Here is a 56,204-nt window from a genome sequence, read left to right on the forward strand (position 1 = left end):
CGAAGGCAACATCTCGGAGCTGAAACGGGCCTTCGGAGCCGCGAAAGCGAAGTGGAAAGGTCACGATGGTTTCAAAGCGTTTGTCTGGGCCTCAGTTCTGAGCTACAACCTGGTGCGGTTGGCCCGACTCGGTCCGGATTAGCCGACCGGTTCCGACTGAACATCTGTAAACAGGGCGCATGAGCAGTCGTGCGGTGCCCGCCCGTGGCTTGAACGCGAGCCAGTCGATCAAATAATGATCACATTTACCAATATTTAGCTGCTTTCATTTTTTTGAAGGCACGCAGCTCAGCCTCCACTCCTGGAGGTGAGCTAAACTGGCTGAAAATGCGGGTTTCTGGATGGGCACTAACTATGTAATAGAAACTGAAGCGGGCCGCTCGGAAGTCGACTGGCGCAACCTGTGCCCAGAAAGCCGCGCCGAGGCGGATGATACGCTAACAATGCTTGATTACATCTCGGTGGACGCCAACGATTCCTCCCTGCAGACCTTCGTCGACAACCAGTACACCCGTGTAGGGTTTTCTTTGCCTGCAGGATCTGGCGCCGGCCCCGGCTGCTATGTCGAATACGATTCCTTCGGCGATCCGGAATGCACGGTGACCCAGATAACCTCGGAATGCTGACACACGTCTTATCCGAAAATCCGTTGAATGCAGCCTACTTTACCAAGCCTGAACGGGGCACAACGCACGCCATCGCCGTGAGCGAAACATCCCGGAAAGTCGCCTCTGAAGCAACAACACTCGGGAATCGATCGTAAAGCATCCGACGGCAAGTAGAGGTTCTTGCCTCGGCTTTTTCGACGCAATCAGCGTGAACCTTCGTGCCACTGCCTTCGCCCGCGGCGTCGGAACAGAAGTCCGGAATCTGGGTGAAAATCCAGTCGACTGCGGCACTGAGTTCCACAGGATTGGCCCGGAGATTGGTCAGGCGGTTTGCATCGATGGGGTCGGGCTGTTCACGGGTCTGGTCCCATAGAACAAATAGCAGGGCGGCAGATACCAGTACAACAGTGACCTTGGGAAACTTCATGGGCGCCTTTTCAATCCGGTGAATCAGATCGCCGATCATAAACGCTCAGGCATCTGCTGTCCCGGTTTCCTATACTTATCTGGATTTCAACCAAATGGGCTTTCCAAGGAAAGCGCCCTGCCAATCAGACAACCCTGTCGCTCAAGCCAAAAGGAGTTTTGCAAATGACCACACTGATCGTTGGTCTCATTCTGTTTCTGGGCGTGCATTCGCTTTCAATCATAAACGAGCCCCTGCGCAACCGACTGAACGCGTCCATGGGCGAGGGAGCCTTCAAAGGACTGTATTCCGTGGTGTCCCTCGTCGGTCTGGTTCTGATCGTTTGGGGTTACGGCGCCGCCCGGATGGATCCGACGGTGATCTACATGCCGCCGGCGTGGCTCAAGCACGTGTCATTCCTGCTTCTGGTGCCTGTATTCCCGCTACTGTTCGCCACCTACCTCCCGGGTAAGATCAAGGCAAAACTGAAGCACCCCATGCTCATTGCCGTCAAACTCTGGGCTCTGGCTCACCTTCTGGCGAACGGGATGCTCCACGACCTTCTGCTGTTCGGCTCCTTCCTTGCCTGGGCGGTAGCCGACCGGATCTCCATGAAGCGCAGAACCCAGCGCGCCATCACCACGTTGCCAGCCACCAAAGCCAATGACGTCATTGCGATCGTTGGCGGCCTTGCCGTGTATGTGGTCATGGTGGTGTGGGCCCACCAGTGGCTCTTTGGCGTGTCGCCGGTCTGATTGACCGGCACTCACCTGGACTAGAGGCCCTGGGCCCCGCGGCGCAACCAGTCGTGCACGAACGCAAGCTTGCGCTGCGCCGTTTCGGACAGGACAAACGGGTAGAGGTCAGACAGTCCCATGGAGCGGTTCACATGGTTAACCCGGATGGCCAGTGACGCAGCAACATTGATCAGCATGGCCGTGTCGGGCTCCGAGTAGGGATCCCAACCCTGTCTCGGCACCTCGGGCGAGGTCAGACCGGATGACACCAGGCTGTCGGTGATGTCCGTAAGGTGCAGCAGGTGTGCCGCAGTCTCCGCCCAGTCCTCGTGCGGGTGTGCCGAGGCGTAGCTGGTCAGGTAAAACAGTCGCCAGTCTTGCGGCGGGCCGTTATGGTAGTGATGCTCAAGGGCCGCCGGATAATCGGCGCGTTCATCACCGAACATCTCCCGGAACGCATCCAGAAAGTCTTTACGCAAGCTCAGGCGCCACCAGAGCATGTGGGCGATTTCATGGCGCATATGGCCGACCATGGTTCGATAGGGTTCGTCCAGGGCCTGCCGTCGGGTGGCACGAACCACGGGATCCGCCTCTGCGACGCTGATGGTTACCACGCCGTTCGCGTGCCCCATGGCAACCGGGGTCAGCCCCTCGGCCAACATGTGGAAAACCGGGCGCGTGCCCGGATCCTCAGGGCGAAACCAGTGCCAACGGCCGAGGTTGTCCAGCACCCAGCGCTTGGAGGCTTCTGTCTCGGCCCAATTGGGCATGGCGTTAGGAATATTGGGGTCGGGCGCCAGAGCAGTCATCGCGCAGGAACGACAGAATGCCCCCTGTTCAGGCGCAATCCAGTTGCAGCCGATGATGTCCCGGTTCGCGCAAAAGGGCGGCATCGGAACGAAAGACCTGGCCTGTGGATCGTACGCGACCGGTGTGCCCTGTGCCGTGGTGAGATTGTCAAACCACAGATTTCCGGAACCAACCGGGTTGGAAAAAACCTTCATAGAGCTGGTGCTCCTCTTGAACGGCAGTAAGCTCGAAAATGTGTTGCCGTTCTTCCGAACCTATACCCTATAGACAAGGAACACCAGCCAGACCACCAAATCGACCGGGTATCACTTACACGCTGATCACCATATCGCCGTAATCAAAGCGCACTTTCGGTAAGCCGGAGGTTCGGTCACGGGCACTACGGTAACCCAAAGCAACGATGGCAGTAGTCTCAAGGCCCAGTTTTGCCAGTCCAAGTACGTCATCGTAGGCTTGGTGATCGAAACCGGTCATCGGGCAGCTATCTACTCGCATTGAAGCTGCAGCAGTGAGCAGGGTCCCCAGGGCAATATAGGCCTGCTGGTGCGCCCACACCCGTTTTTCTTCTCGGGATTTGGCTGCAAGCGCCTCTTTCATGTGCGCCACATAGCCGGAGATATCTTGGGCAGGTACGTCGCGGGTTTTCACAAACTGCGTGACATACCTGTCGACCGTGTGGTCACCAATATCCGTTTGCGCCGCAAAAACGATCAAGTGAGAGCAGTCCAACACTTTCTGTTGGCCAAAAGAGTAGGCCAGCAAATCCTGTCGAACCGACTTGCTTTCGACGACCAGAATTTTATAGGGCTGCAGTCCATAAGAAGAGGCGCTCTTGCGAGCCGCATCAACCAGTGTTTCCACCGTATGGGCACCAAGCTTCTCGGGCGAAAATTCACGGACGGCGTAACGCCAGTCCAGGGCTTCGTGAATGTTCATAGAGTTGTCTCCTTCGCGTTGAGGTAGCAACTCTATGGAACTTCTGGACCCTGAAAAACGGCCAGAATAGAACTACATAGTTTCCAGAATGGAAAGAGCCAGGAGAAAAGCCCCGGAACCAGCGCTATTCCCAGTAGGGTTTCTCTCCAAGATACCGGTCCAGATGGTCAAGCAGCAGCCGAACCTTTGTGGGTTGATTGCGCCCCGGTGGAAACAGGGCAAACACACTGTAGGGTTTGGGCGGAAAGTCTGGCAGCAGAGGGACCAGTGCGCCTTTTTCAATGTCTTCATGGACGAGGAATCGGGGCACCAAACCAACGCCGGCTCCCCTCAAAAGACTCTGGCGGATCGCCAGGCTACTGTCCGTTCGATAGTTACCGCTGACCAACACCTCCTGACCACCGAGCTCCCAGACCCTTGGTCGGTCGTGGAGGCTGAACGTCAAACAGTTGTGTTGGGCCAGATCCGACGGGGCTTTAATCTCTGGCACACGCTCCAGATACCCCGGTGACGCGCAAACGATGTTTCTGGACTTTCTGAGTGGTCTGGCCAGAAGACTCGAGTCGGCCAGGGAGCTGCGAACCCGAATAGCGATATCGACGCCCTGCTCCACCAGATCCACCATTCGATCACTGAGCTGTAGGTCGATGTCAATTTCAGGGTAGGCGCGGAGGAAGCTGTCGATGGCCTCTGTTATATGGGTCAAGCCGAACGACATGGGGACGTTCAGCCTTATCGTGCCTCGCGGCTCCGCCTGGAACCCTCTTGCCTCCAGCTCTGCGTCTTCCAACTCATCCAGCAAGGCCTGTGTGCGTTTCAGAAAAGCGAGCCCCGCATCGGTCAGGCTCATGCGGCGAGTGGTCCGATTGATCAGCCTCGTGTCGAGATCCCGCTCGAGGAAGGCAATGTGTTTGCTGACTGTTGCCGCTGTGATCTCAAGATCATCCGCAGCCCGGGTAAAGCTGCCCAACTCTGCGACGCGCCTGAAGATTGTCATTGCGACGAGCTTGTCAGTGGCCAATGAAGCCTCCGGATTGTTTCTGAATTGGAAGCAGTATTGTTCGGCCAAGCCCAATTATCAACTCAATCGATTGCTGCAAACTGACTACCGGTGACCCCCATTTACAAACCGGAGCACTCAGTGATGATAACCACAGCGCAGCGTTCAATTATTCCCCCCCAGTCCGTAGTTTGGGGCCTACTACTGGCCAATGGATTCCTGATCGCACTCATGCTGGCGCTGGCAAAAGCAGCCACATCCCAAGGCATGCCAGCCATCACCTATGCCTTCTGGCAAACACTCATTGCAGGCGCCGTTCTGCTGGTGTGTGCGGGGAAAGGCCGTTCTCTGCTGGAGCCACGTCTGGGCCGCTATTTTCTCATCAGCGGCTTGACTGGTATCGCGATCCCGAATGCCATCGGGTTTTATCTGGTCACGAAACTGGGAGCCGGCTTCACCGGGATCATGTACGCCCTGCCCCCCATATTCACGTTCCTGCTAGCGGCCGGTCTGGGGCTGGAAAAACGCAGCTGGATCAAACTGGCCGGGCTATCGATCGCGGTCGTCGCGTGCGCCTGGATCGTGCTTCAGCGCCACTCGGAGATCAGCAGCCCGAACGCACTCTGGTTTGCCATGGGCCTGCTCATCCCGGCCATGCTGTCTATTGGTAATGTTTACCGGTCTGTGGCCTGGCCGTCCGGTGTAAAGCCCATGATCCTGGCATCAGGCACCTTGCTGGCGTCCGCAGGGACGCTTGGTCTGTTAGCGGGGCTGACGCGCACCTCCATTTTCCCGGAAACAACAGGGCTTCAACTGGTCAGCATCGTCGGTGTTCAGGGGCTTCTAACCGCATTGACCTACCTCTGCGCCTTTGAACTCCAGCGTCGATCCAACCCGGTTTTCTACAGTCAGCTCGGCGCAGTCGCCGCCATGTTCGGGTTACTGATTGGCGTAATCTGGTTCAACGAGCGCTACTCAGTTGGCATCTGGCTTGGCGCCCTCGTGGTTATCCTGGGGCTCCGGATAAGCAACAGAACGAGACCAACGAGCCCTGAAACCTGAGTCATCAAGCGCATTCATAACCAACCCTCAAACAAATTCATTTGCCTGATCCGGATGCCGTTTCTAGGATGGTGGCTTCTGTCGCCCAAAATAAAAATCACACCCCGGGGAACAAGGCACCATGACTTTTCGCTCCGTACTGATTGCCAATCGCGGCGAAATCGCGATCCGCATTGCCCGAGCCTGCAACGAAATGGGATTGCGGTCTGTGGCCGTCTTCTCTGAAGACGACGACGCCAGCCTGCATACCCGTATGGCCGATGAGGCGGTGGCTTTAACGGGCCATGGCGTAAAGGCTTACCTGGATGGAGCGCAACTGATAGAGGTCGCAAAGGCCCATGGCTGCGAGGCGATCCATCCTGGCTACGGATTCCTGGCGGAAAACGCCGGTTTTGCCCGCGCATGCGAACAGGCCGGGCTGATCTTTATTGGCCCTTCGCCCGACGTGTTGGAGGGGTTTGGTGACAAGTCGGCTGCCAGGGCCCTGGCAGAACGCTGCGAGGTTCCCCTGATAAAGGGAATCAACAGATCGGTGAGCCTCACCGAGGCCCGCGCCTTCCTGGACGAGCACGGTCCTCTGATGATCAAAGCGATTGCCGGTGGCGGCGGCCGCGGCATGCGGGCGGTTCACGCCGAAACAGAACTCGAGCAGGCCTTCCAGCGCTGCCAGTCCGAGGCTCAGGCAGCGTTCGGCAACGGCTCACTTTACGTTGAGCAGTTGATCGCTCGGGCAAGGCACATCGAAATCCAGATAGTCGGCGACGGTACCGGAGCCGTCAGTCACCTCTGGGAGCGCGACTGCAGCCTGCAACGGCGAAATCAGAAGCTGATCGAGATTGCACCGAGTCCTTTACTGGACGCCTCGATCCGGGATGACATGATCGACAGCGCCCTGAAACTGGCCGGCGCCGTTAACTACCGTGGTCTCGGCACCTTTGAGTTTCTGGTGGACGAGGACCACCCCGGCCGTTTCTATTTCATGGAAGCCAATCCCCGCATCCAGGTAGAGCACACCATCACCGAGGAGATTACCGGCGTTGATCTCGTTCAAACCCAGCTGCAATTGTTTGGCGGCCAAAGCCTCACTGATCTGGCTCTTGAGTCGCCACCCACCAAGCGGGGCTTCGCGATTCAGGCGCGAATCAACAGCGAAACACTCTACGCCGATGGTCATGCCACCGCCGCTACCGGCACATTGAGCACCTACGAGCCACCGTCTGGCCCGGGTTTACGGGTCGATGGCTACGGTTACGCCGGTTACACCATCAGTCCTTCGTTTGACTCCCTGCTCGCCAAGCTGGTTGCCCATGGCGGCGATTACCCTTCAACACTTCGGCGGCTTTATCGCGCCCTGTGCGAATTCCGGCTAACCGGTGTCAGCAGCAATATTGGTCTGCTGCAAAATCTGGTCCGCCATTCCGGCGTGGAAACCTGGGCTGTTACCACCCGCTTTGTCGAAGACAACCTGAAACACCTGATCCCGGAAGCGACCAAAACCGCTCACCCGCACCTGCACTTTGGCAACGCATCTGCCTCGGCGGTCGACGAAAGCCCGGGCGCCATCGCCGCACCGGCGGGCACCATCGGCATTGAGGCGCCCAGTTCAGGCACGGTTGTCAGTATCGATGTGACACCAGGAGATTCCGTCGCCATCGGCGACCCGGTGGCGGTGCTTGAAGCCATGAAAATGGAGTTTGTGGTCAAGGCAACCAACTCCGGCATCATCCACGCTATTGCCGCAGAACCAGGGACAACGGTGAACGACGGGCAGGCACTGGTCTACCTGGAACCAGCCGACGTCGAGGCCGGCGGCATTCAGAATGAAGAGACGGTTGATTTGGAGTACATCCGGGCCGATCTCGCCGAGGTTCTGGAGCGTCATGACCTGCTGACTGACCAGCGCCGACCGGAGGCGGTCGCAAAGCGGCGTAAAACTGCTCAGCGAACCGCTCGTGAGAACGTTGAAGACCTGCTCGACCCCGACAGCTTCAATGAATACGGAGCTCTTGCACTGGCGGCACAGCGACGCCGACGTTCGGCGGACAAGCTGGCTGAAATGAGCCCGGCGGATGGCCTGATTACCGCCATTGGCACCGTGAACGCGCCGGCATTTGGCCCCGAAGCCGGGCGTTGCGCCACCATGGCCTACGATTACACGGTGTTCGCAGGCACACAGGGGCTGACGAATCACCGCAAGGCAGACCGAATTCTCGCTCTGGCCGAGCAATGGCGAATCCCCCTGGTTCTATTCGCAGAAGGCGGTGGGGGTCGCCCATCCGACACCGACGCCAACGGCGTTTCGTTTCTGGACTGTCATACCTTTGTCGGCATGGCACGGCTCTCCGGCGTCGTGCCCACGCTCGGTATTGTGTCCGGCCGTTGCTATGCGGGCAACGCGGCACTGCTTGGCTGCTGCGACACCATCATTGCCACCAGAGACGCCAATCTGGGGATGGCGGGACCTGCCATGATCGAAGGCGGCGGGCTTGGGCGGTTCAGCCCGGAACAAGTGGGGCCGGTGTCCGTCATGGGGCCCAACGGTGTGATTGATGTCCTGGTCGAGGACGAAACTGAAGCGGTCAGTGTGGCGAAGAAATATTTGTCTTACTTTCAGGGCACGTTGGAAGGCTGGCAGTGCGACGATCAACGACGGCTACGCCACCTGATTCCGGAAAACCGCATGCGGGTCTACGATATCCGTCAGGTTATCGAAACCCTGGCCGATCAGGACAGTGTCCTGGAACTCCGCAGCCAATTTGCGCCAGGCCTGATCACGGCTCTGGTCCGTATTGAAGGTCGTCCCATGGGCCTGATCGCCAACAACCCGGCCCACCTGGGCGGAGCGGTCGATGCCAGCGCAGGTGACAAGGCTGCCCGCTTCATGCAGCTCTGTAATGCCCACAGCCTTCCGATCCTGTCACTGTGTGACACACCGGGCTTCATGGTGGGGCCTGACGCCGAAAAACAGGCCACCATTCGCCACATCTCGCGTATGTTCGTGGCGGCAGCCAAGCTCAGTGTGCCTTTCTTCACCGTGATTCTGCGTAAGGCGTACGGTCTTGGCGCCCAGGCCATGGCAGCGGGCAGCATGCTCACCCCCTTCTTCACGGCCGCCTGGCCCAGCGGTGAGTTCGGGCCCATGGGCTGGGAAGGCGCCGTGCGCCTGGGCTTTGCCAAAGAACTGGCCGCCCAGCCTGATGAGGAATCAAGGCAGAAGATGTTCGATACTCTGGTCGCCAAAGCCTATGAGCAAGGCAAGGCGCTCAACGTGGCCAGTTATCTGGAGATTGATGCGGTGATCGACCCGCAGGAAACGCGGGCGTGGTTGATACGCGGGCTCAGTTCCACTTCCGGCATTCAGTCTGGGGAAGGCGGGAAATTCGTCGATACCTGGTGAGCGGGGGCTCTAGAATTGGCTTCTGCCCCGCAACAGAACCTGAAAATCATCAATACTGTCGTCGCCATCCAGGGGAAAGGCGAAGTCGAGGTGCAGCATACGCTGCACCTCAATGCGGCTGGACGCCAGCCGCATGCCGAAGCCAACATCCTTCAGAACACCTTCGTCCGGCCCACTGTTCCGTTCGTCAGTGAACCAGGCCCGGCCGACGTCAGTGAAGATTACACCACCAACCCGAAACAGCTTGAACGGATGCCAGTCCGGAAAATAGCGCCGCTCCAGGGTCCATAGCAGCCTGCGGTTACCCTGCTGGTATTCGCTGGGATAGCCACGCAGGCCGTTCTCCCCGCCAATCAGCAGTTGCTGATCGGCTGTCAGATTGTGCGCTGCGGTGAACGCGAGATTGGTGTACCAGCTGTTCCAGCGCTCCGAGCCGCCATGGAAGTACTGAACGCTCACTGTGCCCAGCAGGTTTTCCACCCGATCCTCGTCGAGACGGTAGGTGCCGCTCTGGCTGAGGGAATAGCTGGCGTAGTTGGTCTCCGAGGCATGCAGCGCATCCTGGAAATCCATATTCAGAACCACCCGGTCTTCCGTGGCACCCAACCCGCTGCCCGAGTAGCCCAGCTCGGCCCGCCAAACGAAACCGTCCCGCACATCTTCCACCCGCTGGAGCCGGGTCAGGTTGGTCATTTCACGGAAACGGTTCTGGCGGTAATCAAAGCCAATCCAGGGGTAACTCAGGGTCCTGTCGTCTGGAAAGATGTCGAGATCGGGTTCGTTGGGCAAACGGTCGAACATGAGTGCATTGTAGCGGTAGCCGGCGAGCAACCTCAGTTGCCGATCGTTCCTCTCGGCCAGGCGCCAGCCTCCATCGATACTGAAGAACTCCTGGCTGCGCCGATAATCGGCAATAGCCTCCGCGCCGACATAGCGGGATTCTTCCCTTACGTCATCGATGCCGCTCAACCCAAAACGCCAGTTGGTGGTCTCGCTGAAGAAAGGCCTCTCAAGGTAGGCGCCTCGGCCCCGGCCGTCGCTTCTCTCGTCGAACGAGAACCCCGCCTGCCAATGCGAACCCAGTACGTTCGGGTCATCAAAATAGAGACTGGTTTCGGTGCGGTCCGGGTCCTTCGCATAGCCAATGCCGAGGCTCTTGCCTGATCCGGCAAAGTTGGGGTCAGACAACCCGAAGTTGGTGGTATTTTCGCCCCCGGATCGGGATACCCCCACGCTCGGGAACAGTGTCCAGGTATCCCTTGTAAGCACGCTTACCTCAACCTCGTTGCCACAAACCCGGGTTACGCCTACCCAGGCAGCGGTCAAATACTCACGCTGGCGCAGCACCCGCTCGGATTCGGAGATAAGCTCGGGCTCGTAGACATCTCCTTCTTCAAACACCAACTGGGCACGCAGGGCGGACTCCCAGGTAGGCGTGTTGAGCGCGATAAGAGTTCGATAGAGCGCGTTGTCCTGCTCAGGATCGGTGGTATCAAAGATGGGACGGCGAAGAACGCGGATGCTGGCGATGCGTGCATCCTCGGGAATCACCAGATCGCTCTGGCGGGCGAGCTGATCTCTCGGCTTGTCCAGATCAATGGCTTCCGGCTGGATACTGCTGGCAATACAATCGCCCTGGTCCGATTCGGCGGCCAGGCAGGATCCGGCAAAAACCATTCCCGAGACAACAAGCGTTTTCCTGGAAACCATACTGACCTCACGAGGCGCCCAGACAATAATTTAGCCCAGCGATGCCTCCAAGTCAGCGTTCAGGCGGTCTCCAGACAGGGACATCCTCCTGCTTCGGCTCATCCCAATCACTCTGCATGGCACTGCTGAGTGCTTCTTCCAGCTTCATGAATAACTCACCGTAGCGGGGGCTGAACCGGATGCCCTCCTCGATTTCCTTCCAGGCGTCGAACAGCTCATCCTCGTGGGCTTTTTCATTGTCGAGGAAGGCCCAGGTCATCTGACGGGCACGCATCGGGTGCACACCCATGGCGGTCAGGGCATGACCCCCAAGCTCGAGTGCCGAATGATAGGTTTCACTCACCACATCATCGGCCCCGGCCTCGCGCAGTCGGTATCCGTGGCCTCTGTCGAAAGCGCGGGCCAGCACCCAGACACCGGGGAAGAACTGCTTCACATGCTCCACCATCTGCACCGAACGATCACGGTCGTCGATCGCCACGACCAGCAGCCGGGCCTGTTCGATGCCTGCGGTTTCCAGCAAATCCGGGCGACTCGCATCCCCGAAAAAACTTTTGATATTGATCTGCCGGAGGTTCTCGATCTGTTCGATCTCATGGTCCAATGCAACGATGGGAACATTATTGGCCCGCAATAGCCGGCAGACAATCTGGCCAAAGCGACCAACACCAGCGACGATAACCGGCGCCTGTTCATCGATGGTATCCGCCTCGCGCTCGTCGTTTTGTGAACGACGATAACGGGGCAACACAATCCGGTCATACACGATAAACAGCAACGGCGTCAGGAACATCGACAGCGCCACCACCAGTGAGAGGACCTGTGACGTTTCCATGGGAATCACGTTGTTCTGGACACTGTAGGTCAGAAGCACAAAGCCAAACTCACCGGCCTGTGCCAGGGACAACGTAAACAGCCAGCCATTACTGCCATGAACCCGGAACAGCAACGCCAGGCCGAGCAAAATCGCGGCCTTGACTGCGATCACCGCAACCGCAAGTGACACCACCGTACTCCATTGCTCGGACAACACATCGAAGTTGATGCCCGCGCCAACGGTGATGAAGAACAGGCCCAGCAACAGTCCCTTGAACGGTTCGATGTTCGCTTCCAGCTCATGCCGGAATTCACTGTTAGCCAGAACGACACCAGCCAGGAAGGCCCCAAGAGCCGGGGACAGATTTACCAGACTCATCAGGGCCGCAATCCCGATGACCAGCATCAGCGCCGTGGCGGTGAATACTTCACGCAAGCCCGACTGCACCACATAACGAAACAGGGGCCGGCTCAGATAATGGCCGCCAACAATCACGGCACCAACGGCCGCCACCACAACCAGCCCATGAGCCCATCCCGAGAGACTATCCACCAGGCTGAGGTGACCTTGCTTGGCGTCGGAACCTGCCGTGGCGTCCATGAGCTCCGGCAGTGCCAGCAAGGGGATGAGGGCGAGCATCGGAATAACAGCGATGTCCTGAAACAGCAGGACGGAGAACGCACTGCGACCGCCTTCGGTTTTGACCAATCCCTTTTCGTTGAGGGTTTGAAGAACAATCGCCGTGGACGACAGGGCAAAGATCAGACCGACTGCAATGGCTGTCTGCCACTGCAGTCCCAACCATGCGGCCACTGCCATGCCTGCAGCCGCCGTCAGCACCACCTGAAGCCCACCCAGTCCGACCAGGCGCACACGCATGGCCCAGAGCGCCCTGGGGTCGAGTTCCATACCCACCAGGAAGAGCATCATGACCACACCGAACTCGGCAAAATGCTGAATGGTATTGGCTTCCTGCCCTACCAGCCCCGTGACCGGTCCAATAACCACACCGGCCACGAGATACCCGAGAACAGAGCCCAGCCCCAGGCGTTTTGCCAGGGGCACAGCGATGACTGCTGCCACCAGGTAGATAAAACCCTGGACAAAATAAACTGTCATCAATGATTTCCTTGATTCAAAGTCGGGCGGCTAGAGGATATGCGCAATACTATTACCTGCAGCACCGTTTAGCGTAGACCGAGGAACGCCTCTTTGACATGCGAGGCAAGCGCGTCATTAAGGGGATTTGAACCCCGGCGTACCAACGCCAGCTGATAGAAGCCGATTTCCGGCAGGCTATCACCGGCAACCTCTTTCAGAGGCGGACGAATCAGGCTTTGCGGAAACGGGGCCACGGCGAGATCCGCCAGCATAGCGGCCTCCTGACCGGAACAATGCTCACAGGTGTAGGCAATCCTGTAAGGTATACCCGCTTTGTCCAGTGTCCGAAGGGTCATACGCCGCCAGGCACATCCCTCATGGGCCATGGCAATCGGCAGCGGGGAGCGCTGATAGGCCGATGAGCCCTCTCGCCCGGCCCAGACCAGCGGTTCCTCGTGCACCACCTCACCGCGGGGAATACGCCCCTCATCGGCCACAGTTACCAGGGTCATATCCAGTTCCCCGGCGTCCAGGCGAGCGAGATTCTGTTTGCTCGAACCAACCACGACATCCACCAGCACGGCGGGATAGGATCTGGCAAATTCTGCCAGAACTTCCGGCAGAATCCTGGTACCCACATCGTCAGACGTGCCAATACCCACTTTCCCCTCAAGGGTTGGCGAAACGAAATACTGCACGGCCTCTTCATTCAGGCGCAGCAATCGGCGCCCATAATCAAGAAGAACCTCCCCTTCTGCGGTCAACGTGACACGCCTGGGTTCGCGAACAAACAGGGTTTTCCCGAGGTTCCGCTCAAGCTGTTTGATTTGCATGCTCAGGGCGGAAGGTGTTCGGTGAACGGCTTTGGCGGCACTGGTAAACGTGCCATGTTCCGCAATGGCAACGAAACTCCGGAGCACATCGTTATCAAGCAGAGGCATGTTCATAGGCGGACCCTACGGATCGATTTATGGCCGGCAACTGCCTTAAGCATAACTGAACAAGATCTTAAATTCTTTTCGTTTGATTGAAGGCAGAGAGAATACCAGAATAGCGGCTGTAGGCACCCGTAAGCGAGTTACAAGACGTCTCCAAACGAGCTGCTGCAAGTCATTCACCAACAGTCGGGGCCGTAGACATGTTGAAGAGCACAGAGCATCAGGCACACTCCGCAATGCAGCCGATCACCTCCTGGATTGAGGGATATTCCAGACGCCAGCAATTCCGCCGTATGGCTGAGTCATTGCTGAAAGAAAAAGATGATACGCTTTCAGATCTTGGCTACGACCGCCATGATCTGGAAGGCGCCTTGCACCTTCCCATCCGGAACGATGCAATGCAATACATCGAGGCACGTCGTTCCAGACGTGCTGTGGAAGCGCGCAGAGCCAAAGCTCCTCGGCTCGCCGGCTAACCGCGCGCCAATTCCGAGAACCGTATCAGGTTATACTCGCCTGTCAGCACATCGGCCAGATGGCTGATGTGCTCGGGCGTGATTTCACAGCAGCCGCCAACAACACCTGCGCCGTCATCCAACCACTGTTTCACCTGAAGCCCATACACCCCGGGTGACACGTCCTGCCTGGCTTCCAGTTCATCCACCAACGCTCCGCCGGCCATTGGTTCAACTGTTTTGAACGCGTTTGCGTAGCCACCCGTGCAGGGGTAAAGACCGGCCAGTTCAGGCATTGCCTGCGAAATCACTTCCGGGTCGCAGCAATTGAGCATAATCGCCGTTGGCCCTGACGCCCTCACCGCTTCAACAGCCTCGGCAAGGGTCTCCCCTGACCGGAGCTTGCCATCGGCTTCCAGTCTGAATGCCACTCCGAAGGGTTTGCCTGATTCATTGGCGGCAGCACAGGCGGCTTTCGCCTCCAGCGAGTTGGTCATGGTTTCGATGAGGAAGACGTCCGCCCCACTCTGCAGTTTAACAAGGATGTCGAATTCCGATTTCAGATCCTCGAACGTACGGTCAGGCTGGCTCCGATAGCTTCCGACCAAGGGCGGCAGGCAGCCGGCGATATCAACGTCGGCACCCGTTAAGGCGATGGCGCGCTCCAACACCTCGAAAGCCCGTTGATGGATTGCACCAATCTCGTCACCAAGGCCTTCTCTGGCCAGTCGCGTGGGCGTTGCAGCATAGGTGTTCAGTGTCAGGGTACGGGCGCCGGCCCTGATAAAGTCAGCATGGACATCGGTAACCACGTCCGGCTGCTCCCGCATTACCGCCACTGACCAGAGCAGTGACGTAACATTCATGGCCCTGCGGTAGATTTCCTGGCCCAGGCCGCCATCGAGAAGTGCAACAGATTTCATAAAGTACTCATCAGGGTGTAACGATATTGAACCGGCCCTGAGGCTTGTCCAGCATACTGAAAAAGCCTATCAGGTCGAGCCGGCTTCCCTCAAAGCTGATCTCGTCGCTGAACAGAAGTTCCTTCAGCCCCGCACGGCCGATCAAAAGATCCACAAACAAAGACCGCGTCAGATGCAATGTGGCGTCAGCGGGAGTGTCCTCATTAACCAGACGGTTGTGGAGCACGGAATGTTTCAGAGTCAGCAGATAACTTTCCTTGAGATCCGTGAAGGTAATCTTGATGACGGCGCTCTCCCCTTCTGCGTCTTCGGCCTTCAGCCGCACCGCCATGCTGTCGAAGAACAGGGATACCGGCGTATTCAGCAGCACTTCTCTCATCATCGCCGGTTTGATGCCCTCTTCCGGCGAACCATGGCGCAGCTCGTATGCCCCCGTCAGGTAGAAGTCCCGCCAGGGTGCGGATTCCGCCTGATAGCCAAGCTGGTCATAGACGTTGGCCAGAAGCTGTTTTGCATCGTCATTCCCAGGCTCGGCAAAGACCACCTGATTGAGCAATTCCGCCAGCCACCGGTAGGTGTCGCGCCCTTCGCTAGCCCCCATGGCAGAGGCCGCCTCGAAATCCTCGCGGGCTCTTTCCAGAACCTTTTCAGCGCCACCCATCATCTGGACATAACGCTGGGCCGAGTCACTTTCCGGAAGTGGGTCTAGCTGAGCCGGGTTCGCTGTAAACCACCCCAGGTAGTGCTGATACACCGCTTTGGCGTTGTGAGACACGGTGCCGTAGTACCCCTGGTTATGGAACGCCCGATTCAGCTCCGGCGGCAGCTTGAGCTGATCGGCGATCTCCCTGGGCGTCGCACCCTGGTTCATCAAACGCACCGTCTGATCGTGAATGAACTTGTAGGTATCCCGCTGAACAGCCAGGAAGTCCTGGATATTCTCTTGCCCCCACAGCGGCCAGTGATGGCTGCCGAAGTAGATATCGGCGTCGGCAAACAGAGTCTTTGCTTCGTCGATAAAGCTGCTCCATAGACGGGCATCCCGAACCTTCGCGCCCCTCAGGGTGTAGATGTTGTGCATATTGCGGCTGACCAGCTCGGCACCGCAAAAGGCCTTTTGTTCGGGGAGATAGAAGGTGAACTCTGCAGGCGCTTCGGAACCGGAGACAATCTGGAAAATCATCGGCACGCCGTCCACCTCCAGCTCCGTACCGGTTTCGCTGATCAGATCCGTCGCCGGGGCAAAGCCAAAGGTGCCAAAAGCCGGGCCTTTGCCCAGACCAGTGCCAACATGGCCGCGTTCGTCCCGATCCAGACGCTTGCCATACATGAACATGGCCCGGCGGGTCATGGCGGGGCCAGCGATAATGTTCTCGCTGGTTGCCTCCTCCTCAAAGCCCTCTGGCGCGATAATCCGCAGGTTGGCTTTTTCCTCGTCCGAAAGGTGCTGGAGAATGCCCTGCACGCCGCCGAAGTGATCAATGTGGCTGTGGGTAAAGAGAATCGCCCGCACCGGCTTTTCGCCCAGATGTTCACGGGCGAACAGGAAGGCTTTGCTGGCAGTCTCCCGGGCGGTCAGAGGATCCACCAGGATCCATCCGGATTCGCCTTCGATGATCGACATGTTCGCCAAGTCGTAACCCCGGATCTGGTAGAGCCCGTCGGTGACCTTGAACAACCCGTGAATGTTGTTGAGGGCAGCCTGGCGCCAGAGGCTTGGATTGACCGAGGCCGGGGCATTTTCTCCATCCTCGTCAATAAATCCGTAGGCCGGCATGTTCCAGACTTCACCGCCTTCCAGATGATCAATGACCAGTTCAGGGTCCTGGGCAATCAGTCCGCGGCGCGCGTTCTCGAAATCGTCACGGTTATCGAAGGGTCGCTGGTCCAACACATCCCGATTGGCCTGCTCGGTCGTGGCGGTCGGCGCAGTGTGTCCGGCGCTGTTGGCTGCGGAAGAATCAGCACCGGAATCGCAACCCGTCATGACCAGGGCAATGCCCAGCAAAGGAGCGAAAAGAAACTTTCGGGATAGTGGCATATGGGGAAACCTTTTCGGTCTATTGTTATTGGTTACCCCAAGTTTACTTCAGGGTGGGCCTGGATCTGTGCAAATTAGCCAAAATACTCCTGAATCCACCCAAACAGTTTGGTCGCCGTCATGTCGCCGAGCGCCATCTGCTGAAAGTCATTCCCTACCTCATCCTCAATGGTCACGAACTGGTAAAGAAGAGTGCCGGGCTGTTCATCATGCAGTATGAGCGTAATCCTTCGGCGGGTCCGCAGACAGTCAATAGTCATCACATCCGCCGGTATACCCGCATCACGCATACCCCGGCGAACCTCCACCACCGGGTTAATGTGCTGGTGGGTGGCCTGAATGCGGGCATGGGCATCGCTGGCAAGGTCGGACAAGGTTTTCAAGGAATCTTCAGACATTGGGCTCGAGTCGCTCCGAGTGTTGTCATGTTTGATCAATCAGATTACCAGAGAATGAGCAATCCTTAAGCGAAATCAACGGCTCTTGTCAGTAGCCTGCGTCTGACTTGATCAACGCTAGGGGTTATACACTATGGTCAACATGCTGGCCGCAATTCCTGTCAGGGCACTATTCGCCCGATTATTTTCGCTGGTTTTCTTCGTGCTCGCTTTCACTCTGGTCAGTGCCACCGTTTTGGAAGTGATCGCCGCCCTCCAGTCTGGCCAGCAACTTATGCAGGCCCTGATCAAGGGCGTTAATGGCAGCATTATCGCTCTCGCAGTTTACGAACTGGCCATGGTGATACGCTCCGAGTACAGCGGGCGCTCGGAATCCCACGACGTTATAACCATGATGAGACGCACACTGCCGCGTTTTATTGGAACAGTGTGCGTTGCCATGTCGCTTGAAGGGCTGATCATGATCATCAAGTACAGTCAGTTGGAACTCGCCGGCAACCTCTATTATCCCGTTGCCATCATCGTCAGTACCGCCCTGCTGCTGGCATCCCTGGGCCTGTTTTTGAAGATGGCTCCCAAAGACCAGGCTGGCCCTTGAGGTATCTTTACATCGGCACGTTAAACACCGGTAGGTATCAATCCGTGCCACACGGGCAGACTCATATCTTCGGGATCATCATTCGGGCCACCAGTCCGGCTTTTGAAGGCTCCTTCTTCAATCGGTATCCGGAATAACGCCGTTGCCTTTCGTTCCTTGTCATTCGGCGCCCTTACCTGTTCCCACCGCCCCGGCTCGATCTGGTTGATGATGGCACGGAACGCGGCATCAAAGGCGGCGTGGTCCGTGACCGGCACAGCCCGTCCATACAACACCAGTGACTCGTAGTTAGCGCTGTGATGGAACGCCGACTTGGTCATCACCCATTCATTCGTCACTGCGAATGAGATACAAAGCAACGCTCCAGACCCGAGACGCCGGGACAAGCGTCCACCGTTCAATGTGTGTAGATAAAGATCATCACCAAGCCGCCAGGCAGTGATCGGGATGATGCGAGGCTCGCCATCTTCCACAAATCCGACATGCGCCGTTTTGAGACGATCAATCAACCTGTAAGCTGTTTCCCTGTCATAGCTTGCTCGCTTTACTGCCCTCTGCACCCTGCTGCGTGGACAGGCAGTCAGAGGGGACGCTGTGGCCCCTGCCAGATCAGTCGTTGTCATCAAAAGCTCCTTTCCGGTCTTGCACTTCACAAAATGTACTTCTATTGAAAGGCACTTCTGATACCATCGAAAGATCCAGATTGTGACTTTTGATAGGACCAGTTGATGTGATCGATGATATTCGCCTGGACAGCGCGCATCCGCTGCAGCATCAGCTGTATCAACGATTGTCCGAACGGATACTCGACCAGCGCTACCCACCCGGGCGCCAGCTGCCGCCCAGCCGCCAGATGGCAAAGGACCTCGGCATCAGCCGCAACACGGTGAACGCCGTTTATGAGCAGCTCAAGGCGGAGGGCTTTCTTCAAAGCAGAGCGGGCAAGGGTATCTTTGTCCATGAAGACATCAAATCAGCGATAACCCCCTCAGGGCCGGGCCTGGAGAAATCCGGTGGCGTTTCCATGAACTTGCCACCGCTGCCGCCACTTCCAGCGGGAATACCGAAGCCTGTTGAAGACGCCAGTTTGCCATTCCAGCCGGGCTTGCCAGACCTGGATGCATTCCCCATCCGCAGCTGGAACCGGATCCTGCACCACCAGGAAAGCCGGCGAACACTGAGAGGGTATGACAGCATCCAGGGATTCCAGCCCCTGCGACGCGCCATCGCCGCTTACGTCAGAACGTCCCGAGGGGTTCGCTGCGAAGAACACCAAGTCATAATCACCAATGGCGCGCAGCAAGCGCTCTCGCTTATTGCCGACGTTTTCCTGCAACGGGACGACAGTATCCTGTGTGAAAATCCGGGATACCGCGGCGCCCGGAACGCGCTGGGCCGGTTGGGCAATCCCGTGATTCCAATCCCCCTCAGGAACCACGTCCTGGATGTGGAAGCGTTGCCGGGCCTTGAACCTGCCGGGGCCAAGCTCCTGTTCTGCACGCCCACTCACCAATACCCCATGGGCGGCATCCTCGACCTTTCCCAGCGAATGGCTCTGGTGCAATGGGCCCAGCAAAACGGATGCTGGATCATCGAGGACGACTACGACAGCGAGTTCCACTTCTACAACAAACCCTTCGCTGCCATTCAAGGCCTGTACGAGAATTCACCCGTGCTCTACATGGGCAGCTTCAGCAAAACGTTACTACCAGCATTGCGCATCGGCTATCTGGTGGTCCCGGAAGCGGTGGTCGAACCCCTGCTCTGGGCAAAGCAGATCAGCGGTGGCGAGACGCCGCTCCTTACCCAGGCCACCATCGCCGAATTTATTGAGAGTGGTCAGTTCACGCGTCATCTCAGGCGCATGCGCCAGCTCTACCGGGACAAGTGGCAACGCTTCCAGAATGAAGTTATCGATAAGCTCGGTGGGCGGGCACAACCGGTAGCGGAAAGCGCAGGAATGCATCTGGTGCTGGAAGGGGAATTTGATGATGTAGCCCTCAGCCAATGGCTGAAAACCAGAGGATTTGGCAGCACGCCGCTCAGCGCACACTTCCTGGGAGAATCCTCCAGAACCGGCCTGGTAATGGGATTTGCCAGTGCCAATGAGCGTGAAATCACAGAATGCGTTACCGACCTGAGGGCCAGGCTAGCAAACCAATCTCTCTCGAATTAACGTTCAGACTTCCCAAAATACTCGGAAAGTTCAGCCGCAAGAAAATCAAAGACCGTCCGAACCCGCAGGTTCATCCTGAGTTCCCGATGTGATACCAGCCAGACATCGCCGCCGAAAACCTGATCCTCGAAGACCCTCTCAACGTCAGGCTCTGCATCACCCAATTCGACGGGCATCATACCAATACCGATACCCGCGCGAGTCAATTGCCAATGAACCAGATGGCTGTCTGTCCTGGCAACAAATTGTTCCTCCTGCAGCTTGAGGCCACGTTGCGCCAAGGCTTCCATGTATCTCTCATTGTTTGAGAAAAAGCCGATGAATGGGGCCTCACAAAGATCGTCGGTCAACGGCGATGGCAGATCAGCCAGGATGTCCGGTGTGGCGAAAAGAGTCGCAGAAAATTCACCCACCTTTCGGGCGATAAGATCAGGTTCGGTAGGCCGAAAATTGCGTATGGCAATGTCTGCTGCTCGGCGGCGAAGATCGCTGGCTTCGTTGGAGGCAACAAGGTTAATGCGAATACCCGGATACTCATACCGAAGCCTTTGAAGAATCGGCGGCAGAATGAAAGCGGCGGTGATTTCCGACGCCGAAATCGCAATCTCGCCTTCAATGGACCTTGCCCGGCCGGTTGCCGCGAGCGAAAGGCTGCTGGCAGCCTCACCCATTGCTCGAACATACGCCAGCAAATCGAGACCCGCCTGCGTTAGCTCCAACCCCCGACCGCCCCGCTCAAAAAGCGCGGTGGACAATTCTTCCTCCAACGCAGCGACCTGCCTGCCAAGGGTTGGCTGAGATACCCCCAGAGCCTTTGCTGCAGCAGACAGAGACCCTTCCTCGGCAGTCACGAGAAAGGCTCGAGCCCGGTTCCAATCAAACTTTACAGATTGCCAATTCATTCAGATTTGCATACCAGACATTCGATTCTGGCAATATTACCAACAGCTTCGCACAGATAGAATGGGTTCACTGAATTTATGCCGCCAGGCTGGAAAGGGGAATCCATGAGCTCGTCTGTCAATTTCTGGAACCGCAGCGCAGCGCGTTACGCCCGTCGCCCTATCTCAGATCAGAATGCCTATTTAAGAAAGATTGCCCTTACCCAAAAATACTTCCACCCCGAAATGGACGTGTTGGAGTTCGGCTGCGGTACCGGTTCCACAGCATTAATTCATGCTCCAAAAGTCCGCAGCTACCTTGCAACCGACGCTTCCTCCCGAATGATCGACATTGCCCGGGAAAGGATGGCAGGAAATACTCTCAACAATCTTCGTTTCGTCGTTGCCACGCTTGAGGACATGCAACATCGGCAGCAAGCGTTCGACGCGATTCTGGGATTGAACATCCTGCACCTGCTCCGAGACCCGGAGCGGGCCATAAACCAGGTTTTCAGCATGCTCAAACCCGGCGGCGTGTTCGTCAGCAATACCGCCTGCCTTCAGGACACGCGCCCACATCTCAAGCCAGTAGCCTGCCTGGCCCGCTTACTGCGATTTGCACCCTATGTCAAATTCGTATCGCGTCGTCAGTTGGAAATGCATCTGGAAAATGCCGGATTCCAGATCGATTATCGCTGGGTACCGGAAACCTCAAAAGACGTTTACTTCCTGATTGCCAAGAAACCAGAATAGGGCTGGGCTAATCCTCAGAAGAGTAATGTCGGCCAATGAAGACAGCACTTTCTCTAATCACCCTGCTCGCAGTGACCACCGGCTGCAGCCACAGAGCTGTCTATGAGAACGTTCAAATAAATCAACGGAACGACTGTGCCAACGAGCCGCCATCGACCTACTTCGAATGCCTTGATCGCGCAAATAAATCCTTTGAGGAATACCAGCGAGAACGAAAGGATCTATTGGAAAATCCGGAATCCGATGGCAAGCTGCCCTGACCCGAGGCACGCTGAACGGCAGTGCCAATCATAAGGAGAATTCAATGGGAAGTTCCAAACTGGTCGGCATTGTTTTATTGGTCATTGGCATTGGGCTGCTCTACTTCGGCTACCAATCAACTCAGTCCCTGGGAAACCAGCTGACCGAAACGGTCACAGGCCGATTTACCGACGACACCATGTGGTATCTGATTGGCGGGGCAGCCTCGGCCGCAGCGGGCGCTTTCCTTCTATTTTTCAGGAAATAAGCCAGCCCGTTTTTTTCACCGCCTGGGCCTGACCACAAACCAACTGGCCAGGACCAGCGCGCCGAACACCGTGTAAGCCAGAATAAACACCCAGTCCGGAGCACTGTAATACAGAATGGACTGCAGCCAGTGCTGGATAAACGATCCCTCATAGCCCGCCTCCCCGGCCTTAGCCCTAAGCGCCATTTCCCAGCTCGTAAGCGGGCATAACACACCCAGCCATGATTGCAGAACCACAATAGCAATAACCGCCAGGTGGCTCAGACGGAACCAGAAATTGCGCACCCACCGCCAATTCAGGAAATAGCCAGCGAATGTGGCCACCAGTCCCAGGATGACGAAGGCCACCAGTATCGTGTGCAGGATCAGGAGCGCATCAGCAAAGATCAGTAACCATTGGCTGTCCATCGCTACTCTCCATAGCTACTCTCCATAGCTATTCTCCATCGCTACTCTCCAAAGACTGCTGAGTTGCCAGTTTTGGTCTATTGTACAGGCACGTCAATCTCTGCCAGTGAGGGAGCGTTCTATGAGCCACACCCCGCCTCCAGCCAGACTCGGGTTCCTCTACCCGGGCCATGCGGCCGAAGATGATTATCCCCTGATGGGTTCCATGATAGAGCCCCCGGCGCAAATAACCCTCATCCACACTGAATTCCTGGAGGACGCCCACACCGTTGAAGCCCTCAGTGAGATGGGCAGCGTCAGCCGGCTTTCCAAGGGTGCAGAAGCGCTGGCTGGCTCAGGGATTGAGTCGGTGATGTGGACCTCCACCAGCGCCAGTTTTGTGCTCGGCCTAGATGGCATTCGCCAGCAGATCGATACGCTCGAGAAACTGCTCGGTGTACCGGCTTCGACGACAGCAATGGCATTCGCCAGAGCGGTAAAAGCCATTGACGCCAAACGGGTGGCCATCGCTGCCACCTACCCGGAGGAGGTCGCGCAGCGATTCCGGGCATTCCTGAATCATTTCGATATCGAGGTCGTGCACCTGGCCAGCCGAGGCATCATCACAGCCGCGGAAGTCGGTCTGCTTGAGAAAGACGCGGTTATCGAATTCGCTCTGGCCAACGTCAGGGAAGAGGCCGACGCCCTGCTGATGCCAGACACAGCTCTCCACTCTTCAGCTTGGCTCACCGATCTGGAGCAGGCAATCGGGCAGCCGATACTGACCGCTAATCAGGTCAGTTTCTGGGAGGCTTTGCGACTGTGCGGCAAGCTCAGTCCCCAGTCGGGGCTGGGCAGTCTGTTCGAACACATGCCCGAGGATTAGGCCACTACGTGGCTGGCGCGGCCCTGTTTTTTTCGCGCAATACAGGGCTTCGTCGGCCCTTCGGATCATGTCGTCGATTGAATCAAACTCGTTGGCCAGGCCCTGACAAATCCCGATGGAGCAGCTGAGCACCTTGCTATCGGGGCTGTGCTCGCTTGGCACCGCACTCTCCTGCCATTGTTTCAGAACCTCCGCAGCCAGCAGCTCAAACCGGTCGGCATGCTCGCCCTCAGGACAGACCTATTTTCATCCCACAGACCTATTTTCACCCCAAATAGATCTGTCCCGGTTTCAACTAGACCTATTTTGGTTTCAAATAGATCTGTCCCGGTTTCAGTCTGCGGTTTCAACTGTCCGGTTTCAACTGCATGCCTGGCAACTGTTTTCAGGTCTATTTCAGCTTCGTGTGTTCGACTGCTAGAACCCCAACTTGCTCCAAATTGGTACATTTATGATATATCGTACCTGTATTAGCTTAGGGAGAATATTTTAGATTCTGGAGCATTTTTATGGGTTGGCTGACAAAAAAACAAGTTCCTATCCCTCAAGGAGATTTGTCATGAGCGTGAATTATAAAAGCATACTTCGCCGAATTCCCCCCATCTTCTTTGCGGCCATCTATATGGTCCTGATGTCTTTACCTGCAGGTGCAGCCGGGTACGACAATGCTCTGAAGGGCGTTAAAAACTATGACGCTGTCTACGAGGTGAGCCAAGGAGATCCCAAGGTCGTTAACCCCGTTTTCTTGGTAATAAAGAACTCCTACAAAGCACCTGAAGTGAAGGCACTTGCGAAAGATCCCAACATCGCCATCGTTTTTCACGGGCCGGTGGTGAAACTGCTTTCGACTGACAGCGCATCATTTAATGAGGCAGAGCTGGCCGAGGTACAGAAATTCCAGACGACTCTTAAACAAATGAAGAAGGACGGGGTGACACTGGAAGTTTGCCGTTACGCGTTGAAAGGGATGGGTGTAGATGAGGCGACGATCATTCCGGAGGTCGACCCGGTAGATAATGGTTTCGTCTCGGTCATCGGCTATCAGATGCAGGGGTACGCGGTTGTCCGAATCCCCTAAGCAAAAAATCGGTTGTTGCTCTGCGAGCTGAAGTTCACCTTGAGGTCCGCTGGTCAAGATTGATCACATAAAAGGTGGAACACGAATGCGATTGCTCGCAAACTGGAGGTTCCGGGGCCAGTGCACCACGTTCTGGTGAGGTCGGACGGTCGCTAAGCCGTTTCCACTCATCCCATGAGCGGCGGAATCAGTATTATTGATCTGGACTTCGGTCCCACCCGCAAATAAGCAGGTGGCGTGGTCAAGTCCACGCGCCACACCTGCGGCAGTCAGGAAGCAGCTTCTCGATACTTATCATGGCGAAGGCATCTCTTTGCAGCAGTTGTTACTGGATCTCCATTCTGGGCGCATTATGCGCATTGGACCTTGGATATCTGACTTATCAGCACTTGCTATTTTACTGTTAGTCATCTCCGGGTTGATTAATTGGTGCCGTCGCCCGCGCTGAAGCAGCCCTGCATTACCACGAAGAATCTCTCCACAATACCGGTCGTTCCAACAAAAACTGACACATTGGGCCAGCCGGTGGCCCGGATTCTTCGGGGCTGCCTCTGCCGTTTTTGGACAACTCGGTGTCGTATTGGATTCACCTGCACTGAGCAATTAGAGCCACATTGAATCAGGGCCCTGGCCGATATGCGGCAGCGCGAGGGCGTTCATTGCAGGCAAAGGGGAACCAAAATGGCACAACTACCGAAACGTGCAAGAGTCGTAATCATTGGCCAGGGCGGTATCGTTGGCTCCTCGGTAGCACACCACCTGATCGAACAGGGCTGGGATGACATCGTAGGGCTGGAAAAATCCGCCATTCCCTCCGACATCGGCTCCACCTCCCACGCCTCGGATTTCTGCTTCACCACTTCCCACGACAAGCTGAACATTTACACCACCAAGTACAGCCAGGCGTTTTACGAAAAACGCGGCAATTACGTGAAATGCGGCGGCATGGAAGTGGCCCGGTCTGACGACGACGAGCGGATGGACGAGCTTCGTCGCAAGGTGGGTTCCGGAAAAGCGTTCGGCACCAATGTCAGCATGATCTCGCCCAAACAGGCAAAGGAGCTGTTTCCATTGCTGGACGAAAGTCAGATCCAGGGCGCGATGTGGGATCCGGATGCCGGGCTGGTAGTGCCCCGCTCCCAGAGTGTTGCCGGCGACCTGGTGGAAGAAGCCGTGGCCACCGGCAAACTGCAGGCCTTTGCCTACACGCCGGCCATCCGCATTGATGTCCAGGACGGCCAGGTACGTGGCGTGGAAACCCACAAGGGCTACATTGAGACCGAATACGTCGTTCTCTCCATGGGCATATGGGGGCCCCTGATGGCCAACACCGCGAACGCGCCCCTGCCACTGATGCCACTGGAGCATCCGTTGCTGTTTTTCGGGCCCTACGAAGAGCTCAATGGCACCGGCAAGCAGATTGTCTATCCCCTGTTCCGCGACCAGGGTAATTCCGCCTATGTGCGGGACACCGGCGACCCGACCACCACCGAAGGCGGCCGTATCGAGTGGGGCTATTACGAAGCGGAAAACCCGCGGCTGGTCTACCCCGGCGCCATTGCGGAGCCCGGTGATGCGCGGATGTCCCCCTCAATGCGGGATCTTTCACTGGACCAGGTCATGGACGCCTACGAAAAAGCCATTGAGATGACGCCGATCCTCGGCGAACTGGGCTGGGAAGAGAAACACTCTTTCAACGGCCTGCTGTCGGTCACACCGGATGGCGGTTCACTCATGGGCGAATCCCCGGAAGTCCGTAACCTGTGGTTCTGCGAGGCGGTCTGGGTCAAGGACGGCCCGGGAGCGGGCAAGGTCCTGGCCGACTGGATGACCCACGGCTCCCCGCAGATGGATCCCCACAGTATCGATATTGCGCGTCATTACCCGCTGCAGAAAACCCCGGACTACGTGTACAACCGCTGCTACGAGACGGCCAAAAAGATCTACACCCCGGCGGTTCACCCCCGTGAGCCGTACCTTACCGGTCGCAAGATGCGAACCAGCCCTTTCTACCTGAGGGAAGTGGGTCTGGGTGCTTACTTCATGGAGGCCGCAGGCTGGGAGCGTGCTCACGGTTATGCAGCCAACGAGTCCACCCTGCTGGCGAAATACCGCGACCGGATCCCGGTGCGGGAACACGAATGGGACGCCCGGCACTTCTGGGAGGTATCCAACGCCGAACAGCTTGAGATGAGCGAATCCGTGGGCATGATCAATCTCTCGCACTTCGCCATCTTCGACATTTCCGGTGATAACGCCGAAGCGCTGCTGGAATATCTGTCGGTTGCCAAAGTCGGCGGTACCACGCCCAACGGCAAAGGTGTCTACACCCATTTCCTCGACGAGCGCGGGGGCGTGCGTTCCGACCTGACCATCATTCGGCGGGGCGCGCAAGACTATCGGGTCGTCTGCGGCGGCGACACCGGCCATCGGGACTATTGCTGGATCACCCGTATGGCCCGGGAGAAGGGGCTGGACAACATCCAGGTGCATGACCGCACGGACGAACTGGCGACCCTTGGCCTCTGGGGACCAAAGGCCCGGGAGACATTGGCCCAGTTCGTTACCGACCCGGACCAGTTGTCCGCGGACAATTTCCCGTTTGCCACCGTCCGGGAACTGAACATTCGAGGGGTCCCGGTCTGGGCCTTCCGAATATCCTACGTGGGCGAGCAGGGCTGGGAGCTCTATTTCCCCTTCAGCTATGGCCTGAGAATCTGGGACCTGCTCTACGATGCGGGCGTTACGCCGGTGGGCATTGAAACCTACGCCAATACCCGTCGCCTGGAGAAGAGCCTGCGACTGCAGAACGTGGACCTGGAAACGGAATACAATCTCTACGAAGCCGGTTTGCAACGACCCAAGGTCAAAGAAGCCGATTTTCACGGCAAGGCCGCGTATCTGGAGCAACGGGAGTGGCCACGGCAATCGGCCTACCTGTGCACGATGACCATGACCGAGCACCGGGATGCCAACGGCATTCTGCGCTACCCGGTTGGCCAATGGCCGATTCTGGACCCACAAACCGGTGAAGTGCTGGTGGATAGCCACGGCCGCCGCTCTTACAACACCAGTGTGGCGTGGGGGCCTTCGGTGAGGAAGATCATTCTGCTGGGTTACATCCCCGTCGAGTACGCCCAGGAAGGGCGTGAGCTCACCCTGGAATACTTCCAGGAGCACTACCCTATCCGAATCGAAGCGGTGGGTTACCGGGCACTGTTTGATCCGGACAACGAGCGAGTCAAATCCTGACCGGGTTCAGAGAAGAGGCGCGGTGGTCAACACTCAATGATGTTGACCGCCAGCCCTCCCCTGGCGGTTTCCTTGTATTTATCCAGCATATCGCGACCGGTTTCCCGCATGGTGTGTAGAACCTTGTCGAGCGAAACGTAATGCTTGCCGTCACCCCTCAGGGCCATGATGGCGGCATCGATAGCCTTAACCGAGGCCATGGCGTTGCGCTCGATGCAGGGAATCTGCACCAGCCCACCGATGGGGTCGCAGGTCATGCCCAGATGATGCTCCATACCGATTTCCGCGGCATTTTCTACCTGTTCCGGTGAACCGCCCGTTGCCGCAGCAAGCCCGGCCGCGGCCATGGCACAGGCCGAACCCACTTCGCCCTGGCAGCCCACCTCGGCCCCGGAAATGGACGCATTTTCCTTGAACAGCACACCAATGGCACCGGCGGTGAGCATGAAACGCACAATGCCGTCCTCGTCCGCCCGGGGACAGAATTCCCAGTAATAGTGAAGCACGGCGGGGATAATCCCTGCTGCGCCGTTGGTGGGCGCCGTCACAATCCGCCCGCCGGCGGCATTTTCCTCATTGACGGCCAGGGCATAGAGGTTTACCCAGTCCAGTGCACTCAGGGAAGGTGAAATCAGGTCCACCCGCTGCTTGTCCATCAGCGACCGATACAGCGACGCGGCCCTGCGCCGGACCTTGAGGCCACCGGGCAACTCGCCCTCGTGCTGAATGCCGCTCTGTACGCACTCCCGCATCACCTGCCATAGCGCCAGAATGCTGCTACGAACCTCCTCTTGCGTGCGCCACGCCTGTTCGTTGGCAGACATAATGTCGGCAATGGCCAGGTTGTGTTCCCGACACAGCTCCAGCAACACCCTGGCACTGCTGAATGGGTATGGCTGTGGGGTGTCATCCTCGCGCACCTTCAGGGTGCCCTCAACGGTTGCATCCACCACGAACCCACCGCCGACCGAATAATAGCTTTTCTCGAACAGGCACTGCCCGTCGCGGTCGAAAGCCTGACAGGTCATGCCGTTGGGGTGCTCGGGAAGGGATTTGCGGCGGTAATAGACCAGGTCGGTATTCTCACGGAATTCAATGGCCTGCTGCCCTGCAAGCAAGAGGTTTCCACGGTCGCGGATCTGCTCAAGACGAGCCGGCATTACCGCCGGGTCGATCTTGTCTGGTCGTTCACCTTCCAGTCCCATCATTACCGCAGGGCCGGTGCCATGCCCCTTGCCGGTGGCACCGAGAGACCCGTAAAGGGACACCTTGAGCCGACCGACAGAAGAAAGCAGACCCTCACTCACAAGAGACCCGGCAAATCTTCTGGCCGCCTCCATGGGTCCCACTGTGTGGGAACTGGAGGGGCCAATACCAACCTTGAACAGCTCAAACAGACTGACTGCCAATGTGTGGCCTCCTGTTGAGGAACGTAATTCAACACTAGCGCCAATCGAGGCCAATCGCATGCTTTTTGGCGACATGGAAACGATGATTTCCGACAGCAGGACACGTCGCGTTGAGTCCATCCTGGCATGCACCGTGTCGCATGTGGACCATCCGCATTATTGCCCCCGTCATAGAATAAAAGGAGTATGGAATTGATCACTTATTGCACGACTCGGATGCAACAGCTAGTGTTCAGGTTGGGGTGGTCGGTACGGACATTCCGGGTATTGGCCGGCGCAACTGGCCCAGGCAGGGCAAAGGGGGTTGTTTATGACCACTGATACCGGTTCGCAAACAGACAAGCCCGTCCAGCAGCCCTATCGGGTCGGCTTCCTGCTGATCGACAACTTTACCCTGATTGCCCTTGCCACGGCGGTTGAACCTCTGCGAATGGCCAACCAGCTGGCAGGCACCGAACTCTATTCCTGGCAACTGCTTACGGCCGAGGGCGATTACGCCCGCGCCAGTGACGGCATCACCATGGTCCCGGATGCCTCCATTCAGGAAGCGCACAGCTTTGATCTGGTCATCGTGGTCGCCGGGATTGATGTCACCCGCAGTTTCTCACGCAAGGAAGCGCACTGGCTGAAACAGATGGCCCGGCAGCATGTCCTGCTGGGAGCGGTCTGTACCGGCCCCTATGTGCTGGCCAGTGCCGGTCTGCTCGACGGCTACGCCTGCAGTGCCCACTGGGAATGCCTGGAAGCCATGCAGGAAGACTTTCCCCGGGTTCAGACCAACAACCGCCTGTTTACGGTCGAGCGTGAACGCATGACCTGCACCGGAGGCACGGTGCCAATGCACATGATGCTCAGCTTCCTGGCACGGCGGCATGGCCAGGAGCTCAGCAATGCCATATCCCACATGTTTGTCTGCGACCGGGTCCGGGAGGAGAGTGAGCAACAGCCCATGCCCATGCATCCGGGCCTGGCCCGGGCGCAACCCAAGCTGGCGGAAGCTGCCCAGCTGATGGAATCCAATATCGAAGAGCCGATCGAACTGCAGGAACTGGCGACTCTGGCAGGCATTTCACGCCGGCAACTGGAGCGGCTGTTCCTGAAGCACATGGGGTGCACGCCGTCGCGCTATTACCTGAGAGTGCGGCTGAACCGGGCGCGCCGTCTGCTCAAGCAGACTTCCTGTTCGATCGTGGAAATTGCCTCCATGTGCGGTTTCGTTTCCGCCACCCACTTCAGCCGTTGTTATCGCAAGACCATGGGGCGCGCGCCCAAGTATGAACGGATGGAAGTCTTTACTCCGGCCAGGGCGGACGGCCTCCTGACCGACACCATGGCCAGTTTACCGTCTTCATCCCTGCAGGCCCTGAAGCGGGCCAGGACCGAGCCCACTTACGGAACCTTTGAGGATTCCCCGGGGCACACTGTCCCAAGTTAAACCCAGTCTCAGGTTAACCCCACCACCAGGCCATTTTCATCCAGCGCAATGTCCAGGGCAGCGGGGCGCCGTGGCAGCCCCGGCATGGTCATAATGTCACCACAGACCGCCACCACGAACCCGGCTCCGGCCGCCAGGCGCACTTCCCTCACCGGCAACATATGCCCGGACGGCGCGCCCTTCACCGACGAGTCCACCGAGAAGCTGTACTGGGTCTTGGCAATGCACACCGGCAGGTGGCCAAACCCCAGGCTCTCGTATTCCTCCAGCTGTCGTTTGGCGATCGTTGTGAACTCCACGCTTCCGGCATGGTAGATACGGGTAGCAATGGTGCGAATCTTTTCCGCCAGGGGCAGGCTGTCTTCATAGAGGAATTTCACCTCCGGTTTGCCCTCATCCATCTGGTCCAGCACCGCCTGGGCCAGCTCAGTGGCGCCTTCACCACCGGTTGCCCAGTGATCCGCGGGCACTGCCCGCACGCCCAGCTCCTCGCTGATGGACTGGACCAGCGCCATCTCCTCCTCAGTGTCATCCGGGAAACGGTTGATGCACACCACCGGGGTCAGGCCAAACTGCTGCAGATTGCGGATATGCCGCTCAAGGTTGGCCGCCCCTTTTCGCAGCGCCGCCAGGTCGGGAATCCCCAGTTGGCTGCGGGGAATACCGCCCTGCATTTTGAGAGCCCGAATGGTGCAGACCACTACGGCGGCATCCGGGCGCAATCCCGTGTGCCGGCACTTGATATCAATGAACTTTTCCGCGCCCAGATCGGCACCAAAGCCCGCCTCGGTAACCACCACGTCGTTCAGGGCCAGCGCAGCCCGGGTTGCGGTGACGGAATTGCACCCGTGGGCGATATTGGCAAAGGGCCCACCATGAATAAACACCGGATTGTGCTCCAGGCTCTGCACCAGGTTTGGCTGCAGGGCTTCTTTCAGCAGTACGGTGAGTGAACCCTCGACACCCAGATCACGAACGGTTACCGGCGACATGTCCGAGCGCCGTCCAACGATGATATTTCCCAGGCGCTGCTTCAGATCCGCCCGGCCATCCGCCAGGCAAAGGATGGCCATGATTTCCGATGACACCGTGATATCGAACCCGGTCTCACGGGGCACGCCATGTGCCGCTCCGCCCAGGCCACAGACCATGTTTCGCAGCGACCGGTCGGTTATATCCATGACTCTGCGCCAGCTTATGTAACGCGGATCCAGCCCGGCTTCATTGCCCCAGTGAATGTGATTATCGATCAGTGACGCCAGCAGGTTATGAGCACTGGTAATGGCGTGGAAGTCGCCGTTGAAATGCAGGTTGATGTCTTCCATCGGGATCACCTGAGCCCGGCCTCCGCCGGCAGCACCACCCTTCATGCCAAAGCAGGGCCCCAGGGACGGTTCCCGCAGACACACGGAGGAACGCACACCCAGCCGGTTGAAGCCATCATTCAGCCCTACACTGGTGGTGGTCTTACCTTCCCCCGCAGGGGTTGGCGTAATGGCCGTCACCAGTACCAGCTTGCCTCTGGGTGCCGAGTCGGACGTATCCACGTAGGCCATGTCCAGCTTTGCCTTGTAATGGCCAAAGGGCACCAGGCTCTCCGCCGGCAAACCGAAACGCTGCTGCGCCAACAGCAGGATAGACTGGGGCTGAACCGAACGGGCAATCTCGATATCCGGAGTGCCCGGCGGTGGAAACTCGGACGGCGCTGGCGTGTCGGGCGTCAGTTTACTGTACTGAAGACTCATGGCACTGCCTCCCTGTTGTTCTCGCAGGACCCACTGTGATCCCGAATCCATTGCGCTGACTGGCGCAGCCCCCCGAACGGAAACAGATGAATGCCCCGCAGCAACGTCTCCGGATTTTCCAGGCAGTACTGCACCAGCGCCCGGACCATATCGTCGGGTTTCCAGGCACCCAGCATCCGGGCACTGCCAGGGCGACGAAGCAGCATACGTGCGGATGCGCCTACCCCACACATAGCTGCATAAGCGATAAGCGTTTTAACCCGGGTTGGGCCCGCCATGCCGATATAGACAGGCACTTCTTCCAGAATATTGCCCAGCCCTTGCAGCCAGTCGATCACCACCTCAGCGTCGAAGGTGAACTGGGTGACCACCCAGAGCCTGGTAGCGGTCGTACGGGCGTATTCACGCTTGACGCTCAATGCCTGAGCCAGGGTTGCCCGATCCGCCATAGGATGGCCGTCCGGATGAGCCGCAACACCGATACCGTGGAACCGGAACTGGGCCAACAATCCCGATTCGAGCACGGCCAAAGTGTCGGGAAACGGGCCGGCCACGGCATCGCTGTCGCCCGCGATCAGCAGCAGACGGTCTACCCCGCTTTCATCTAATTGGGCCAACCAGTCCCGCAACTGCCCCCGGCTCTGGGCCATTCGGGCGGGCACATGCGGCACGGGCTGCATACCCAGATCCAGCAGACGACGGGACGCTTCCAGCGTGTCACTGAACTGCCCCTTTGGCAGGAAGGGCACGTACACGCAGGTGCCTGCCGGCAGAAGATCCGGCAAATGTTCTGTCGTCAGGATCTGGCGGGGTGTGGCCTCAATGGATGCCGAGCGCACCAGATCACGAAACCGTGCTGCTGCCTCCTCATCGGGCCGATTGAACGCCTGTCTTTCGCTAACCAGTGTCATAAACCGCGCACCCCATTGCCAACGGTGTTTACCCGACAGCTGTTATCGCCGGTTCTTCCCGTTCGGTTAATCGGCGAAGTCGATCCCCTTGGCCCGGGCTCTTTCGCGGGCGTTGGGATTCACCGAAGGCCGGAAGGGCACTTCCACCACTTCCGCCTCCACAGCGGTTGAACCATCCGCGGCGGCATATTCCACAGGAAGATGCACAGTCAGCCGCGTGCCGACAGCCCGAAGGTCAAACGGCACATACGCCAGCGCGATGTTGGTCTCAAGCTCCGGGGAGTACCAGGGGGAGGTAACATAGCCCTCCGCTTCGCCGCCGTCCGGGCCACTGATAAGCCAGAAATCGTTGGAGTAGTCAGTCACCTTGCCGCCGCCAAAACGGATGCCCACCATGATGTGGCTGAAAGGCGGGCGACCGGCGTCCAATTGCTCACGGACCTGCTCAAGCTTTTGCTTGCCGATGTAATCGGCCTCCTTGTTGCGCGGCACCTGGTAGGCCAGGTTGCACTGGAACGGCAGGGTTTCCTGATCCACATCCTGGCCCCAGGACAGAATGCCCGCAGCAATCCGGCGATGGTGGGCGGGCGCTATGACCCGCAGGTTGTGGGGCTCGCCCGCGGCAAGCACGGTATACCAGAGGTCCTCGGCGTATTTGGTCGCATCCTTGAGGTAAATCTCGTACCCCTTCTCTCCGGTAAAGCCGGTCTGGGACACGATCACGTCGTGGCCGGCCACCTGGCCTTCCATCAAGCCGTAGTAGGGAATGTCCCGGACGGCGTCGCCAAACAGGTCCGCCATCAGGGCTTCAGACTTGGGCCCCTGAATCTGCACGGGCGCCACATCGATTTCCGCAATGGTGACATTGAATCCCATGCCAACGTTTACGCCCCGCATCCACAGCTCAAGATCACTGTCGGAGAGCGAAAACCAGAACTCGTCCTCGGCGACCCGCAGCAGAACAGGATCATTGATGATGCCACCCTCTTCATTGCAGAGGATGACGTACTTGCCACGCATGGGCTTGATCTTGGTCGCATCCCGGGTGATCACGTAATTCACGAACCGCTCGGCATCCGGGCCTTTGACCTGGATCTGACGCTCAACCGCCACGTTCCACATGGTGACGTCGTGGATCAGCGACTCGTACTCCAGCATGGCGCCGCCGTCTTCCGGGCGAACATAACCCCGGGGGTGGTACATACGGTTGTAGACTGTCGCGCGCCAGCAGCCCGCCTCATAGGCCAGATGCCAGTAAGGTGACTTGCGGACCCGTGTGGAAATCAGCATCTCCACCGGCGTGGGGCCAGATTGGCGCAAGTTGATGGGAACGCGTCGATCAGACTGGTCGACGCTGTCGGGCTGGCGTGCCGCACCGGCCCGTTGTTGTGGATAATCCAGAAGTGCTTGCTCGAATTTAACAGCCATTGCTATCTCCCCCTTCCCGGGTTGTCGATAGCCCTAATGTGGCCCTCTTTGAGGTTGCCGGGAGGAACCAATACGACACTCAGTCGACTAAAAGCGTCAGAGGGACGGCAGCAGGCCTAGAGAATCAGTGTCAGACCGCCCGTAACGACAGCGAACAGCACGGACAACCAGATCACGGTCATCCAGGGGAAAGGCGGAGGCGGTGGTTCAATCGCCAACTCCTTTTCCAGGTAGTTACGAAGCAGACGGGTGTTGCGGGTGTTGGCTTTATAAACCGCGTCGAAGGCATCGCCTACCACTGGCAACAGCCCGCCGAGAAAGTCGATGCCCATATTCCGCAACATGCGCATCTTCACCGCCTTGGTGGCGCCTGCTCGCTGCGCTTCCACCAGTACGTATCCGGCCAGGACCAGGCCCACGGCGTCCCCGACCACGGGCAGCAGGCCAATTACGGCCTCCGCGCCAATCCGTACATTGGTGAAAGGAATAGCGATGTTGCTATCGGTAAAGCGGCTGAACTTATCCAGCCGTGCCAGAATGGCCCGTTGCCGGGCTTCGGATGGTTTCTGCATTCTATCTCCAACGAAGGCGCTCACTCAGGCTTTGCGCTGATTTCTTCGAATGCCTGAACCAGGGTGTCGGGTTCTTGGGCGCCGGAGATCAGGTATTTACCGTTCACGATGAAGGCCGGCACCGCAGAAACACCGGCCTGTTGATAGGTTGCTTCATCCTCGCGTACCACGTTGGCGAATTCATCGGAATCCAGAATCTGCTTTGCCCTCCCGCGGTCCAGCCCCAGGCTCTCGACACAGGCCAGCAACACGTCCTGGTCTGAAACGTCTTCCGCCTTTCCAAAGTAAGCCTCGAAGAGCGCCTGCTTCATCTCCGTCTGCTTGCCCCGCTCAGCCGCCCACTTCACCAGCCGATGGGCGTCGAAGGTATTGCAGGTGAAGCGCTCCTGCATTTTCTCAAAGTTGAGGCCCAGATCTTTCGCAATCGTCATCATCTGATCCTGGGTCGCGCGCATTTCCTGCTCACTTCGACCGTACTTGCGGGCCAGGGCCGGCAGGATGGGCTCGCCCGTGCCAGAGTGGTCCGGGTTCAGCTCAAACGCGTGCCATTGCAGGCCGAATTCATACTCCGACGCCAACTGTTTCATAGCCTGTTCCAGGCGGGCATAACCAATCGCGCACCATGGGCAGGCGATGTCGGAAACAATGTCGATGTTGATCGTTTTCATGGGGTATCCCGTTAATTGCGTTTAGACACGATACTGCCAGCCTAACACGGAGACAGATCAGCCATCTCCCGCCAGATGTTCCCGGATCAGCTCTGCCATCTGCCGGGCCGGTTCAGTCGGACGGCCCGACGGCCGATGCAGGGCCATCTCGATGGATTGCAGGGCCGGCATACCGCTTCGTTCGTCCAGAACCCGCAGCTGGGGTGTGAGCATATCGCGGGTTACGGGCACCACCGCCAATCCGGCCACGACAACGGGCATCAATCCTGTCATCGACTGGCTTGAGTAAGCCAGGCGCCATTGCCGACCCGCAGAAAACAGCGCCTGTTCTGCCACCTCTCTGAACACATCAGCGCCCGGTGAGTAAAGCGCGAGAGGAATGGGATCTGTCAGGGACGGCTGTTTCTCGGCGCCAACCGCCCACACCAATGGCTCCCGGCGAATCACTTCGCCCCCGGGAGAGCGGGTCTGACGGGTCACAACCGCCAGGTCCAGCTCACCAGCCTGCACCTGCTCCAGCAGCCTGACGCTTGATCCGCAGATAACCTGCAGCTGAACCGACTGGAACAGCTGGCTGAAATGGGAGAGAACGGAGGTCAGCAAAAACGCATAGTCTTCCGGGATACCCAGGCTCAGTTGCCCCGATACCTGCCGCTGCCTGAGCGAATCCAGTGCCTCGTTGTTAAGGGCCAGCATCTTCCGGGCGTAACCGATCAGTTGCTCGCCCTCAGCGGTAAACCGAATACGCCGGCCCTCTCGCTCGTGAAGAGACACTTCCAACAGGGCTTCCAGGCGATGCAACTGCATGCTGACAGTTGACTGGGTATAGGCAAGCCGGTCAGCCGCCGCGGTTACCGTTCCGGTGTCGGCAATGGCCACCAGTGTTTGCAGCACGTTCAGATCCAGAATACGGGGACGCAATTCATCAACTCCTGTGATGCTTTTAATCACTAAACGTTGTTTTTGTGATATCTCAAGCAAGTATATCCTCCCGCTGTCAGATCACAACACACCAGCTAAAGGAGGACTGCCCATGAGGATTGTCAACGCGCCCATACGTCTGCCCAACATCCTGAGCATCATCGCGGCTCTGGTTGCCGTCGTTCTTTGGGCTGTTGCCCCTTTGCTGGTCGATGCAGCGCGTTCCATCCCGCCCTTCCAGCTTACGACCATCGCCCTGATCAGTGGCGCACTGGCCGTGCTGCCCATGAGTTTCCGGGGCCGCGAAGCGCGTAAACCTGTGAAAGTGTCCTGGCAATGGAAACTGGTGATTTTCGGTCTTGTGCCTTTGCTGGTTCTGGGGGCGGTCGGCGCCTACCTGGCCGGGCTTGGCATGGCACCCACCGCAGAGGCGTCATTGATCACCTATACCTGGCCGGTCATGTTCATCCTGATCAGCCAGTGGGCCTTCCATCGGCGGATCGCCCTCCCGGTTATTGCGGGGGCACTGATTGCCTTTTCCGGCGCGGCTTTGCTGCTGGGCCCGGAGGCCCTGAATAATGGTTTTTCAGGCAACCTGACCGGTTACGGGCTGGCTCTTCTGGCTGGGGGTTGCTGGGCTCTTTACTCCTGGATCTGCCAGGCAACACCCGTAGCGATCGCTCCTGTAATGCCAGGCCTGTTCCTTCTGGCTGGCGCCGGAGCCGCAGCCGCAGATACCGTTTCCGGCTCCGCCCATGTGCTGCCTTCAGGAACCGCGCTCGCCGCTGGTGTCGCCCTGGGTCTGGGTCCATATGGCCTGGCCATGGTGGCCTGGGATCTGGCATTAAGGAAAGGCCCTACCGCACTGGTGGGCAGCCTGGCTTATGCGGTACCTGTGCTGGCCGCTCTTTTCCTGGTACTGGCCGGGATTGCCGCGCCAGACTGGCGGCTTCCGCTGGCTGCGATGCTCGTAGTTCTTGGTTCGCTGGTGGCAGCCAGCCGTCGACGAGCCTGAACCTGACAGATCGTCGAGCAAGACGACCAGTCCAAGGCAGCCTATCGGCCTTTCCCGGAAGACATGCGTATACTCCTCATGTGTAACTCAAACCGCAGAGGAGTATGCCAATGGCCGACGAAGACACGCTCACCGCCCTGAAAACCGCCTTTACCTTCATGCCCCAACCGGTCGAAATCAATCGGTTCGAATACGGCGACGATGCTGACCGAATTCTCGCGCAGGTGAATTTTGTGCGGGAAGTACTGGTCAGTCACGGCATTGATCCGGAAGAAGTCGCCGGTGAGATCAACCCGGACTCGTCACCGAATTCCTGTTACTGAGTCGACCGTCCTCCAGGAGAAAGCATGCCTTATCAGTTCGAAGACCTGAAAAAGAGCTGCCAGAACGAATGGCAGGCCTACATCGAGCACGGCTTTGTGGAGCAACTCGGTAATGCGACATTAGCGCCCGAGGCGTTCCAGCACTACCTGAAGCAGGACTACCTGTTCCTGATCCAGTTCGCGCGTGCCTTTGCTCTTGCAGCCTATAAAAGCCCGACACTGTCGGATCTCCGCCAGGCCAAGGAAGGTTTGCAGGCCATTGTGGATGTGGAGCTGGATTTGCACATCAGCTACTGCAAGGAATGGGGAATTTCCGAACAAGAGCTGGCCGAACTGCCGGAAGCCCGCGCCACACTCGCCTACACGCGCTATGTTCTGGATACCGGCAACCGTGGTGATCTGCTGGACCTCCACGTCGCCCTGTCGCCTTGCATGGTGGGTTACGGTGAAATCGCCAACTGGCTGAACAGCCGGGCGGAAACGATTCGGGGTGAGAGCAACCCTTACGACGCCTGGATCGCCATGTACGAGAGCGACGAGTTCCAGGACGCCATGCAGGCAGAGATCTGCTGGCTCAATGAGCGACTGGCCGAAGTCTCCCCTGCCCGCTTCAAGGAACTAACCCGGATTTTCAGCGACGCCACCCGGCTTGAGATTGATTTCTGGGAAATGGGCTTGAAGCAGAGCGATTAACCTGCGCTACCAGCGTTGCAGTTGGCGCGCAGGCTGGAGTTCAAGCCTGCGCCGCCCGCTCTTCCCGCAATCTGGCCCGCACATTCATCAACACTTTTCCGTAACGGTTATCGCCCCGACGATCCCGGCCGCAGCCCCAGAAATAATCGAAATTGCTGTTTTCAACGATTTTCGTGTCGCCGGTATCCAGCAGAGCCTCCGCCAGCTCGGGATGGGTTCGGCAGCGCACGTAGATCCCCCGTGTCATAACGGTTTCGCGCACCTGCTTCCAGTCCCGCCGCAGGCTCTTGTGGCGCTTGCGCCCTAGCTTTCCGGCCTTGCCGGGCGTGTCGGCGTTGCGCACCTTTTCCTGGCGGTTGTCGTCGGTGAACTTCATGCCCTGGAAATAGTGTTCCACGGTTGGCCAGACCTTGCCTTCCAGCTCGAAACTGTAAGGGGCATGGGTGCCCAGCGGATTGTCCGGATCTGTTCGGGACATGAACAGGTCGTTCTCACCGTTGTCGTCGGGGAAGAGAGACATTCTTGCGATCCTTTAGAAATAAGTGGTCCTGCAATACCCCTAGTATCAACGAGTCCGCGCCAGGGGTCACGCCAATAAACCGGCTCATCTGCAAGACTAGAGATCTCGCAGGTATCCAGCACCCAGCTGTGCAATCTGGCCCCGAATCCAGGCCACTCGCTCCAACACATACGACGATGGCGAATTGACCCGCAGGACTTTCGGATTCGGGAGTACGGCCGCGAGCAGCGCGGCCTGGTACTCGGTAAGGTGACGGGCAGGCTTGCCGAAGTAGGCCTGGCTGGCGGCTTCAACGCCATAAATTCCGGGGCCAAACTCGGCAATATTCAGATAAACTTCCAGTACCCGCTGTTTTGACCAGAGGCCGTCTATTACAAGTGCCAACCCCGCCTCGATGGCCTTGCGAATGAAACTGCGACCGTTCCAGAGAAAGAGGTTCTTGGCCGTTTGCTGGGTGATGGTACTGGCTCCTCGAAGCCCGTCGCCGGCCCGGTACTCCGAGAGCGCCTGACGAACCGCCTCAAAATCCACGCCCACATGATGCGGGAATCGCTGGTCCTCGCTGGCAACCACCGCCAGCGGCATCCAGGGAGAGATCTCGCCCATGGGCACCCATTCGTGGGCGAGGGATTTGTTCGCGCCCTGAAGCTGATAACCCACCATGAAGGCCGAGGTGGGTGGATTTACGAACCGGAACATCAGGACCACCAACAGCACCAGCACGATAGCGCCGGCGCATAGCAGCAAAAACCATCGCAAAAGCTTGCGACCACCTGATGCTCTGGCCATCAGTTCAAATCCTCATCTTTGTACGAGCGAGTTCCCGGCCATAATTGACCTACGGGCCGCACAGCGCGCAAACTGCTGATAGCGATTCTGTGAGAGTGTATGCCACTACCATGCCTGCAAAAGTAAAAACCCGGATTCTCTTTCATTCCAGACGCCTGAATATATACCTGGTCCGATATCCAGAAGGCCACAAGGTAGGGCCGCACGTGGACATGGTTTCCGAGGGCCGGCTCTACAAACTCAATTGGGTTCTGGCGAAACCCAAAGCCGGTGGCGAATTCATCTGCGACAAGAATATTTTCAACCTTTTTGGAAGATTGTATCTGTTTCGCCCGGATCTCTATGAGCATCGGGTATCAAAGATCGAGCGCGGAAGTCGATGGCTGTTGAGTTTTGCGTTGACTTCCGGACTCCATAACTCAAGCAGGACAGTATCATGATGTATTTTGCCCATGAAATGAGCCGTGCCGCGCTGATGCCCTTGCGCATGATGACAGACGCACAGAGCAAATTGCTCAGGCACCCTCTCAGCCCTTTGTCCCGCTTACCCGGCGCTCGCAGTATTGCTTCCGCCTACGGCGTGTTCGGCGACCTGACCCGACGCTACCCGAAACCGGCCTTCAATCTGCACACAACGGTGTGCGATGGGGAGGAGGTCGACATCAGTGAAGTCATCGTCAAACGCAAACCCTTTGCCCAGCTCAAGCATTTCCAGCGCAGCGTATCGCGGCCTGATGACCCGAAACTCCTGATCGTTGCGCCGCTTTCCGGACACTTTGCCTCTCTGCTGCGGGGTACCGTCAAGGAAATGCTGCCAGACCACGACGTCTACATCACCGACTGGCGTGATGCCTGTCGTGTCCCCTTGTCGGCTGGCGACTTTGGGCTGGACGACTATATCGACTACGTTATCGATTTTATTGAACAGCTTGGGCCAGACACCCATGTATTGGCGGTTTGCCAGCCCGTCGTGCCGGTGCTCGCAGCCACCGCTCTCATGGCCGAAGATAAAAACCCGGCAACACCGCGCTCGCTGGCTCTCATGAGCGGCCCCATCGACGGACGTATTGATCCCACGGCACCCTGCGAACTGGCCACCAAACACAACCTGGCCTGGTTCCGACGCAACCTGGTTCACCCGGTACCCGCGCCCTATCCGGGGGCCATGCGGAAGGTTTATCCCGGCTTTCTGCAACTGACCGGATTCGTGAACATGAACTTCGACCGCCACATTGATGCCTACCGGGGCCTGTTCAAGTCCATGCGTGACAAGGAGGTCGAAAAGATCAGACGTCATCGTGAATTCTATGACGAATACCTCGCGGTCATGGATCTGCCGGCCACCTATTACCTGGACACCATCCAGCGTGTCTTCCAGGAGTTTCACCTTGCCCGGGGCTGCTTCATGCACCGGGGCCGAAAAGTGAATCCGGCGGCTATCGAAAAAACAGCACTGATGACGATTGAAGGCGAGAAAGACGACATTTCCAGCCCCGGGCAGACCCGGGCCGCCCATAAACTATGCGTGAATATCCCGGACGCCAGGCGTCTGCACCATCTGCAAGAGGGGGTTGGCCATTACGGTGTCTTCAATGGCAGCCAATGGCGCGAATCCATTGCGCCGCGGCTCAAGACATTCATCCGCGAAGCGTGACGGGTATCACATTTTCTTGTCGCGACTCGGGTGCTCTGCTAGCTTGAATGAGGTGATTAATAATAAGGAATAACAACCAGAGCGGGCTACCGCTCCAGGGAGGATTTCATGCAAGACCTCAAGGGCAAGGTCGCCCTCGTAACCGGTGCCTCACGCGGCATCGGTCGTCACATCGCACTTCAGCTTGCTCAACGCGGCGCCGATGTCGCCATCAACTACCGCTCACGTCAGCCTGAAGGCGACGAAGTTGCCAGGGAAATCGAGGCCACCGGCGTCCGGGCACTTGCCTTCAAAGCAGACCTCTCGAAGATGCCGGAAGCGCGGAGCCTGGTTCGTCAGGTTCAGGACGAGTGGGGCCGCATAGACATTCTGGTGAACAACGCCGGCATCACCAAAGACAAGTCCATGAAGAAGCTTACCGACGACGATTGGAACGACGTCCTGGATACCAACCTGGGCAGCGTCTACGCCACCTGCTCGGAAGTGTTGAAAATCATGATGGACCAGAAGTACGGTCGAATAATCAACATCACCTCATTCGTCGGGCAAGCCGGCAACTTTGGGCAAGCCAACTACGCAGCCAGCAAGGGCGGTATCATTGCGTTTACCAAGACCCTGGCACTGGAAATGGCCAAGTACAACATCACAGTCAACGCCATCGCGCCCGGCTTTACCGAAACCGAAATGCTGGCCCAGGTCCCGGAGAATATCCGTGAACAGATCATTGCCAGGGTTCCCATGGGTCGGTTTGGCAAGCCGGAGGAAATTGCCCGCGCCGTGGTCTTCCTGGCCGCGGAAGGCGATTACATCACCGGCCAGCAGATCAACGTTAACGGCGGCGTTTACATGTAACACTTGAAAGACAGAAGGCGAAAAAATGGCTGATAAACCAATAAAAAAGCAATCAACGCCTGACTTCGAACCCAATGTGGTAAGCCGCTCTCTGGCACGAGTGGGTGTTCATGGTGGTCACCTGCTCAAGCGCTCCATAATGCGCCGTTTGCGCGGTGGCCCGCCGAATCCGGCCAGCGTCGGGAGCATGACCAAACCCTTTGTCACCCTGACCGGCAAGCTTGCAACCCAGCCAGACACGCTTCTGTTCGCGCAGATGCGACTGATCAAGGACACCAGTCTGTTCTGGTCTGGCCTGCTGGCCAGCGGTATTGGCAAGAAACCACTGACCGTAGCCGAACCGGAGCCCGGCGACGGCCGCTTCCGGGATCAGGCCTGGAACGACGTCATAGCCTTCAACGCCGTCAAGCAGGCCTATTTACTGTCAACTCGCTGGGTTATGGACACCATTGACGATGTCAGGGATCTGGACGATCACGATAAGCGGAAAGTCCGTTTTTTCGCCAGCCAGATGACCGATGCCCTCGCCCCAAGCAACTTCGTTCTGAGCAATCCGGAAGTGTTGCGCACAACCGTTAAGACACGGGGCAAGAACCTCCTGCGAGGCCTGGCAAACCTGCTGCGTGATCTGGACGAGGGAAAGGGCCCGATGCCTTTCCGCATGTCCGACCCGGACGCCTTTGAGGTGGGCGACAATCTGGCCAACACACCCGGCGACGTGGTGTTCCAGAACGATCTGATGCAACTCATCCAGTACCGGCCGACCACCGAGACCGTTCATCGCGGGCCTTTGCTGGTGATACCGCCCTGGATCAACAAGTACTACATCCTCGATCTTGGCGAGAAAAAATCCTTCATTCGTTATTGGGTGGAACAGGGCCACACCGTGTTTGTGGTTTCCTGGGTAAATCCCGGGCCAGAGCTGGCACACAAGACCTTTGAGGACTACATGCTCGAAGGTCCGGTCGCCGCCATGGATGCCATCGAGCAGGCGACGGGTGAGCGGGAAATCAATACCGTCGGCTACTGCATCGGCGGCACTCTGCTTGGTTGCACGCTCGCCTGGCTGGCCGCTCGCGGGGATGATCGCGTAAAAAGTGCGACGTTTCTCAACAGCATGATGGATTTCTCCGACGTCGGAGATCTGGCCGTCTTCATCGACGAGGACTCAATCGCCAAAATCGAGAAGGCCATGAATAAACAGGGGTATCTTGAAGGCGCCTCCATGGCAACGGCCTTCAACATGCTGCGGGCCAACAGCCTGATATGGTCGTTTTTCGTCAACAATTACCTTCTCGGCCGCGATACTGCGCCCTTTGACCTGCTGTACTGGAACTCGGACGCCACTCGCATGCCAGCGGCGATGCACAGTTTTTACCTGCGCAATATGTATCTGAACAACCGGCTGCGTGAACCCGGTGGCATTTCCCTGGCGGGCACGCCGATCGACTTGAGAAAGGTGAAGGTTCCCAGCTACTTCGCATCCGCCATTGAGGACCACATCGCACCCTGGGTCTCCTGCTACAGAGGCGCACGTAACCTGGGCGGCCCGCTGCGTTTTGTGCTCGGCGGTTCAGGACACATTGCCGGCATCATCAATCCGCCCGAGAAGAAGAAGTACGGCTATCGCCTCAACGAAGACAACCCGGCCAATCCAGAGGAATGGCTGAAAGGTGCCGAGCAGTTTGAAGGTTCCTGGTGGCCGGATTGGGTGGCTTGGGCCGAGCAGTTCGGTGGCGGTGAGGTTAAGGCTCGCATTCCGGGAGAGGGCAATCTGCCGGTGATTGAACCGGCGCCCGGGGCTTACTTGCGCAACGAGCCGGCACCACCAAGCCCGGCGGTCCGGAAGCGGCGACAACCGCAACGCGGGAAATCGGGTTCCGCGAAGCAGAAAACGCCATCACCTGAGAAAGTCACGCAGTGAAGCATCCGTGGACTGAGCGGGAAACTCTGGAATAGCGGGCCGGCGAAAGCTCCCTAACGCAGCTCGGAAACCAGGTCACCGGCGCGACAACTCCTGACTGCGCGTTTGATCTTGCCCACATCCTCGCTGTCCAGATTCGCTCGAGACAGGTAAAGCGAAACCGGGAGGGTTCCCGCTGTTTGCTGGAATACCTTGACCACATCAGGACCAAAGAGATCCTCCACCAGAAGCGCCGGCAATACGACCGCATCCAGGCGGTCATAGTGAAGCATGGCAACCAGTTGGGACCACTCTGTGACTTCTTCGATTCTCGGGTTTTCGTCGGTAATGAACTGTTCACCAACAAAGCTCCGAGGCAGCCCATATTTAAGGCCCGAGGTTTCAGATATCGGCGGAAGTTGGCGATTCGAGACAAAAACATAGTCCGCCGAAAACAACTCACCGGCGAACTCGCCGATTCTGTCCCGACGCTCACTCTGGGCAAGGGGCAGAACCATCGAGACTTCTCCCGAGTGCAAATACCCCAGCCCTCTTTTCAGAGGCACCTGAATAAACTGGGGCTGGATGTCAGCGCGATCAAAGACACATTCGTAGAGCGGCGCCAAGGACCCATAGAGCTTGCCATCGGAGTACCCGATCACGCCCTGCAACCCTTCACCAACGGCGACAGGAACCGAGGCGGCCGCAAGGCTGGAAAAGAAGATCTGCAGGCTGATGAAGACTGCACAGTGTGGCCGAACCATCGCTCCACTCCATGGGACTGAACGCATGAATTTCCTGCGATCAGGGTCGTCCAGATTCGCTTACCTTTCCATACGGACCTGTACTTAACGTCCTAGATACCTGAAACGTAGCACATTCTGATACTTATCGATGTATTTCTGATTGATGAGACCAATCACACCCGATTGCCGCAAATCGTCGAAGCATTGATCAAAGGCTGCGGCGAATGCGGGGTTCCGAAAAACCATCTTGTGCGGCGCCGGGTTAAAGATTGGCGCGAAACGAAAAGCATCAGACTGCGAGGGCCAGCTTTCACCGCGGCGCTTCTTGTTGAAGATTCTCCGATTCACTTCCGCGACCACGAATCCGTCGGCCAGAATCGCATCGACCCGGCCCATAAACAGTAGCCGGGAGTGAATGGTCTGATCGGCGATTTCGGTGAGCGAGGCGAATTCAGGTACGTTATCGCTGATCCCCAGCACATCGCCCCCTTCACGGAACGTCACCACGTTGAGACCGGCCAGGTCTTTGACCCTTTCAATCGGCCCGACACGGGAGTGATTGTAGAAAGCTCCGTTCTGGTACCAGATGTAGGCGGATGTGGAATAACCGGGAAGACGCCAGTGCAAAGGTACTGTGGCAATAGCATCGAAGTCCTGACGATCCCTGTAGGTCCTTGCATGGCGCTCATAGGGCTGCATGATGAATTCGGCCTCAAATCCGCACTCATCGAAGGTCGCCAAAACCAATTCTATATCTCGCCCCTCGAGACTTGGCTCCGCTGCACCCGGTATCTGAGCAGCGAGAACTTTAAGCCGCGGCAGTGGCTCCGAATTCGCAGCCAAAGGGAATCCTGGCAGAAGAAATAAAAAGAAATGGGCGAGCGTTGAAATCTTCAAACCGCTGTCTTCTCACCTCGGGCTAAAAAGTTCAGTTTTTGAACAATATCCTTATCCGGGCGTGCAGGCAATCACTCTGAGCATATGCCTGCAAACCAGGATGCAACTCAGCCCAGAAGACACTCCTTGGCCTCATTGATGCGCGCCGCCAGGTAATTGCTGCCACCATGGTCCGGGTGAAGTTTTTGCATCATCCTCCGATGGGCTTTGATGATCTCTTCCCGACTGGCTCCGGGCTCGAGCCCCAGAATGTCCAGCGCTTCGCTCTCGGTAAGCGGGCCGCTCGTATTGCCACTGCCGCCCGACGGATCGCTTTCAGAGGCCGCCTCATCGTCTGCTCGCCAGGAGTCTCCGAACCGGCGATCCAGGTAAGTTTCAAGTAGCCGGGCAGAATCCTCGTCCTGGCCGCGGCAATAGCGCAATAGCTCGAGGAAATCGCTTTCGCTTAGCTCCGCCAGTTCTCTCCCTTCCATCGGGCCCTTGATGATCTTGCCGCTCATGATTCCCGAGTCGTGGTCCAGAGTCATTTCCAGAATATCGCTGGAAACATGGGACTGGTTGCCCGACTTGGGTCCGGCACCGCCAGCCACGCGACCGAGCCCGCCACGCAATAGAGATGGCAGCAGGCGACGCAACAGAGGATAGAGAAAGGCCAAACCGGCGAAGACAAAATGCAGTCGCCCGGTTACAGCCAGCAAGACGACGATGCCGATACCGGCCAGCAGGGCCAGCTTGAGAATGGCGGCATTGCGCTGACTGGCAGGCTGATTGCGCAACCACACCCAGGCCACAACCGCGACAACGATGGCAACAAGCGTTAAAGGCACTCAAATACCCCGGGCACAACGGCCCATCAATGGATTCTCACAAACACTACCGGATCTGTCTGGTCAGGCGTTTCACTTCCGGGGAACTACTGCTGGAAAAATCCTGCAGAGCCTTGGCTCCCCCGGAAGCATAGACCGCAACTGCCGCCATAAGATCCTTGAGCACCTGAGGACTGTTACGGTCAAAGGGTGCGTATGCGCCCCCTGAAAGCTTGCTCACCTGCTGGAATACCGCCCTTGCATGGGCATCATTGCCCTCGTGAAACATGAACACCGGTGTGCGCAGCATTCCCAGTTCCCCGGCGGTGTGACAGAGTTCGTCCACCGGTTCCTCGCAACAGTCACCGATAAACACCACAGCTTTGACGGGCTTTGCACGGGTCTCTTTCACCGCATGGGCCAATACCCGGCTGATCTGGGTGCGCCCACCGAGGCAGGAAACGCCGTTCATCAGATTCAGCAACTGCCCGGTTTCGGTCACAAAACCCGTGGCCTTGAACTCACCGAAGCCACGGTAGTAGCAGAGCTGAATGGCCAGGCCACCCAGATCCCGGGTTGCTATGAACAGTTCGCTCTGCAGATGGCAGGCCTGGTCCCAGGTAGCTTCCCGGCTTGCAGTCGCGTCCAGCGCGAAAATCAGCCGCCCCTGCCCGCCACCCTGCTTGGGCAACGTGCGAACCTCATTGATAAACTGGTCGATCGCCTGTTTGTCGGATCGGGTGCGTAGCTCTTTATCGGACATAGGCTCCTGAAAATCACGGCGGCTGAAAAAACTGACGCTAAAATAGTAGGGCATAGATCGCGCAATTCACAGGTTTGGCTCTTTCAGTTGGCTCCCCAGAGCACGCTGGGAACAAAGCAACGCACACGGCCATTGGCTGGTAGACCTGCCTGTTCTGATGCAGTGGCAGAGCCCGGGGCAGGTTTGGGCGTTCCGGGTGGAACGAAACGGGGACCGTTGGGCCACGATGGACAAGGACAGGGAAGTAGAAAGCGCGCTCTATTTACGCGAGTGGAGAACCCAACTGACTTATCGGCTGCACCAGGGGGGACAATCCTGGCCAACCATCGTTCTTGGCATAGGAGCCAGTCTGGCTACCCGTGTCCAATACAAGGACCTGAACACGGGCACCGAGGATCTGAGCCTTGGGGATGCCCTGCTGGCAAGCCTCAGGCTCGATTGGTAGATCCAGGTTCCGAGACCGGATCCAAACCGGGTATCAGCCTACCCGGTTGAGTGTTACGTCGATGTTGCCACGGGTCGCGTTGGAATATGGGCAAACCTTGTGCGCTTCATCGATCAGCTGCTTGGCCTCCGCATCGTCCATACCCGGAAGGCTGATGCGCAATTCCACTTCAATGCCAAACCCATTGGGGATCTGGCCGATGCCAACCACGCCTTCAATGGAAGCATCCTCCGGCATCTTGAGCTTGTCGCGACCGGCCACAAATTTCATGGCGCCGATAAAGCATGCGGAATAGCCTGCAGCAAAAAGTTGCTCCGGGTTGGTCCCCTTGCCGCCGGCACCGCCCATTTCTTTCGGGGTTGCCAGCTCTACATCAAGAATGCCGTCTGACGAAATTGCACGGCCGTCACGACCACCGGTTGCTTCTGCATGGGCACGATAGAGCACTTGTTCGATAGACATAACGCTTTCCTTTTTCCTTCGAATTTGAACAGAAATACCTTCCGAGGCATTTCCGCGCGACGATTTTCTGAACGACGCGTCGCCCCGTTTTATGCGATAGAAATGGTTAACTGGATCAACCCGCCAGCGCGGCCCGCACTTTCTTGCTCAAATGCCCCATCTCAACGCGGCCAAGTACCTGGGGCTTCAGTTCATTCATCACCTTACCCATGTCCTGCATGCCCTGGGCATCCGTTGAACTGATGGCCATCCGAATCAACCCGTCAAGATCATCCTCGCTGAGAGCCGCCGGCATGAACTCTTCAATGATCACCATTTCCGCTCGCTCTTTATCGCCCAGTTCCTCGCGGCCGGCTTCGTCGTATTGACTGGCCGCGTCGCGGCGCTGTTTGAGCATCTTGTCCAGCACCTTGAGAACATCCTCGTCATTGAGCTCGCGGCGTTCATCAATCTCGATCTGCTTCACGGCAGACTGGGCCATGCGCAAAGTAACCAGGCGGGTTTTATCCTTGTTCCGCATTGCTTCTTTTACCGCGCTGTACAGTTGTTCCTTAAGGGTTGGTGCCGTCATTGCTGATCTCCTGTTGTTTGGCTTTGTTCTGGTTTATGGGGACGAATCGGGAATAATGCAAAGGGTGGGAATTCCATGATTCCTGCTGCACTGTAGAATGCAGGCATCCGAGGAAAGAAAAAGGCGCCAGGAACAATGATTGATTTCCGCAGCGATACTGTGACCCGCCCCACCCCCGAGATGCGCGAAGCCATGGCCAGCGCCGAGGTGGGAGACGATGTCTATGGCGACGACCCTACGGTTAACAGCCTGCAGGCCTACGCCGCCCAGAGGCTCGGCTTCGAAGCGGCCCTTTTTACTGCCACAGGCACCCAGGCCAACCTGCTTGCCATCATGAGTCATTGTGGCCGTGGCGATGAGTATCTCTGTGGCCAGTCCGCTCACAATTACAAGTATGAGGGCGGAGGCGCCGCGGTGCTGGGCAGTGTCCAGCCCCAACCGATCGAGAACGAGCCGGACGGGAGCATTGATCTGGAAAAAGCCCGGGCCGCGATCAAGGCGGACGATTTTCATTTTGCCGTCACCCGTCTGCTCTCCCTTGAGAACACCATCGGAGGCAAAGTACTGCCCCTTGAGTACCAGGCGCAGGCCCGTGCGTTCTGCGACGAACACGGGCTTCTTCTGCACCTGGACGGCGCCCGTGTCTTCAATGCCGCCGTAAAATCAAACTGCGATGTCACCGAAATAACCCGGCACTACGATTCCGTCAGCGTGTGTCTGTCCAAAGGCCTGGGCGCACCGGTTGGATCGCTGCTGCTGGGGTCGGAATCATTCATCAAGCGGGCCACCCGGCTGCGCAAAATGGTGGGGGGCGGCATGCGCCAGGCCGGCATTCTGGCCGCCGCGGGACGTATCGCGCTCGAAAGGGGGCCGCTTCGACTGCTCGAGGACCATGAAAACGCCGAATACCTGAGCAACGGCCTGGCAAAGATTCCGGAACTTGAGGTCAACCCGGCCAGTACCCAGACCAACATCGTTTACGCAAGGTGCAAGGCAGGCGGGGCGTCACAGCTGAAAGACTACCTGGCCGAACAGGGCATCCTGATTACGGCCGGCGACCCGATCCGCTTTGTGACCCACCAGGATGTCAGCCGTGAGGATGTCGACATGCTGCTGACGGCCATCCGGCAATTCTACCCGTCCTGACCGGATACTCTCGCTCAAAAAAGGCCCCTCAATGGGGGGCCCTTCCAGCGTCACCTGATATCAGCCTGGGGTTACACCATCTTGCCTTCGGCAATCAGCAAGCGGCGTTCATGATGAAGGCCTTTGAACAGGCTGTAGGTCATCACCAACAGCACCAGCGTAAACGGCAGCCCGACACTCAGGGCGCCAGCTTGCAGAGCGTTGAGGGCTTGTTCACCGCCAACGAACAGAAGCACCCCGCCTCCGAATGCGCTCATCCAGAACAGAGTAATGATGGTCGGGATGATCAGAACCGCCGTGACGAACTCACGCACCGTGCGACCATGGGAGACCCGCGCGATAAACATACCTACGAACGGTGACCAGGAAATCCACCAGGCCCAGTAGAAGACCGTCCAACCATGGAACCAGGTGGTGTCTTCCTCGCGGCCAAAGGGATTACTGAGCGAGAACATATTGGACGCGTAGGAGACCGACGTATCCCAGAGCCACTGGAACACGGCGAGTGTGGGGCCGGCAAATATTACAAACAGAAGCAGCAGCCCGGCCATGATCATGTTCGCGTTACTGAGAATCCGGACACCACCATGGATCCCCCGAATCACGGAGAGGGTAGCAACAGCCGTAACGCCGGCGATCACGCCGACCTGAATATTCAGGCCTCCCTCAATATCAAACAGGTAGGAAATACCGGATGCCGCTTGCTGGGCGCCAAACCCGAGCGAGGTTGCAAGACCAAAGATGGTCGCCAGTACCGACACAGTGTCGATAACATTGCCGGGCCACCCCCACACCTTGTCTCCCAGAATTGGAAAAAAGGCAGAGCGAATGGTTAGCGGCAGGCCTTTATTAAAGGCAAAAAACGACAGCGAGAGCCCGACAATCGCGTAGATTGCCCATGGATGCAGACCCCAGTGGTACATCGTTGCGCCCATCGCAAGCCGGGCACCCTCAGCAGTGTTTGGCTCAACACCCAGGGGCGTTCCATACCAGTCGGTGTAATAGGCCACCGGCTCGGCAACCGACCAGAACATAAGCCCGGTACCCATACCAGCTGCGAACAACATGGCAAACCAGGACAGCAGAGAGAACTCTGGCTTGGCATCAAGCCCGCCAATCCGAATCTTGCCCACCGGCATGAAAATAAGGGCCAGACAGAAAACAACAAACAGGTTTGCGCTGAGAAGAAAGCCCCAATCGAACACAGCGATCGCACCATTCTTGGCGCTATCGAGCAACTCCTTTGCACCTGCGGGGAAAATAAGTGTTCCGACAACAAAGGCAACAATCAGGATTGCGGTTAACGGAAATACGATGTTGTGGATATCGAAGCCGAACTTCTCGATATTATCCTGACCGGCTACGTAGTCGGTCTGATAATCGTCTGAAATGACGTCACCCAATGTGAGGACTCCTATGACTGCATAACCCGGCAGTCGGTTGGAAAGTTTACCTCTCTAAGTGCCACCCCAATATTTTGAACTCTAAGAATTAAAATTTCCAACTCTGTTAGACTTGTGCGCTACGAATCCTCGCAACGCCTGAAGGTTCCCGCTGATGAAACTCAACCCCTTTAACACCCGCATCGGTCTGGCTCTGGGAGGCGGCGCTGCCAAAGGCATTGCGCACATTGGTGTGCTGAAAGCGTTTGAAGAAGAGCAAATCAAGATTCATTGCATTTCGGGCACGAGCGCCGGCGCGCTTATCGCGAGCTATTACGCTTTCGGCCGCCCGGCGGAATCCATCCTCAGCATTTGCTCAACGCTGAACCTCTCCAAAATCATCAACTTTACCTTTGAGCGCGGAGGGCTGTTCAGCACCAACGCCATTCGGGAGATGATTCACCGCGATCTGGGCGATGTCCGGATCGAGGACGCCGAGATTCCGCTGGCCATCTGTGCCACGGATATCGAAACCGGTGAACAGCTGATCTTCCGGGAAGGCAATCTGGCGGATGTCGTGTGCGCCTCAATGGCGGTTCCCGGCCTGTTTGTACCTGTTGAAATCGATGGGCGGATTCTGGTGGACGGGGGGCTGGTGGAAAACGTCCCCATTTCGCCATTGGCCAAAATGGGTGCTGGTATTACGGTGGCCGTTGATCTCAGCCATGTCAGCCGTTATCCGAAGCCGGACAACACCTTCGATGTCATTTCCAACGCCATCAACATTGGCATCGATTTCAACACCCGCAAGCAACTGAAGCATGCCGACATATCGGTCCCTCTGGACCTGAGCGACTACAGCCTTACCAATAACGCCGACCGCGTTGACGAGCTTTATCGGGAAGGCTATCACCCGATGAAGAAGAAGATCCGCCAGGTACTCTGGTACAAAAGGATGCATGTTGCCATCAGTCTTCTGAAAACAACGCGAACGTTGATGCCCTTCAAGGTGCCCGAGATTCTGAAGGAGCTCAGGCGCCACGGCTTTGCGGTGCGCAATCGTAATTAGCCACTTAATCACCGCCAGCGGTGAACCAAAACGCTCTTTGCAGACTACTCTTCACACCCGACCATTTTTCAATGCGAACGGAGCTTGCGCATGATTACAGTTCACCACCTCAACAATTCCCGCTCACAGCGCGTTCTCTGGATGCTGGAAGAACTGGGTGTTCCCTACGAGATCAAGCATTACCAGCGAGATCCCAAGACCATGCTGGCCCCCGAAAGCCTGAAAAAGGTGCACCCGCTTGGAAAATCCCCGGTGATCACAGACGGCGATCTGGTGGTGGCCGAATCCGGTGCCATCATTGAATACCTGGCGCACACCTACGGCAAAGACACCATGCTCCCGGAGAGCGGGGGGCAAGCCTGGCTCGACTACACCTATTGGTTGCACTACGCCGAAGGCTCATTGATGCCGCCTCTGGTGTTGCGCCTTGTCTTCGAAAAGGTAAAAACCAGCCCGATGCCGTTCTTTGTTAAACCTGTCGCCAAAGGCATTTCGGACAAAACCAACGAGATGTTTATCGGCCCGATGATCAAGACCCACCTGGATTTCGTGGAAAGCCATCTGGCGAAGAACACCTGGTTCCTGGGGGACAAACTGAGCGCGGCGGACATCCAGATGAGCTTCCCGCTCGAGGCTTCCGTAGCCAGGGGCATCGTCGGCAGGAACCGGCCTCACATCAGCGGATGGGTCAAACGCGTTCATGCCCGACCGGCTTATCAGAGGGCGCTCGAGAAAGGCGGTGATTACGACTTCGCCTGAAGACCGGCGATCTGATTGAGGCTAAAAGGAGTATCAAATACTGAATTCACGGATGGAGATACTGGAATGAAAGAAGTTCGCAGAACCACGCTACCCGTTGTGGAAATGGCGAAAAGCAACGAAGAGTTCCGGCAGGTATTATGGACCGGAGATCATACGCAACTCGTTCTGATGGCCATTCCCGAAGGCGGCGAGATTGGCGGCGAAGTTCACGAGGGACATGATCAACTGCTTTATTTCGTCTCGGGCGAGGGAGAAGCGACAATCGGCGAAACGAAGGTACCTGTAAAGGCGGGCGACGTCAGCATCGTGCCCTCGGGTACCTTTCACAACTTCCGTAACACCGGAAACGGCATGCTCAAGCTTTACACAACCTACTGCCCACCAGAGCACGCCCCGGGAACCGAGCATGAAACCAAGCAAGAAGCGGATGCCGCGGAATGAATCCGCGGCCTACAGTCGCTTCAAGAAATTATCCAATGCCTGATTAACCGGATCCGGGTGCGAAAGATTTGCAGCATGCCCGGCACCGGGAATCACGATCAGTTCGGCATCCTACGCTCTTAGCAGTCTGTCCATCTGCCAAGAGGCGCTCGGCCAGGCCATGGTCTAACCTTGATCCTGCATCTCGTTGACTGCTGCCTTTTCTGGCTCAGGAAAGCGTACACCCAAAACAAAAACAGGAACCGGGGACCGTATGATTTTTGATTACATCATTGTAGGTGGCGGATCGGCTGGCGCCGTGATGGCGGCGCGATTGAGTGAGGACCCTGATGTCAGCGTCTGTCTCCTGGAGGCAGGTGGCAAGGGCGATCACTTGTTGACCCGCGCGCCAGCTGGTGTAGTCGCAATCATGCCCGGCCATGGCAAGATCAATAACTGGGCGCTCAATACAGAGCAGCAGCCCGAACTGGCTGGGCGTCGAGGATTCCAACCCAGAGGCCGTGGGCTGGGTGGTTCCAGCCTGATCAACGCAATGCTTTATGTGCGTGGACACAGGGCGGATTATGATGGATGGGCCGAGCTGGGTTGCGACGGATGGGGATGGGACGATGTTTTGCCCTACTTCCGCAAAGCGGAATGCCATGAAGGTGGAGCCAGCGAATACCACGGGGCCGATGGCCCACTGCATGTTTGCAAACAGCGATCACCAAGGCCCATTTCCGAAGCCTTTATCGATGCGGCTAAAGAGCACGGCTATCCCGCAAGCGACGATTTCAATACCGGCGACAACGAGGGCGTTGGCCTCTATGAAGTTACCCAGTTTCATGACACCGAACGCAATGGTGAACGCTGCTCCACCGCTGCGGCGTATTTGTATCCGATCATGGAACAGCGCAACAACCTAAAGGTTGTGACCGGTGCCCGTGCGACCCGAATTCTTTTTAACGGAAAACGTGCTTCCGGCGTTGAGTATCGACTCAAGGGCCGATCGCTCTCGGCCTCAGCAAACCGCGAAGTCATCCTATCCGCCGGTGCCTTCGGTTCACCGCAGTTACTACAGCTATCCGGAGTGGGAAATCCCGACGACATCCTCCCGCACGGTATTCCCATGATTCACGAACTGCCGGGTGTCGGCCGAAATCTGCAGGATCATCTGGATTTCATTCTGGCCTACAAGTCCGGGGATACCGATAACTTTGGCTTCAGTTTAACGGGCATGAAAAACATGCTTCGCCATTCCCTCCAATGGCGAACGGATGGGACGGGTATGATTGCCTCGCCCTTTGCAGAGGGGGCTGCATTCCTGAAGTCTGACCCGGAGCAGGACAAGCCAGACCTGCAGCTGCACTTCGTCGTCTCCATCGTGGAGGATCACGCCCGTAAACTGCATTGGGGACACGGCTTCAGTTGCCACGTCTGCAACCTGCGGCCGAAATCCCGAGGGCGTGTTTTTCTGCTCAGCGCCGACCCAATGACCGATCCCGGCATCGACCCCAACTATCTGTCCGATCCAGACGACCTGAATCTGACTATCAAAGGCGCAAAAATCACCCGGGAGATTCTCGAAGGGCCTGCACTCTCGCCGTACCGACAATCCGAAATGTTCGGCGTTCACGACGGCATGAGCGATGAGGAATGGGAACGCCACATTCGCGCCCGCGCGGATACGATCTATCACCCGGTAGGCACCTGCAAGATGGGCATAGATGATCTGGCCGTGGTTGACTCCAGCCTCAAGGTTCACGGACTTGAGGGTTTGCGGGTGGTCGACGCTTCAGTCATGCCGACTTTGATTGGTGGTAACACCAACGCCCCGACGATCATGATTGCTGAAAAGATCGCCGATACGATTCGAACCCACGGATAAAGGCCTCACTACAGGTGGCAAAATGACAACAACAGAAAAACCAGTTGCTCTAATCATCGGGGCCGGCGACCACCTAGGTTCTGCCATCGCCCGGCGCTTTGCAAAGGAAGGCTTCCACCTTGTGGTCACCCGCAGGCGCGGGGATCTTGAT

58 protein-coding genes and 2 pseudogenes (1 of these 60 running past the window's edge) are annotated in these 56,204 nt (G+C 57.6%); 30 read left to right on the forward strand and 30 right to left on the reverse strand.

Annotated elements, in window-relative coordinates; translation table 11 throughout:
• Both BM035_RS22420 and BM035_RS17250 read left to right on the forward strand, forming a co-directional pair.
• Positions 1-142: pseudogene (locus tag BM035_RS22420) on the forward strand (ISNCY-like element ISMaq5 family transposase); the annotation flags it as partial.
• A gap of 199 nt (positions 143-341) precedes the next feature.
• Positions 342-626, forward strand: a complete 285-nt coding sequence (locus tag BM035_RS17250; RefSeq protein ID WP_254775526.1) for a hypothetical protein — start codon at positions 342-344, stop codon at positions 624-626.
• A 34-nt stretch (positions 627-660) separates the two neighbouring features.
• Here the strand turns inward: BM035_RS17250 and BM035_RS17255 are convergent, their stop codons facing one another.
• A complete protein-coding gene (locus BM035_RS17255; protein ID WP_092033320.1) occupies positions 661-1,074 on the reverse strand; it encodes a hypothetical protein in 414 nt (137 codons plus the stop codon).
• Positions 1,075-1,199: 125 nt separating this feature from the next.
• Between BM035_RS17255 and BM035_RS17260 the strand changes: the two genes are divergently transcribed.
• Positions 1,200-1,769 (forward strand): NnrU family protein, encoded by a 570-nt coding sequence (locus BM035_RS17260; RefSeq protein WP_092033322.1) that lies wholly within the window; start codon positions 1,200-1,202, stop codon positions 1,767-1,769.
• A gap of 20 nt (positions 1,770-1,789) precedes the next feature.
• Here the strand turns inward: BM035_RS17260 and BM035_RS17265 are convergent, their stop codons facing one another.
• The 3 genes from BM035_RS17265 to BM035_RS17275 form a co-directional block, all read right to left on the reverse strand.
• A complete protein-coding gene (locus tag BM035_RS17265) occupies positions 1,790-2,755 on the reverse strand; it encodes a zinc-binding metallopeptidase family protein (RefSeq protein ID WP_062781481.1) in 966 nt (321 codons plus the stop codon).
• A 115-nt stretch (positions 2,756-2,870) separates the two neighbouring features.
• Positions 2,871-3,497: an NAD(P)H-dependent oxidoreductase gene (locus BM035_RS17270; protein WP_092033325.1), complete on the reverse strand. Its 627-nt coding sequence runs from the start codon at positions 3,495-3,497 to the stop codon at positions 2,871-2,873.
• Between the two features lie 124 nt (positions 3,498-3,621).
• Positions 3,622-4,518: a LysR family transcriptional regulator gene (locus tag BM035_RS17275; RefSeq protein ID WP_092033328.1), complete on the reverse strand. Its 897-nt coding sequence runs from the start codon at positions 4,516-4,518 to the stop codon at positions 3,622-3,624.
• 123 nt (positions 4,519-4,641) lie between these two features.
• On the opposite strand from BM035_RS17275, the gene BM035_RS17280 reads away from it, so the two are divergent.
• Both BM035_RS17280 and BM035_RS17285 read left to right on the forward strand, forming a co-directional pair.
• Positions 4,642-5,559 carry a DMT family transporter gene (locus tag BM035_RS17280; protein ID WP_092033330.1) on the forward strand — a complete coding sequence of 306 codons (918 nt, stop codon included), beginning with the start codon at positions 4,642-4,644 and terminating at the stop codon, positions 5,557-5,559.
• 121 nt (positions 5,560-5,680) lie between these two features.
• Positions 5,681-8,956, forward strand: coding sequence for a carboxyl transferase domain-containing protein (locus tag BM035_RS17285; protein WP_092033333.1), 3,276 nt, complete (start codon positions 5,681-5,683; stop codon positions 8,954-8,956).
• A 9-nt stretch (positions 8,957-8,965) separates the two neighbouring features.
• On the opposite strand, the gene BM035_RS17290 is transcribed toward BM035_RS17285, so the two are convergent.
• From BM035_RS17290 to BM035_RS17300, 3 genes are all read right to left on the reverse strand, one after another.
• The gene (locus BM035_RS17290) at positions 8,966-10,666 is read right to left on the reverse strand and encodes a BamA/TamA family outer membrane protein (RefSeq protein WP_039881947.1); all 1,701 of its coding nucleotides are present in this window, start codon (positions 10,664-10,666) and stop codon (positions 8,966-8,968) included.
• 52 nt (positions 10,667-10,718) lie between these two features.
• Complete coding sequence (locus BM035_RS17295) at positions 10,719-12,602, reverse strand: monovalent cation:proton antiporter-2 (CPA2) family protein (RefSeq protein ID WP_008172371.1); 1,884 nt, start codon at positions 12,600-12,602, stop codon at positions 10,719-10,721.
• A gap of 68 nt (positions 12,603-12,670) precedes the next feature.
• Positions 12,671-13,531, reverse strand: coding sequence for a LysR family transcriptional regulator (locus BM035_RS17300; protein WP_008172373.1), 861 nt, complete (start codon positions 13,529-13,531; stop codon positions 12,671-12,673).
• Positions 13,532-13,722: 191 nt separating this feature from the next.
• Here BM035_RS17300 and BM035_RS17305 point away from each other — a divergent pair, with 191 nt between their 5' ends.
• Complete coding sequence (locus tag BM035_RS17305; RefSeq protein WP_227497794.1) at positions 13,723-13,998, forward strand: hypothetical protein; 276 nt, start codon at positions 13,723-13,725, stop codon at positions 13,996-13,998.
• Here the strand turns inward: BM035_RS17305 and BM035_RS17310 are convergent.
• The 3 genes from BM035_RS17310 to BM035_RS17320 form a co-directional block, all read right to left on the reverse strand.
• Entirely contained in the window at positions 13,995-14,900 is a 906-nt protein-coding gene (locus BM035_RS17310; protein ID WP_008172376.1) for a homocysteine S-methyltransferase family protein, read from the reverse strand. The genes BM035_RS17305 and BM035_RS17310 overlap by 4 nt on opposite strands.
• A gap of 10 nt (positions 14,901-14,910) precedes the next feature.
• Positions 14,911-16,941 (reverse strand): alkyl/aryl-sulfatase, encoded by a 2,031-nt coding sequence (locus BM035_RS17315; RefSeq protein WP_008172378.1) that lies wholly within the window; start codon positions 16,939-16,941, stop codon positions 14,911-14,913.
• A 74-nt stretch (positions 16,942-17,015) separates the two neighbouring features.
• Complete coding sequence (locus BM035_RS17320; protein WP_008172380.1) at positions 17,016-17,339, reverse strand: hypothetical protein; 324 nt, start codon at positions 17,337-17,339, stop codon at positions 17,016-17,018.
• Between the two features lie 133 nt (positions 17,340-17,472).
• Between BM035_RS17320 and BM035_RS17325 the strand changes: the two genes are divergently transcribed.
• Positions 17,473-17,937 (forward strand): hypothetical protein, encoded by a 465-nt coding sequence (locus BM035_RS17325; RefSeq protein ID WP_008172381.1) that lies wholly within the window; start codon positions 17,473-17,475, stop codon positions 17,935-17,937.
• Positions 17,938-17,957: 20 nt separating this feature from the next.
• On the opposite strand, the gene BM035_RS17330 is transcribed toward BM035_RS17325, so the two are convergent.
• Entirely contained in the window at positions 17,958-18,560 is a 603-nt protein-coding gene (locus BM035_RS17330; protein ID WP_008172383.1) for a pyridoxamine 5'-phosphate oxidase family protein, read from the reverse strand.
• Positions 18,561-18,667: 107 nt separating this feature from the next.
• Between BM035_RS17330 and pdxR the strand changes: the two genes are divergently transcribed.
• Positions 18,668-20,113 (forward strand): MocR-like pyridoxine biosynthesis transcription factor PdxR, encoded by a 1,446-nt coding sequence (pdxR, locus tag BM035_RS17335; protein WP_092033336.1) that lies wholly within the window; start codon positions 18,668-18,670, stop codon positions 20,111-20,113.
• Here pdxR and BM035_RS17340 read toward each other — a convergent pair.
• Entirely contained in the window at positions 20,110-21,015 is a 906-nt protein-coding gene (locus BM035_RS17340; RefSeq protein WP_092033338.1) for a LysR family transcriptional regulator, read from the reverse strand. The genes pdxR and BM035_RS17340 overlap by 4 nt on opposite strands.
• A gap of 105 nt (positions 21,016-21,120) precedes the next feature.
• Here BM035_RS17340 and BM035_RS17345 point away from each other — a divergent pair, with 105 nt between their 5' ends.
• The 3 genes from BM035_RS17345 to BM035_RS17355 are packed head-to-tail and all read left to right on the forward strand — an operon-like array spanning position 21,121 to position 22,255.
• Positions 21,121-21,747, forward strand: a complete 627-nt coding sequence (locus BM035_RS17345; protein WP_053112829.1) for a class I SAM-dependent methyltransferase — start codon at positions 21,121-21,123, stop codon at positions 21,745-21,747.
• Between the two features lie 35 nt (positions 21,748-21,782).
• Positions 21,783-22,007 (forward strand): hypothetical protein, encoded by a 225-nt coding sequence (locus BM035_RS17350; RefSeq protein ID WP_053112830.1) that lies wholly within the window; start codon positions 21,783-21,785, stop codon positions 22,005-22,007.
• A gap of 44 nt (positions 22,008-22,051) precedes the next feature.
• Positions 22,052-22,255 (forward strand): DUF3185 family protein, encoded by a 204-nt coding sequence (locus BM035_RS17355; RefSeq protein WP_053112831.1) that lies wholly within the window; start codon positions 22,052-22,054, stop codon positions 22,253-22,255.
• A 15-nt stretch (positions 22,256-22,270) separates the two neighbouring features.
• Here BM035_RS17355 and BM035_RS17360 read toward each other — a convergent pair whose 3' ends face one another.
• Complete coding sequence (locus tag BM035_RS17360; RefSeq protein WP_008172389.1) at positions 22,271-22,663, reverse strand: DUF2784 domain-containing protein; 393 nt, start codon at positions 22,661-22,663, stop codon at positions 22,271-22,273.
• A gap of 121 nt (positions 22,664-22,784) precedes the next feature.
• Here BM035_RS17360 and BM035_RS17365 point away from each other — a divergent pair, with 121 nt between their 5' ends.
• Complete coding sequence (locus tag BM035_RS17365) at positions 22,785-23,528, forward strand: maleate cis-trans isomerase family protein (protein ID WP_008172391.1); 744 nt, start codon at positions 22,785-22,787, stop codon at positions 23,526-23,528.
• 30 nt (positions 23,529-23,558) lie between these two features.
• Here the strand turns inward: BM035_RS17365 and BM035_RS23210 are convergent.
• Positions 23,559-23,732: pseudogene (locus BM035_RS23210) on the reverse strand (diguanylate cyclase domain-containing protein); the annotation flags it as partial.
• A gap of 355 nt (positions 23,733-24,087) precedes the next feature.
• Here BM035_RS23210 and BM035_RS17375 point away from each other — a divergent pair.
• The 3 genes from BM035_RS17375 to BM035_RS17380 all read left to right on the forward strand — a co-directional run bounded on the left by BM035_RS17375 (position 24,088) and on the right by BM035_RS17380 (position 27,858).
• A complete protein-coding gene (locus tag BM035_RS17375; protein ID WP_008172396.1) occupies positions 24,088-24,606 on the forward strand; it encodes a DsrE family protein in 519 nt (172 codons plus the stop codon).
• 232 nt (positions 24,607-24,838) lie between these two features.
• Complete coding sequence (locus BM035_RS23215) at positions 24,839-25,054, forward strand: hypothetical protein (RefSeq protein ID WP_227497799.1); 216 nt, start codon at positions 24,839-24,841, stop codon at positions 25,052-25,054.
• Positions 25,055-25,287: 233 nt separating this feature from the next.
• Positions 25,288-27,858 (forward strand): GcvT family protein, encoded by a 2,571-nt coding sequence (locus BM035_RS17380; RefSeq protein WP_053112832.1) that lies wholly within the window; start codon positions 25,288-25,290, stop codon positions 27,856-27,858.
• 26 nt (positions 27,859-27,884) lie between these two features.
• Here the strand turns inward: BM035_RS17380 and BM035_RS17385 are convergent, their stop codons facing one another.
• The gene (locus BM035_RS17385; RefSeq protein WP_008172400.1) at positions 27,885-29,267 is read right to left on the reverse strand and encodes an L-serine ammonia-lyase; all 1,383 of its coding nucleotides are present in this window, start codon (positions 29,265-29,267) and stop codon (positions 27,885-27,887) included.
• Positions 29,268-29,577: 310 nt separating this feature from the next.
• On the opposite strand from BM035_RS17385, the gene BM035_RS17390 reads away from it, so the two are divergent.
• Positions 29,578-30,702, forward strand: a complete 1,125-nt coding sequence (locus tag BM035_RS17390; RefSeq protein WP_008172402.1) for a choline metabolism transcriptional regulator GbdR — start codon at positions 29,578-29,580, stop codon at positions 30,700-30,702.
• Between the two features lie 8 nt (positions 30,703-30,710).
• Here BM035_RS17390 and BM035_RS17395 read toward each other — a convergent pair whose 3' ends face one another.
• The 6 genes from BM035_RS17395 to BM035_RS17420 form a co-directional block, all read right to left on the reverse strand.
• Positions 30,711-32,447 (reverse strand): formate--tetrahydrofolate ligase, encoded by a 1,737-nt coding sequence (locus tag BM035_RS17395; protein ID WP_008172404.1) that lies wholly within the window; start codon positions 32,445-32,447, stop codon positions 30,711-30,713.
• Complete coding sequence (locus BM035_RS17400; RefSeq protein WP_053112834.1) at positions 32,444-33,358, reverse strand: methylenetetrahydrofolate reductase; 915 nt, start codon at positions 33,356-33,358, stop codon at positions 32,444-32,446. The genes BM035_RS17395 and BM035_RS17400 overlap by 4 nt, the downstream gene beginning before the upstream one ends.
• Positions 33,359-33,424: 66 nt before the next feature.
• Positions 33,425-34,786: a glycine cleavage T C-terminal barrel domain-containing protein gene (locus BM035_RS17405; RefSeq protein ID WP_053112835.1), complete on the reverse strand. Its 1,362-nt coding sequence runs from the start codon at positions 34,784-34,786 to the stop codon at positions 33,425-33,427.
• A gap of 116 nt (positions 34,787-34,902) precedes the next feature.
• Positions 34,903-35,358 (reverse strand): DUF4112 domain-containing protein, encoded by a 456-nt coding sequence (locus tag BM035_RS17410; protein ID WP_092033343.1) that lies wholly within the window; start codon positions 35,356-35,358, stop codon positions 34,903-34,905.
• 20 nt (positions 35,359-35,378) lie between these two features.
• Positions 35,379-36,026 (reverse strand): DsbA family oxidoreductase, encoded by a 648-nt coding sequence (locus BM035_RS17415; protein ID WP_092033346.1) that lies wholly within the window; start codon positions 36,024-36,026, stop codon positions 35,379-35,381.
• Between the two features lie 57 nt (positions 36,027-36,083).
• Positions 36,084-36,947 carry a LysR substrate-binding domain-containing protein gene (locus tag BM035_RS17420; protein WP_008172413.1) on the reverse strand — a complete coding sequence of 288 codons (864 nt, stop codon included), beginning with the start codon at positions 36,945-36,947 and terminating at the stop codon, positions 36,084-36,086.
• Positions 36,948-37,059: 112 nt separating this feature from the next.
• Between BM035_RS17420 and BM035_RS17425 the strand changes: the two genes are divergently transcribed.
• The 3 genes from BM035_RS17425 to tenA all read left to right on the forward strand — a co-directional run bounded on the left by BM035_RS17425 (position 37,060) and on the right by tenA (position 38,978).
• Positions 37,060-37,962, forward strand: coding sequence for a DMT family transporter (locus tag BM035_RS17425; RefSeq protein ID WP_092033349.1), 903 nt, complete (start codon positions 37,060-37,062; stop codon positions 37,960-37,962).
• Between the two features lie 110 nt (positions 37,963-38,072).
• On the forward strand, positions 38,073-38,285 hold the full coding sequence (locus BM035_RS17430; RefSeq protein WP_008172415.1) for a hypothetical protein: 213 nt from the start codon (positions 38,073-38,075) through the stop codon (positions 38,283-38,285).
• Positions 38,286-38,309: 24 nt separating this feature from the next.
• The gene (gene tenA, locus BM035_RS17435) at positions 38,310-38,978 is read left to right on the forward strand and encodes a thiaminase II (protein WP_092033354.1); all 669 of its coding nucleotides are present in this window, start codon (positions 38,310-38,312) and stop codon (positions 38,976-38,978) included.
• Positions 38,979-39,018: 40 nt separating this feature from the next.
• Here tenA and BM035_RS17440 read toward each other — a convergent pair whose 3' ends face one another.
• Positions 39,019-39,498, reverse strand: a complete 480-nt coding sequence (locus tag BM035_RS17440) for an NADAR family protein (RefSeq protein ID WP_092033357.1) — start codon at positions 39,496-39,498, stop codon at positions 39,019-39,021.
• A 96-nt stretch (positions 39,499-39,594) separates the two neighbouring features.
• Positions 39,595-40,287 carry a monofunctional biosynthetic peptidoglycan transglycosylase gene (gene mtgA, locus BM035_RS17445; RefSeq protein WP_092033359.1) on the reverse strand — a complete coding sequence of 231 codons (693 nt, stop codon included), beginning with the start codon at positions 40,285-40,287 and terminating at the stop codon, positions 39,595-39,597.
• Positions 40,288-40,397: 110 nt separating this feature from the next.
• Between mtgA and BM035_RS17450 the strand changes: the two genes are divergently transcribed.
• The 4 genes from BM035_RS17450 (at position 40,398) to BM035_RS17465 (ending at position 44,717) form a co-directional block, all read left to right on the forward strand.
• On the forward strand, positions 40,398-40,727 hold the full coding sequence (locus BM035_RS17450; RefSeq protein ID WP_092033362.1) for a 2OG-Fe(II) oxygenase: 330 nt from the start codon (positions 40,398-40,400) through the stop codon (positions 40,725-40,727).
• Positions 40,724-41,941 (forward strand): polyhydroxyalkanoate depolymerase, encoded by a 1,218-nt coding sequence (locus tag BM035_RS17455; RefSeq protein WP_092033366.1) that lies wholly within the window; start codon positions 40,724-40,726, stop codon positions 41,939-41,941. Before BM035_RS17450 ends, BM035_RS17455 begins: the two co-directional genes overlap by 4 nt.
• 108 nt (positions 41,942-42,049) lie before the next feature.
• Positions 42,050-42,793: a 3-oxoacyl-[acyl-carrier-protein] reductase gene (fabG, locus tag BM035_RS17460; protein WP_053112845.1), complete on the forward strand. Its 744-nt coding sequence runs from the start codon at positions 42,050-42,052 to the stop codon at positions 42,791-42,793.
• Positions 42,794-42,818: 25 nt separating this feature from the next.
• Complete coding sequence (locus tag BM035_RS17465) at positions 42,819-44,717, forward strand: PHA/PHB synthase family protein (RefSeq protein WP_092033369.1); 1,899 nt, start codon at positions 42,819-42,821, stop codon at positions 44,715-44,717.
• Between the two features lie 53 nt (positions 44,718-44,770).
• On the opposite strand, the gene BM035_RS17470 is transcribed toward BM035_RS17465, so the two are convergent.
• From BM035_RS17470 to BM035_RS17485, 4 genes are all read right to left on the reverse strand, one after another.
• On the reverse strand, positions 44,771-45,460 hold the full coding sequence (locus tag BM035_RS17470; protein WP_053112847.1) for a hypothetical protein: 690 nt from the start codon (positions 45,458-45,460) through the stop codon (positions 44,771-44,773).
• 84 nt (positions 45,461-45,544) lie between these two features.
• Positions 45,545-46,339: a transporter substrate-binding domain-containing protein gene (locus BM035_RS17475; RefSeq protein WP_254775527.1), complete on the reverse strand. Its 795-nt coding sequence runs from the start codon at positions 46,337-46,339 to the stop codon at positions 45,545-45,547.
• Positions 46,340-46,446: 107 nt separating this feature from the next.
• Positions 46,447-47,166 carry a DnaJ domain-containing protein gene (locus BM035_RS17480; RefSeq protein WP_008172429.1) on the reverse strand — a complete coding sequence of 240 codons (720 nt, stop codon included), beginning with the start codon at positions 47,164-47,166 and terminating at the stop codon, positions 46,447-46,449.
• Between the two features lie 46 nt (positions 47,167-47,212).
• A complete protein-coding gene (locus BM035_RS17485; RefSeq protein WP_092033371.1) occupies positions 47,213-47,908 on the reverse strand; it encodes a hypothetical protein in 696 nt (231 codons plus the stop codon).
• Positions 47,909-48,065: 157 nt separating this feature from the next.
• On the opposite strand from BM035_RS17485, the gene BM035_RS17490 reads away from it, so the two are divergent.
• Positions 48,066-48,353, forward strand: a complete 288-nt coding sequence (locus BM035_RS17490) for a hypothetical protein (protein WP_092033374.1) — start codon at positions 48,066-48,068, stop codon at positions 48,351-48,353.
• Between the two features lie 33 nt (positions 48,354-48,386).
• Here BM035_RS17490 and BM035_RS17495 read toward each other — a convergent pair whose 3' ends face one another.
• Together BM035_RS17495 and BM035_RS17500 are read right to left on the reverse strand one after the other, a co-directional pair.
• Positions 48,387-48,815, reverse strand: a complete 429-nt coding sequence (locus tag BM035_RS17495) for an organic hydroperoxide resistance protein (protein WP_008172436.1) — start codon at positions 48,813-48,815, stop codon at positions 48,387-48,389.
• A gap of 115 nt (positions 48,816-48,930) precedes the next feature.
• Complete coding sequence (locus BM035_RS17500) at positions 48,931-49,386, reverse strand: GatB/YqeY domain-containing protein (protein ID WP_008172437.1); 456 nt, start codon at positions 49,384-49,386, stop codon at positions 48,931-48,933.
• A gap of 135 nt (positions 49,387-49,521) precedes the next feature.
• Here BM035_RS17500 and ltaE point away from each other — a divergent pair, with 135 nt between their 5' ends.
• A complete protein-coding gene (gene ltaE / locus BM035_RS17505) occupies positions 49,522-50,532 on the forward strand; it encodes a low-specificity L-threonine aldolase (RefSeq protein WP_008172440.1) in 1,011 nt (336 codons plus the stop codon).
• A 71-nt stretch (positions 50,533-50,603) separates the two neighbouring features.
• On the opposite strand, the gene BM035_RS17510 is transcribed toward ltaE, so the two are convergent.
• Positions 50,604-51,935, reverse strand: a complete 1,332-nt coding sequence (locus BM035_RS17510; RefSeq protein ID WP_092033377.1) for a BCCT family transporter — start codon at positions 51,933-51,935, stop codon at positions 50,604-50,606.
• A gap of 154 nt (positions 51,936-52,089) precedes the next feature.
• Between BM035_RS17510 and BM035_RS17515 the strand changes: the two genes are divergently transcribed.
• The 5 genes from BM035_RS17515 to BM035_RS17535 form a co-directional block, all read left to right on the forward strand.
• Positions 52,090-52,983 (forward strand): patatin-like phospholipase family protein, encoded by an 894-nt coding sequence (locus BM035_RS17515; RefSeq protein WP_008172443.1) that lies wholly within the window; start codon positions 52,090-52,092, stop codon positions 52,981-52,983.
• A gap of 90 nt (positions 52,984-53,073) precedes the next feature.
• Positions 53,074-53,742 carry a glutathione S-transferase family protein gene (locus tag BM035_RS17520; RefSeq protein ID WP_008172445.1) on the forward strand — a complete coding sequence of 223 codons (669 nt, stop codon included), beginning with the start codon at positions 53,074-53,076 and terminating at the stop codon, positions 53,740-53,742.
• Between the two features lie 66 nt (positions 53,743-53,808).
• Complete coding sequence (locus BM035_RS17525; protein ID WP_008172447.1) at positions 53,809-54,186, forward strand: cupin domain-containing protein; 378 nt, start codon at positions 53,809-53,811, stop codon at positions 54,184-54,186.
• A 253-nt stretch (positions 54,187-54,439) separates the two neighbouring features.
• A complete protein-coding gene (locus tag BM035_RS17530; RefSeq protein WP_092033380.1) occupies positions 54,440-56,053 on the forward strand; it encodes a GMC family oxidoreductase in 1,614 nt (537 codons plus the stop codon).
• A 22-nt stretch (positions 56,054-56,075) separates the two neighbouring features.
• Positions 56,076-56,204, forward strand: partial view of an SDR family oxidoreductase gene (locus BM035_RS17535; RefSeq protein ID WP_053112856.1) — the 5' end (the start) only. Its footprint extends 603 nt past the window's final position; only the first 129 of its 732 coding nucleotides appear in the window; the start codon lies at positions 56,076-56,078; its stop codon lies beyond the right edge, outside the window.

Origin of the sequence: Marinobacter sp. DSM 26671, from assembly GCF_900112835.1 — a bacterium.
In the GTDB taxonomy this organism is placed as follows: Bacteria; Pseudomonadota; Gammaproteobacteria; order Pseudomonadales; family Oleiphilaceae; genus Marinobacter; species Marinobacter flavimaris.

Coding starts and splice junctions, on each gene's coding strand:
- BM035_RS17485 (WP_092033371.1), bottom strand. CDS start 47,908: ATGTCCGATAAAGAGCTACGCACCCGATCCGACAAACAGGCGATCGAC.
- BM035_RS17520 (WP_008172445.1), top strand. CDS start 53,074: ATGATTACAGTTCACCACCTCAACAATTCCCGCTCACAGCGCGTTCTC.
- BM035_RS17450 (WP_092033362.1), top strand. CDS start 40,398: ATGCCTGCAAAAGTAAAAACCCGGATTCTCTTTCATTCCAGACGCCTG.
- BM035_RS17410 (WP_092033343.1), bottom strand. CDS start 35,358: ATGCAGAAACCATCCGAAGCCCGGCAACGGGCCATTCTGGCACGGCTG.
- BM035_RS17315 (WP_008172378.1), bottom strand. CDS start 16,941: ATGCCACTATCCCGAAAGTTTCTTTTCGCTCCTTTGCTGGGCATTGCC.
- BM035_RS17325 (WP_008172381.1), top strand. CDS start 17,473: ATGGTCAACATGCTGGCCGCAATTCCTGTCAGGGCACTATTCGCCCGA.
- ltaE (WP_008172440.1), top strand. CDS start 49,522: ATGATTGATTTCCGCAGCGATACTGTGACCCGCCCCACCCCCGAGATG.
- BM035_RS17470 (WP_053112847.1), bottom strand. CDS start 45,460: ATGGTTCGGCCACACTGTGCAGTCTTCATCAGCCTGCAGATCTTCTTT.
- BM035_RS17340 (WP_092033338.1), bottom strand. CDS start 21,015: ATGAATTGGCAATCTGTAAAGTTTGATTGGAACCGGGCTCGAGCCTTT.
- BM035_RS17320 (WP_008172380.1), bottom strand. CDS start 17,339: ATGTCTGAAGATTCCTTGAAAACCTTGTCCGACCTTGCCAGCGATGCC.
- BM035_RS17395 (WP_008172404.1), bottom strand. CDS start 32,447: ATGAGTCTTCAGTACAGTAAACTGACGCCCGACACGCCAGCGCCGTCC.
- BM035_RS17355 (WP_053112831.1), top strand. CDS start 22,052: ATGGGAAGTTCCAAACTGGTCGGCATTGTTTTATTGGTCATTGGCATT.
- BM035_RS17440 (WP_092033357.1), bottom strand. CDS start 39,498: ATGTCTCTCTTCCCCGACGACAACGGTGAGAACGACCTGTTCATGTCC.
- fabG (WP_053112845.1), top strand. CDS start 42,050: ATGCAAGACCTCAAGGGCAAGGTCGCCCTCGTAACCGGTGCCTCACGC.
- BM035_RS17390 (WP_008172402.1), top strand. CDS start 29,578: ATGACCACTGATACCGGTTCGCAAACAGACAAGCCCGTCCAGCAGCCC.
- BM035_RS17285 (WP_092033333.1), top strand. CDS start 5,681: ATGACTTTTCGCTCCGTACTGATTGCCAATCGCGGCGAAATCGCGATC.
- BM035_RS17455 (WP_092033366.1), top strand. CDS start 40,724: ATGATGTATTTTGCCCATGAAATGAGCCGTGCCGCGCTGATGCCCTTG.
- BM035_RS17305 (WP_227497794.1), top strand. CDS start 13,723: ATGTTGAAGAGCACAGAGCATCAGGCACACTCCGCAATGCAGCCGATC.
- BM035_RS17530 (WP_092033380.1), top strand. CDS start 54,440: ATGATTTTTGATTACATCATTGTAGGTGGCGGATCGGCTGGCGCCGTG.
- BM035_RS17375 (WP_008172396.1), top strand. CDS start 24,088: ATGAGCGTGAATTATAAAAGCATACTTCGCCGAATTCCCCCCATCTTC.
- tenA (WP_092033354.1), top strand. CDS start 38,310: ATGCCTTATCAGTTCGAAGACCTGAAAAAGAGCTGCCAGAACGAATGG.
- BM035_RS17500 (WP_008172437.1), bottom strand. CDS start 49,386: ATGACGGCACCAACCCTTAAGGAACAACTGTACAGCGCGGTAAAAGAA.
- mtgA (WP_092033359.1), bottom strand. CDS start 40,287: ATGGCCAGAGCATCAGGTGGTCGCAAGCTTTTGCGATGGTTTTTGCTG.
- BM035_RS17290 (WP_039881947.1), bottom strand. CDS start 10,666: ATGGTTTCCAGGAAAACGCTTGTTGTCTCGGGAATGGTTTTTGCCGGA.
- BM035_RS17255 (WP_092033320.1), bottom strand. CDS start 1,074: ATGATCGGCGATCTGATTCACCGGATTGAAAAGGCGCCCATGAAGTTT.
- BM035_RS17525 (WP_008172447.1), top strand. CDS start 53,809: ATGAAAGAAGTTCGCAGAACCACGCTACCCGTTGTGGAAATGGCGAAA.
- BM035_RS17260 (WP_092033322.1), top strand. CDS start 1,200: ATGACCACACTGATCGTTGGTCTCATTCTGTTTCTGGGCGTGCATTCG.
- BM035_RS17465 (WP_092033369.1), top strand. CDS start 42,819: ATGGCTGATAAACCAATAAAAAAGCAATCAACGCCTGACTTCGAACCC.
- BM035_RS17425 (WP_092033349.1), top strand. CDS start 37,060: ATGAGGATTGTCAACGCGCCCATACGTCTGCCCAACATCCTGAGCATC.
- BM035_RS17300 (WP_008172373.1), bottom strand. CDS start 13,531: ATGAACATGCCTCTGCTTGATAACGATGTGCTCCGGAGTTTCGTTGCC.
- BM035_RS17250 (WP_254775526.1), top strand. CDS start 342: ATGGGCACTAACTATGTAATAGAAACTGAAGCGGGCCGCTCGGAAGTC.
- BM035_RS17345 (WP_053112829.1), top strand. CDS start 21,121: ATGAGCTCGTCTGTCAATTTCTGGAACCGCAGCGCAGCGCGTTACGCC.
- BM035_RS17360 (WP_008172389.1), bottom strand. CDS start 22,663: ATGGACAGCCAATGGTTACTGATCTTTGCTGATGCGCTCCTGATCCTG.
- BM035_RS17405 (WP_053112835.1), bottom strand. CDS start 34,786: ATGGCTGTTAAATTCGAGCAAGCACTTCTGGATTATCCACAACAACGG.
- BM035_RS17515 (WP_008172443.1), top strand. CDS start 52,090: ATGAAACTCAACCCCTTTAACACCCGCATCGGTCTGGCTCTGGGAGGC.
- BM035_RS17265 (WP_062781481.1), bottom strand. CDS start 2,755: ATGAAGGTTTTTTCCAACCCGGTTGGTTCCGGAAATCTGTGGTTTGAC.
- BM035_RS17380 (WP_053112832.1), top strand. CDS start 25,288: ATGGCACAACTACCGAAACGTGCAAGAGTCGTAATCATTGGCCAGGGC.
- BM035_RS17330 (WP_008172383.1), bottom strand. CDS start 18,560: ATGACAACGACTGATCTGGCAGGGGCCACAGCGTCCCCTCTGACTGCC.
- BM035_RS17415 (WP_092033346.1), bottom strand. CDS start 36,026: ATGAAAACGATCAACATCGACATTGTTTCCGACATCGCCTGCCCATGG.
- BM035_RS17350 (WP_053112830.1), top strand. CDS start 21,783: ATGAAGACAGCACTTTCTCTAATCACCCTGCTCGCAGTGACCACCGGC.
- BM035_RS17365 (WP_008172391.1), top strand. CDS start 22,785: ATGAGCCACACCCCGCCTCCAGCCAGACTCGGGTTCCTCTACCCGGGC.
- BM035_RS17430 (WP_008172415.1), top strand. CDS start 38,073: ATGGCCGACGAAGACACGCTCACCGCCCTGAAAACCGCCTTTACCTTC.
- BM035_RS17280 (WP_092033330.1), top strand. CDS start 4,642: ATGATAACCACAGCGCAGCGTTCAATTATTCCCCCCCAGTCCGTAGTT.
- BM035_RS17295 (WP_008172371.1), bottom strand. CDS start 12,602: ATGACAGTTTATTTTGTCCAGGGTTTTATCTACCTGGTGGCAGCAGTC.
- BM035_RS17270 (WP_092033325.1), bottom strand. CDS start 3,497: ATGAACATTCACGAAGCCCTGGACTGGCGTTACGCCGTCCGTGAATTT.
- BM035_RS17495 (WP_008172436.1), bottom strand. CDS start 48,815: ATGTCTATCGAACAAGTGCTCTATCGTGCCCATGCAGAAGCAACCGGT.
- BM035_RS17310 (WP_008172376.1), bottom strand. CDS start 14,900: ATGAAATCTGTTGCACTTCTCGATGGCGGCCTGGGCCAGGAAATCTAC.
- BM035_RS17400 (WP_053112834.1), bottom strand. CDS start 33,358: ATGACACTGGTTAGCGAAAGACAGGCGTTCAATCGGCCCGATGAGGAG.
- BM035_RS17490 (WP_092033374.1), top strand. CDS start 48,066: ATGCAGTGGCAGAGCCCGGGGCAGGTTTGGGCGTTCCGGGTGGAACGA.